The organism is Salinisphaera sp. Q1T1-3, assembly GCF_003602005.1.
In the GTDB taxonomy this organism is placed as follows: Bacteria; Pseudomonadota; Gammaproteobacteria; order Nevskiales; family Salinisphaeraceae; genus Salinisphaera.
The window spans coordinates 288,358-346,028 of record NZ_QZWD01000002.1 but is presented as its reverse complement, the minus strand read 5'-3'; the positions used below and the strand labels follow the sequence as shown (position 1 = coordinate 346,028).

General features: G+C 64.2%; 51 protein-coding genes (1 of these 51 running past the window's edge). 27 read left to right on the top strand and 24 right to left on the bottom strand.

Annotated elements, in window-relative coordinates:
* Positions 1 to 167 precede the first annotated feature (167 nt).
* The 6 genes from D3260_RS03675 to D3260_RS03650 form a co-directional block, all read right to left on the bottom strand.
* Complete coding sequence (locus D3260_RS03675; RefSeq protein WP_120097252.1) at positions 168 to 1,613, bottom strand: sodium:solute symporter; 1,446 nt, start codon at positions 1,611 to 1,613, stop codon at positions 168 to 170.
* A gap of 531 nt (positions 1,614 to 2,144) precedes the next feature.
* Complete coding sequence (locus tag D3260_RS03670; RefSeq protein ID WP_120097199.1) at positions 2,145 to 3,050, bottom strand: LysR family transcriptional regulator; 906 nt, start codon at positions 3,048 to 3,050, stop codon at positions 2,145 to 2,147.
* Between the two features lie 49 nt (positions 3,051 to 3,099).
* Entirely contained in the window at positions 3,100 to 4,293 is a 1,194-nt protein-coding gene (gene argE, locus D3260_RS03665) for an acetylornithine deacetylase (RefSeq protein WP_199671342.1), read from the bottom strand.
* Positions 4,294 to 4,358: 65 nt separating this feature from the next.
* The gene (locus tag D3260_RS03660) at positions 4,359 to 5,036 is read right to left on the bottom strand and encodes a DUF1028 domain-containing protein (RefSeq protein ID WP_120097197.1); all 678 of its coding nucleotides are present in this window, start codon (positions 5,034 to 5,036) and stop codon (positions 4,359 to 4,361) included.
* Positions 5,033 to 5,461 (bottom strand): RidA family protein, encoded by a 429-nt coding sequence (locus tag D3260_RS03655; protein WP_120097196.1) that lies wholly within the window; start codon positions 5,459 to 5,461, stop codon positions 5,033 to 5,035. Before D3260_RS03655 ends, D3260_RS03660 begins: the two co-directional genes overlap by 4 nt.
* Before the next feature lie 11 nt (positions 5,462 to 5,472).
* Positions 5,473 to 6,789: an NAD(P)/FAD-dependent oxidoreductase gene (locus tag D3260_RS03650; RefSeq protein ID WP_120097195.1), complete on the bottom strand. Its 1,317-nt coding sequence runs from the start codon at positions 6,787 to 6,789 to the stop codon at positions 5,473 to 5,475.
* Between the two features lie 367 nt (positions 6,790 to 7,156).
* Here D3260_RS03650 and D3260_RS03645 point away from each other — a divergent pair, with 367 nt between their 5' ends.
* Positions 7,157 to 7,591 (top strand): universal stress protein, encoded by a 435-nt coding sequence (locus D3260_RS03645; RefSeq protein ID WP_120097194.1) that lies wholly within the window; start codon positions 7,157 to 7,159, stop codon positions 7,589 to 7,591.
* A 129-nt stretch (positions 7,592 to 7,720) separates the two neighbouring features.
* Here the strand turns inward: D3260_RS03645 and D3260_RS03640 are convergent, their stop codons facing one another.
* Positions 7,721 to 8,125, bottom strand: a complete 405-nt coding sequence (locus D3260_RS03640; RefSeq protein WP_233543944.1) for a hemerythrin domain-containing protein — start codon at positions 8,123 to 8,125, stop codon at positions 7,721 to 7,723.
* Positions 8,126 to 8,783: 658 nt separating this feature from the next.
* Between D3260_RS03640 and D3260_RS03635 the strand changes: the two genes are divergently transcribed.
* The 3 genes from D3260_RS03635 (at position 8,784) to D3260_RS03625 (ending at position 11,553) form a co-directional block, all read left to right on the top strand.
* Entirely contained in the window at positions 8,784 to 10,079 is a 1,296-nt protein-coding gene (locus D3260_RS03635) for an NTP/NDP exchange transporter (protein WP_120097193.1), read from the top strand.
* Positions 10,076 to 11,032: an aldo/keto reductase gene (locus tag D3260_RS03630; RefSeq protein WP_120097192.1), complete on the top strand. Its 957-nt coding sequence runs from the start codon at positions 10,076 to 10,078 to the stop codon at positions 11,030 to 11,032. Before D3260_RS03635 ends, D3260_RS03630 begins: the two co-directional genes overlap by 4 nt.
* 230 nt (positions 11,033 to 11,262) lie before the next feature.
* Complete coding sequence (locus D3260_RS03625) at positions 11,263 to 11,553, top strand: hypothetical protein (RefSeq protein ID WP_147418099.1); 291 nt, start codon at positions 11,263 to 11,265, stop codon at positions 11,551 to 11,553.
* Between the two features lie 52 nt (positions 11,554 to 11,605).
* On the opposite strand, the gene D3260_RS03620 is transcribed toward D3260_RS03625, so the two are convergent.
* Both D3260_RS03620 and D3260_RS03615 read right to left on the bottom strand, forming a co-directional pair.
* Positions 11,606 to 12,124 carry a DUF805 domain-containing protein gene (locus tag D3260_RS03620; protein WP_120097190.1) on the bottom strand — a complete coding sequence of 173 codons (519 nt, stop codon included), beginning with the start codon at positions 12,122 to 12,124 and terminating at the stop codon, positions 11,606 to 11,608.
* Positions 12,125 to 12,484: 360 nt separating this feature from the next.
* Positions 12,485 to 12,988 carry a hypothetical protein gene (locus D3260_RS03615; protein ID WP_120097189.1) on the bottom strand — a complete coding sequence of 168 codons (504 nt, stop codon included), beginning with the start codon at positions 12,986 to 12,988 and terminating at the stop codon, positions 12,485 to 12,487.
* A gap of 164 nt (positions 12,989 to 13,152) precedes the next feature.
* Between D3260_RS03615 and D3260_RS03610 the strand changes: the two genes are divergently transcribed.
* Complete coding sequence (locus tag D3260_RS03610; RefSeq protein ID WP_120097188.1) at positions 13,153 to 13,635, top strand: hypothetical protein; 483 nt, start codon at positions 13,153 to 13,155, stop codon at positions 13,633 to 13,635.
* 126 nt (positions 13,636 to 13,761) lie between these two features.
* Here D3260_RS03610 and D3260_RS03605 read toward each other — a convergent pair whose 3' ends face one another.
* The 3 genes from D3260_RS03605 to D3260_RS03595 all read right to left on the bottom strand — a co-directional run bounded on the left by D3260_RS03605 (position 13,762) and on the right by D3260_RS03595 (position 16,985).
* On the bottom strand, positions 13,762 to 14,706 hold the full coding sequence (locus D3260_RS03605) for an ABC transporter substrate-binding protein (protein WP_158583380.1): 945 nt from the start codon (positions 14,704 to 14,706) through the stop codon (positions 13,762 to 13,764).
* A gap of 216 nt (positions 14,707 to 14,922) precedes the next feature.
* On the bottom strand, positions 14,923 to 16,320 hold the full coding sequence (locus tag D3260_RS03600) for a TrkH family potassium uptake protein (protein ID WP_120097186.1): 1,398 nt from the start codon (positions 16,318 to 16,320) through the stop codon (positions 14,923 to 14,925).
* Positions 16,317 to 16,985, bottom strand: a complete 669-nt coding sequence (locus D3260_RS03595; RefSeq protein WP_120097185.1) for a TrkA family potassium uptake protein — start codon at positions 16,983 to 16,985, stop codon at positions 16,317 to 16,319. The genes D3260_RS03600 and D3260_RS03595 overlap by 4 nt, the downstream gene beginning before the upstream one ends.
* Positions 16,986 to 17,313: 328 nt before the next feature.
* Here D3260_RS03595 and D3260_RS03590 point away from each other — a divergent pair, with 328 nt between their 5' ends.
* Both D3260_RS03590 and D3260_RS03585 read left to right on the top strand, forming a co-directional pair.
* The gene (locus tag D3260_RS03590; RefSeq protein WP_120097184.1) at positions 17,314 to 19,506 is read left to right on the top strand and encodes a TonB-dependent siderophore receptor; all 2,193 of its coding nucleotides are present in this window, start codon (positions 17,314 to 17,316) and stop codon (positions 19,504 to 19,506) included.
* A gap of 335 nt (positions 19,507 to 19,841) precedes the next feature.
* Positions 19,842 to 20,192 (top strand): TraR/DksA C4-type zinc finger protein, encoded by a 351-nt coding sequence (locus tag D3260_RS03585; RefSeq protein ID WP_120097183.1) that lies wholly within the window; start codon positions 19,842 to 19,844, stop codon positions 20,190 to 20,192.
* Between the two features lie 324 nt (positions 20,193 to 20,516).
* Here the strand turns inward: D3260_RS03585 and D3260_RS17420 are convergent, their stop codons facing one another.
* The gene (locus D3260_RS17420; protein ID WP_158583379.1) at positions 20,517 to 20,654 is read right to left on the bottom strand and encodes a hypothetical protein; all 138 of its coding nucleotides are present in this window, start codon (positions 20,652 to 20,654) and stop codon (positions 20,517 to 20,519) included.
* 27 nt (positions 20,655 to 20,681) lie between these two features.
* On the opposite strand from D3260_RS17420, the gene D3260_RS03580 reads away from it, so the two are divergent.
* From D3260_RS03580 to D3260_RS03565, 4 genes are all read left to right on the top strand, one after another.
* The gene (locus D3260_RS03580) at positions 20,682 to 22,304 is read left to right on the top strand and encodes a BCCT family transporter (RefSeq protein WP_120097182.1); all 1,623 of its coding nucleotides are present in this window, start codon (positions 20,682 to 20,684) and stop codon (positions 22,302 to 22,304) included.
* Between the two features lie 554 nt (positions 22,305 to 22,858).
* The gene (locus D3260_RS03575; RefSeq protein ID WP_120097250.1) at positions 22,859 to 23,932 is read left to right on the top strand and encodes an aromatic ring-hydroxylating dioxygenase subunit alpha; all 1,074 of its coding nucleotides are present in this window, start codon (positions 22,859 to 22,861) and stop codon (positions 23,930 to 23,932) included.
* Positions 23,933 to 23,944: 12 nt separating this feature from the next.
* Positions 23,945 to 24,673 carry a GntR family transcriptional regulator gene (locus D3260_RS03570; RefSeq protein WP_120097181.1) on the top strand — a complete coding sequence of 243 codons (729 nt, stop codon included), beginning with the start codon at positions 23,945 to 23,947 and terminating at the stop codon, positions 24,671 to 24,673.
* Positions 24,674 to 24,701: 28 nt separating this feature from the next.
* On the top strand, positions 24,702 to 25,694 hold the full coding sequence (locus D3260_RS03565; RefSeq protein ID WP_120097180.1) for a PDR/VanB family oxidoreductase: 993 nt from the start codon (positions 24,702 to 24,704) through the stop codon (positions 25,692 to 25,694).
* 338 nt (positions 25,695 to 26,032) lie between these two features.
* Here D3260_RS03565 and D3260_RS03560 read toward each other — a convergent pair whose 3' ends face one another.
* On the bottom strand, positions 26,033 to 28,246 hold the full coding sequence (locus D3260_RS03560; protein WP_120097179.1) for a TonB-dependent receptor: 2,214 nt from the start codon (positions 28,244 to 28,246) through the stop codon (positions 26,033 to 26,035).
* Between the two features lie 700 nt (positions 28,247 to 28,946).
* Here D3260_RS03560 and D3260_RS03555 point away from each other — a divergent pair.
* Positions 28,947 to 29,795, top strand: a complete 849-nt coding sequence (locus tag D3260_RS03555; protein WP_120097178.1) for a 5'-nucleotidase, lipoprotein e(P4) family — start codon at positions 28,947 to 28,949, stop codon at positions 29,793 to 29,795.
* A gap of 46 nt (positions 29,796 to 29,841) precedes the next feature.
* On the top strand, positions 29,842 to 31,065 hold the full coding sequence (locus D3260_RS03550; protein ID WP_233543935.1) for a phospholipase D-like domain-containing protein: 1,224 nt from the start codon (positions 29,842 to 29,844) through the stop codon (positions 31,063 to 31,065).
* 144 nt (positions 31,066 to 31,209) lie between these two features.
* Here the strand turns inward: D3260_RS03550 and D3260_RS03545 are convergent, their stop codons facing one another.
* From D3260_RS03545 to D3260_RS03530, 4 genes are all read right to left on the bottom strand, one after another.
* Entirely contained in the window at positions 31,210 to 32,370 is a 1,161-nt protein-coding gene (locus D3260_RS03545; protein ID WP_147418098.1) for a porin, read from the bottom strand.
* 104 nt (positions 32,371 to 32,474) lie between these two features.
* Positions 32,475 to 33,449, bottom strand: a complete 975-nt coding sequence (locus D3260_RS03540; RefSeq protein WP_120097175.1) for a D-glycerate dehydrogenase — start codon at positions 33,447 to 33,449, stop codon at positions 32,475 to 32,477.
* On the bottom strand, positions 33,439 to 34,779 hold the full coding sequence (locus D3260_RS03535; protein WP_120097249.1) for an MFS transporter: 1,341 nt from the start codon (positions 34,777 to 34,779) through the stop codon (positions 33,439 to 33,441). Before D3260_RS03535 ends, D3260_RS03540 begins: the two co-directional genes overlap by 11 nt.
* Before the next feature lie 45 nt (positions 34,780 to 34,824).
* A complete protein-coding gene (locus D3260_RS03530; RefSeq protein WP_120097248.1) occupies positions 34,825 to 35,733 on the bottom strand; it encodes a sugar kinase in 909 nt (302 codons plus the stop codon).
* Positions 35,734 to 36,048: 315 nt separating this feature from the next.
* Here D3260_RS03530 and D3260_RS03525 point away from each other — a divergent pair, with 315 nt between their 5' ends.
* The 6 genes from D3260_RS03525 (at position 36,049) to D3260_RS03500 (ending at position 42,771) form a co-directional block, all read left to right on the top strand.
* Positions 36,049 to 36,780, top strand: a complete 732-nt coding sequence (locus D3260_RS03525) for a gluconate 2-dehydrogenase subunit 3 family protein (protein ID WP_120097174.1) — start codon at positions 36,049 to 36,051, stop codon at positions 36,778 to 36,780.
* The gene (locus tag D3260_RS03520) at positions 36,777 to 38,255 is read left to right on the top strand and encodes a cytochrome c (RefSeq protein ID WP_199671340.1); all 1,479 of its coding nucleotides are present in this window, start codon (positions 36,777 to 36,779) and stop codon (positions 38,253 to 38,255) included. The genes D3260_RS03525 and D3260_RS03520 overlap by 4 nt, the downstream gene beginning before the upstream one ends.
* A complete protein-coding gene (locus D3260_RS03515) occupies positions 38,239 to 40,020 on the top strand; it encodes a GMC family oxidoreductase (protein WP_233543934.1) in 1,782 nt (593 codons plus the stop codon). Before D3260_RS03520 ends, D3260_RS03515 begins: the two co-directional genes overlap by 17 nt.
* 358 nt (positions 40,021 to 40,378) lie before the next feature.
* Positions 40,379 to 41,146, top strand: a complete 768-nt coding sequence (locus D3260_RS03510) for an SDR family NAD(P)-dependent oxidoreductase (RefSeq protein ID WP_120097173.1) — start codon at positions 40,379 to 40,381, stop codon at positions 41,144 to 41,146.
* The gene (locus tag D3260_RS03505; protein ID WP_120097172.1) at positions 41,133 to 41,726 is read left to right on the top strand and encodes an isochorismatase family protein; all 594 of its coding nucleotides are present in this window, start codon (positions 41,133 to 41,135) and stop codon (positions 41,724 to 41,726) included. The genes D3260_RS03510 and D3260_RS03505 overlap by 14 nt, the downstream gene beginning before the upstream one ends.
* Positions 41,727 to 41,784: 58 nt before the next feature.
* The gene (locus D3260_RS03500) at positions 41,785 to 42,771 is read left to right on the top strand and encodes an aldo/keto reductase (RefSeq protein WP_120097171.1); all 987 of its coding nucleotides are present in this window, start codon (positions 41,785 to 41,787) and stop codon (positions 42,769 to 42,771) included.
* A gap of 589 nt (positions 42,772 to 43,360) precedes the next feature.
* On the opposite strand, the gene D3260_RS03495 is transcribed toward D3260_RS03500, so the two are convergent.
* On the bottom strand, positions 43,361 to 44,344 hold the full coding sequence (locus tag D3260_RS03495; protein WP_120097170.1) for an AraC family transcriptional regulator: 984 nt from the start codon (positions 44,342 to 44,344) through the stop codon (positions 43,361 to 43,363).
* 137 nt (positions 44,345 to 44,481) lie between these two features.
* Between D3260_RS03495 and D3260_RS03490 the strand changes: the two genes are divergently transcribed.
* The 7 genes from D3260_RS03490 (at position 44,482) to D3260_RS03460 (ending at position 52,814) form a co-directional block, all read left to right on the top strand.
* The gene (locus D3260_RS03490) at positions 44,482 to 46,671 is read left to right on the top strand and encodes a TonB-dependent siderophore receptor (protein WP_233543933.1); all 2,190 of its coding nucleotides are present in this window, start codon (positions 44,482 to 44,484) and stop codon (positions 46,669 to 46,671) included.
* 677 nt (positions 46,672 to 47,348) lie between these two features.
* Complete coding sequence (locus D3260_RS03485; protein WP_158583378.1) at positions 47,349 to 48,212, top strand: alpha/beta hydrolase; 864 nt, start codon at positions 47,349 to 47,351, stop codon at positions 48,210 to 48,212.
* Positions 48,209 to 49,027, top strand: a complete 819-nt coding sequence (locus tag D3260_RS03480; RefSeq protein ID WP_120097168.1) for a siderophore-interacting protein — start codon at positions 48,209 to 48,211, stop codon at positions 49,025 to 49,027. Before D3260_RS03485 ends, D3260_RS03480 begins: the two co-directional genes overlap by 4 nt.
* Positions 49,017 to 49,937 (top strand): ABC transporter substrate-binding protein, encoded by a 921-nt coding sequence (locus D3260_RS03475; RefSeq protein ID WP_158583377.1) that lies wholly within the window; start codon positions 49,017 to 49,019, stop codon positions 49,935 to 49,937. The genes D3260_RS03480 and D3260_RS03475 overlap by 11 nt, the downstream gene beginning before the upstream one ends.
* A complete protein-coding gene (locus tag D3260_RS03470) occupies positions 49,934 to 50,977 on the top strand; it encodes an iron ABC transporter permease (RefSeq protein ID WP_147418097.1) in 1,044 nt (347 codons plus the stop codon). The genes D3260_RS03475 and D3260_RS03470 overlap by 4 nt, the downstream gene beginning before the upstream one ends.
* Positions 50,974 to 52,017, top strand: coding sequence for an iron chelate uptake ABC transporter family permease subunit (locus tag D3260_RS03465; RefSeq protein WP_158583376.1), 1,044 nt, complete (start codon positions 50,974 to 50,976; stop codon positions 52,015 to 52,017). Before D3260_RS03470 ends, D3260_RS03465 begins: the two co-directional genes overlap by 4 nt.
* A complete protein-coding gene (locus D3260_RS03460; RefSeq protein WP_120097165.1) occupies positions 52,017 to 52,814 on the top strand; it encodes an ABC transporter ATP-binding protein in 798 nt (265 codons plus the stop codon). Before D3260_RS03465 ends, D3260_RS03460 begins: the two co-directional genes overlap by 1 nt.
* 190 nt (positions 52,815 to 53,004) lie before the next feature.
* Here D3260_RS03460 and D3260_RS03455 read toward each other — a convergent pair whose 3' ends face one another.
* The 5 genes from D3260_RS03455 to D3260_RS17415 all read right to left on the bottom strand — a co-directional run bounded on the left by D3260_RS03455 (position 53,005) and on the right by D3260_RS17415 (position 56,514).
* Positions 53,005 to 53,523: a hypothetical protein gene (locus D3260_RS03455; RefSeq protein ID WP_147418096.1), complete on the bottom strand. Its 519-nt coding sequence runs from the start codon at positions 53,521 to 53,523 to the stop codon at positions 53,005 to 53,007.
* 285 nt (positions 53,524 to 53,808) lie between these two features.
* On the bottom strand, positions 53,809 to 54,456 hold the full coding sequence (locus D3260_RS03450; protein ID WP_120097163.1) for a YoaK family protein: 648 nt from the start codon (positions 54,454 to 54,456) through the stop codon (positions 53,809 to 53,811).
* 418 nt (positions 54,457 to 54,874) lie between these two features.
* Positions 54,875 to 55,270, bottom strand: a complete 396-nt coding sequence (locus tag D3260_RS03445; RefSeq protein WP_120097162.1) for a hypothetical protein — start codon at positions 55,268 to 55,270, stop codon at positions 54,875 to 54,877.
* Positions 55,271 to 55,599: 329 nt separating this feature from the next.
* On the bottom strand, positions 55,600 to 56,280 hold the full coding sequence (locus D3260_RS03440; protein ID WP_120097161.1) for a PEP-CTERM sorting domain-containing protein: 681 nt from the start codon (positions 56,278 to 56,280) through the stop codon (positions 55,600 to 55,602).
* A gap of 69 nt (positions 56,281 to 56,349) precedes the next feature.
* A complete protein-coding gene (locus D3260_RS17415; protein WP_158583375.1) occupies positions 56,350 to 56,514 on the bottom strand; it encodes a hypothetical protein in 165 nt (54 codons plus the stop codon).
* 506 nt (positions 56,515 to 57,020) lie between these two features.
* Between D3260_RS17415 and fdhA the strand changes: the two genes are divergently transcribed.
* A protein-coding gene (gene fdhA / locus D3260_RS03430) for a formaldehyde dehydrogenase, glutathione-independent (RefSeq protein WP_120097159.1) crosses the window boundary here: on the top strand, positions 57,021 to 57,671 show its 5' portion. 546 nt of this gene lie beyond the right edge of the window; only the first 651 of its 1,197 coding nucleotides appear in the window; the start codon lies at positions 57,021 to 57,023; its stop codon lies off the right edge, out of view.

Sequence of the window (57,671 nt, the reverse complement as noted above, 5' to 3'; positions counted from 1 at the left end):
GTGCCGCCCCACAACACGACATGTCGGGCAGCCGGCCGACATGGGCTGCGAATCATCGCTGACGCCCTGCCCGATTGACGTCGCAGCTGCCGATCAGGGCCTGTCAACACTTCGTACGTGACCGCGTAGCCGCCCCAAAACCGGCCGCGCGGCGCACGCGGCACGTGCTAGTAGGCTGAAGTCCGGGTCGGCGTTGTATCGGCCATGCGAGCGCTCAGCAGACTGACGCCGACGTAACCGATCGCGGATGCGAGACAGCCGTAGAGCGGGCCCTGCACCCACCCCAGATCAGTACCGAGCAGCAGATAAGCGCTGACGCCGAACCCGGCTGCAATGGAGGCGAACGCGCCGGCACTGTTGCCTTGCCAGAATGTGGCACACAGGGTGACACCGAACAACGCGGCCATGAGCGTGCCGTTACCGAGCACCCCCAGCCAGAGCACCATGACCGGCGGCATGTAAGCCATGCCGATGAAAGCCGCCATGCCGACGGCAAGCACCATCATGCGGTTGAACGTCATCGTGGTCGTGAAACCGGACCGCCGGCCCAGCGCCGCACGCAGATCGTAGGACAACGCGGTCGAGACCGTGTGCATGAGCGAGTTGGCCGTCGACTTCATCGCGAACAGAATGAACAGCGTGATCACGCTCGACATCAGCGGGCCAACGGCGTGTTCGAGAAACGTCGGCATCGCCAGGTCGGGGTCACCGAGGCTCGGATAGAAGGCACGGGCATACAGGCCGGCCAGTGGCGTGAAGTTGAGCAGCACACCGAGCACTGCGACCCAGATCCCGACATGCGCCATGCGCACGTCGCGACGAATCGCCAGGAATCGTACTGACATGAACGGGAGTGCCGTCGCCCAGAGAAACGCATAGGGCAACAACAGAAACGCGGACGCTGGGCTCTGACCGTACGGTGCCCCGGTCGTCGGGTTGGCGAGTTTCGGGTCGATCGTATTCAGCCGTGCGATGAGATCCGTGGCGCCGATCTGCACGAACACGACATAGCCGATCACGCAGGACCCGAACACCATGCCGATCACCATCGCCGCATCCGTCCAGGCGACGGCCCGCAGGCCGCCGAACATGGTGTAGGCAATGACCAGCAGCGTGATGACGAACGCCCCCGTGGTCGGCGTGACGTTGAGCCAGCCGGAAACCAGCAGGCCGATCGCCTTGATCTGCGAGACGAGAAACACACCGAGCAACAGCAGGATGATCAGCGCCACGATGCCCTGAAGCCAACGCCCGGCAACCCCACCGGCATGCGACTGGGCGATATATTCCGGCACTGTCCGACTGCCCAACGTGGCCGCCTTGCGTCGCAGATAGTTTGCGAAAAACAGGGTCGCGACCAGAAACGCCGGCGTATAGAACGAATTGGAAAACAATTCGAGGGACCCGTATTCATAGGCCACGCCGGGCGAGCCGATGAAGACGAAGCCGCTATAGCCGGTCGCGATCAGCGTGCCGGCAGCCACGAACGGGCCGAGCGCGTTGTTCGCGACCAGAAACCCGGCTTCATCCTTATCGCCGGCCGCCCGCATCGAGTACAGCGATAATCCGATCAGCACCGTCGCCGACAGGCCGAGTAGTATCCAGTTCAGCATGATTGCCCTCCTTTGCGTTGGCGTGTTGGCGGTCGTGTTCAGCGACGCGGCGAGAACACGAGCGCCAGCACGGCCAGCGCGAGCGTAGTGGCCGAGCTGATACCGAATGCGATGAAAGTCCAGGATTCCATGAGATGCCCCCTGTCTGTTGCCTCGGCTCGCCACGTCCGGCAGATCGCGGGAACCGTGCGTCTCGTCGAAATCCACGCGTCGGCGATCCAGAGATCGCCGCGTCGGGCTGAAACGGCCGCCGCCATCCGAGCGGATCGAATCGGCGGCCGGGCGCCGCGCGTGGTGCCCACGTCTGTCGACCGGCATCGCATTGCAGAAATCGATGCCGATCACGACGTTGAATTCACAGTAGCGCGCGGCCTGAGGGGCCTAAAATATAATAATGCGAAGCCTTTCCTCAGGTTTTCTTATGCACTGGGACAAAGCCCAGATATCGGGCGCCGAATCTCAAGGAGACAGATTGTCGGTAGCCTGCCCGAGCGAACCGCATCCACTGGCCATCCATTGGCCGGCGGCGGTTCAGACGTCGATACGTTCATTCATCGCCTGCTCGGCGAGGCCCTGCATGGCTTCGGCCGCCGGGGCCAGCCGAACCCCGCGCGGCCGGGCGATGCCCATTGATAGTGCAGCGGCATCTTCTTCGATTCGGAGTGCGTTGAGCCCGGTCGTGGCCCCGAATGCCGCCAGCGGCGTATTGAACAGCGAGAAGCCGAGACCGCTGGCCACCAGGCCGCGTAGCATGTCCATCGACTTGACGCGGTGGGCCACACGCGGCGACCAGCCGTGGCGGGCGAAGATCGACAGGAAATATTCGCGGCTCAGGGACCAGTCGAGCAGCACCATGGGCAGGTCGGCCAGCTCGGCCAGCGAGACGCTCTCCCGACCGGCCAACGGATGATCGGCGGCAACCACCGCATACGGCGGAAACACCCGCAGCGGCGTGAAATCGACCGTCTCCGGAATACTGAGATCATAGGTGAAGGCCAGTTCATAATCGCCGGCGTCCAACCCGGTAAATATGTCGCCCTGGATCATCTCGTCGCAATACAGGCTCACCGCCGGATGCCGGGCCGCGAACCGCCGCATGAGGTCCGGCAGGAGGACCGGCGCGAATGTGGGCAGCGCGACCAGTCGCAGCTCGCCACCGATCTCGTCGCCGAGCGAGGCCGCGAATTTCTCGAGCCCCTCGGCATCACGCAGCAACTCGCGTGCGCGGGTCATCAACTGTTTGCCGGCCGGCGTAAGCGTGAGGCCCTGGGCGTGATGACGCACGAACAGCTGCAGATGTGTCATCTCCTCCAATTGCTGGATCGCCGCCGAGATCGACGGCTGCGAGACGTGCAGCTTGCGTGCGGCCTGGGTAACGCTGGACAACTGTCCGGCGAGCACGAAATAACGCAGTTGCTTGAGCGTGAATTGACGCATGATTCGCCTGCCCTGGGGTGGCCGGCCCGCATACCGTCGTGGCCGGTCGTCAGTCGCGATTCTCGCCCAGGCGTTCGCGGACTGCCATGCCCGATGTTTCGCGATCCGCCGACAGGGTCTCGATCAGCCGGTCGAGAAAACGACTGCACCGCATGAGCTGCGCGTGGGTCGTGAATTCATCCGGCTGGTGGCCCTGGGCCATGTGGCCGGGCCCGCAGACCAGACTCGGCAGATCGAGATCGCGCTGGAACAAACCGGCTTCGGTGCCGTAATCGATGCGCGTGATCGTGGCCGCCTCCAGCAGGGCTGTGATGCAGCGTACCAGCGCATCGTCGTCGGCGATCGAAAGCCCCGGATAAGCGCCCAGCGGCTCGATACGGATCCCGGCCTGTGGGTCGCTCGCCTGCATCGTCTGCGTCAGTGCCGCCGCCTGTGTTTCGAAGGCGGCCACGAGTGTATCGATATCGTCGGCCGGGACATGACGGATCTCGACATCGAAAGTGCAGTGCTCGGGGACGATGTTCAATGCAGCACCGCCCCGGATGCAGCCGGCCTGCAGCGTGGTGTGGGCGATACCGAAGCGGGCATCGAACGGGCCGTGTGCGGCCCGTTCGGCAGCGGTGTCGGCAACCCAGCCGATCAGCCGGGCCGCGGCATGGATCGCGTTGACGCCCCTGGGCGCCATGCCCGAATGACAGGCCCGCCCCTGCACGTGGACCCGCATGGCCTGCTTGCCCTTGTGGGCCGTGGCCACCTGCATGCCGCTCGGCTCGCCGACGATGCAGGCCGTGGGCCGATGCGCCTGCGCGGCCATCATGTCGATCAGGCGACGTACGCCCAGACAGCCGACCTCTTCATCGTAGGAAAACGCCAGATGAATCGGCACCCGCAGATCCGCGGCGACCATCTCCGGCACCGCGGCCAGCACGGCGGCGAGGAAACCCTTCATGTCGGCGGTGCCACGGCCGTAAAGTCGCTCGCCGTCATCGTGCAGTGCGAACGGCGCGAATCGCCAGTCCTGGCCGTCGATCGAGACCACATCGGTGTGCCCCGACAGCATGACGCCGCCGTCGACTGACGGGCCGATCACGGCATACAGATTGGTTTTCGTGCCGTCGTCGCTGGCCACGCGCCGGCTCGTCACGCCCTGCTCGGCCAGATAGGCCTCGATGAAGACGATCAACGCAAGATTGGACCGCGCGCTCGTCGTGTCGAATGCGACGAGCCGATCCAGCAGTTTCACGACCTCGCGATGACGCCGCCTGCCTGCATCGTCCGAGGCAGCGGCCCCCTGGCCGGGCACCGACATCAGCGTGTGTCGCCCGGCACGCCGTAACCGGGGGCCACATCCGGGCGACTCGCACGGCCGACGTAATCGTCGCGCTGTGGTCGATAGCGCTCCCATAGATCGTGAAGCGCGACAATCGGCTCGTCGTGCCAGTCCACGCGCAAATCGACGACCGGCCAGCTCACCTGCGCCGTCGTCACCTGCAGGCCGGCCGAATGCACCGGGCCCATCTCGCCGCCGGCCGCCAGCCCGGCAGCCATCGCCGCGAGCAGGCGCTCGGCGAGTTCGCCGCGCGCGGCGGCAAAGGCATCGACCATGGCCTGCGGAACCTGATCTTCGGCCAGCATGTTGCCGGCCGCGACCACATCCGTGCCCTGAGCGCCTGCGTGTATGCCGAGCGTCTCGCTGCCGCTGTGAACGGCGCTGGCCCCGCGGCCATCAAGTACGACGAGCTGTCGCCATTCCGGATAGGATTCGCGGCGTACCATCTCGGCAAGCACGGCGTCGGCACGCGCGCCGGCGCGCAGCTGCGCGAGCCCGATCTGGCCAAGCACGGGATTGGTGACGTTCTGAGTCAAAACCGCGCCGTGGTCGGGCGCGACAAACGCACACCGACTGGCGACACAGATACTCGACGAGCTGATGGCCGTGCCGATCTGGCCGGTTTGCGGGCAGCGGGCAGCGATGGAAAAAGTCATTGGGCGTCGTCCTCCGTGTCGGGAATGACCGCGATCACGTCGATCTCCATGAGCCATTCCGGCTGGGCGAGCCCGGCAACCACCAGTCCAGTGGAAATCGGGTAGACGCCCTGCAGCCAGCGGCCGACTTCACGATAGACCGGCTCGCGATAGCGCGGATCGGTGATGTAAGTCGTGGTCTTGACGATATGCGATAGCGCCGAGCCGGCCTCGTCGAGCAGCTGGGCCACGTTTTTCATCGCCTGCTCCGCCTGGGCCTGCGGATCCCCGAGGCCCACCAGATGACCTTCGAAGTCGGTACCGACCTGGCCCCGCACGTAGACCGTATTGCCGGCTCGCACGGCCTGGCAGAGATCGTTGTCCAGCGTCTGGTTCGGATAAGTCTCGCGCGTATTGAACATGCGGATACGGGTATGCGTCGGCATGGTCGGCTCCGTTATCGACTGGCGGTGGCGTGGGCGGGTGTCTCGGCAGTCGCCGGGTCGGCGGCAGCCTCGACGTCGTCGCCCTGCCCGAAATAGGCGCGCCGGGTGACAATGTGGTCGGCAATGCGACGCGCGTCGTGCCACACGCCCCAGATGAAGCTGGAGCCTCGATGCGACAGCCACGGCAGGCCCAGAAAATAGACGCCGGGCTCGGTGCCGACACCGCGGTGATGCCGTGGCTGGCCCGCGGCATCCACCGCGTCGACGGCCAGCCAGCGATAGTCGCTGGCGAAACCGGTCGCCCAGATGACGGTTCGTACGTCGGCCTTTTCGAGATCGAGCCTCCGTCGGGGCTGGCTGACGCACTGGGGCTGCGCGGCCATCCGCCGCGCCTCGGGTTCGGGCGGCAGATCGAGACCGTAACGTGCGACGTAGGCATCCGCGGCGTCGAGCAGCGCCCGATAATTCTCGTCGCCGCGCGCCAGGTTGGCGGCCAGATCGTCGTCGAACGCGACCTGCCCGTCATCGAAGGCCCGTGTCCGGCCGACCAGCGTCATGCCGCGATGGGCGAGTTCCCGAAAGTCGACGGTATGGCCGCCGTGTGCCCCGCTCACCGCGATCGTGACATGGGCCTCCTCGGCGCCGGCGGTCTCGGCGTCCCAGAGGCCCAATACACCCAGCCACCAGCAGAAATCGCGCCCGCGATAAGACCGCGGTGGCCGGTCGTGCGGGCCGACCGACAGATAGACATCTCGTCCGGCGCGCAGCAGTTCGTCGGCGATCTGTGTCCCGGACGATCCGGACCCGACGACCAGCACGCCGCCGGCCGGCAGCTGTTCCGGATTCCGATAGGCCGAGGAATGCAATTGATGAAGCGTTGGCGTGTCCGGCGCGATCTCGGGAATGACCGGCTTCTGGAAGGCACCGGTGGCCGCCACCACGCGCTGAGCGATCAGCGTGCCCTGCGACGTTTCGACGACGAACCCCGACTCACCGGGCCGACGACGTACGGATTCGACCGCGATCCCCGTACGGATCGGCGCCGAAAACCGCGCCGCGTAGTCCTCGAAATACGCGGCGATACGATTCTTGTCGGCGAACTCGCCGGGGGCCAGATCCGTGAAAGTCAGCCCGGGGAAACGATCGTGCCAGGCCGGGCCGTTGGCGACCAGCGAGTCCCAGCGCCCGGTTCGCCAGCGCTCGGCGATGCGATCCCGTTCGAGCACGAGATGCGGCACGCCGGCCGCACTCAGATGCTCGCTCATCGCCACGCCGGCCTGGCCGGCGCCGACCACGAGTGTGTCGATATCCGCGGGTAATGCTGTCATCTTCGTCCTCCGGGCAGCGTGGCGTATCAATCGTCATCGCTTGCCGAAGGACCGGGTCCGAGGCGCGACGCGATTCGCAATCGAGCCTAGGCGGGATCGAAGATCAGTTAAAATATAGTTATCTGCTCTTTTGAATCAATTTTTCAAATGCGACGCAGACTAGACCGCTTGCATGAATTGACTCCCAAGGCCGCGCCGGCCGGTCCATGACAAAGCCAGCCTGCCCTCGTCCGCCGACCAGATCGCGTCCGACTTGATTTGCGCTGGATCAACCCAGGCGCCCGCCGAGGCGATAGGATGGATCCGTTCGCGCGGACGTCGATTCTGACCGCAGCGAACGTGGGCTCGTTGATGAGGAGGAATACAGATGTACAAGACGATTCTGGTGCCGTTCGATGGCTCGCAGGCCGCCCTTGCAGCGCTCGAGCTGGCCTGTCGGCTCGCCGAACCGGATGCCACGCTGGTCCTGCTCGGTGTGCCTGAGGCCATGCCCGCCAGCGACGTGCTGGGCCGCGGCACCGGCGCCTCGCCGGCGGACGTCGACCGTGAACGCCTGGGCGAAGAGGCACGCGCCGGGCTGGAAGCGGCATGGGCGACGCTCGACGAACCCCGCGGGACGCCCGAATTTCTGGTGCGCTGGGGCCGCCCGGCCCAGACGATCGTCGGCGAAGCGACGAAACGCGACGTCGACACGATCGTGATGGGCAATCGCGGCCTGAGCAACATTCAATCCATGGCCATGGGCAGCGTGTCGCACAAGGTGCTGCATACCGCGCCCTGCCGTGTGATTACCGTGCATTGATCTCACATCACCGGAACCGCGATCGGCTGCCGGGTTTCGGACCGATCGCGGTTTCGGCGTGTCGGTGTAACAGCCGTGGCGAACGGCGCTTGCGGCCGGCGGCGCAAAGATCGCCGCCGGTGCCGGCGGTCAGCGCGTCAGCGGGCGTTCCCCATGTTCCAGCATGGCAGGAATGACGAGGTCTTCCTCGTCGATGAGATGTCGATCGAGGACGTGCAGCAGCCGCTCGGCATCGTCGGCATAACGATCGGCTGCACGCTGGCCGGCATCCGCGCCGCGCGCGAGCTCCTGCATCAGCGCCCGACCACTGGCCGCCACACGCCGCAGGTCGTCGTGGATGACGTCGTGATCATTTTCGAGCAGATCGAATCCGCGCTCGAATCGGCGGTCCAACCGACGGAAAAGAGGAAAGTAATGGTCATCCTCGATGCGGTGATGGCCATCGAGATGCTGGAGATGATGGGCGAGCTGGGGCATGAAACGTTGCTGGAATTCGGCGGCGCGCAGGTGACCGGCCCGAAAATCGGCGGTCATCGCTGCCAGGACTTCACCCTCGCGGCGCAGGCTGTCGTGCACGCGACGCCAGAACGCGGCAAGTTCGCCGTAATTGGGGTGCCTCGGCCAATCCGTCCGTGGGTATCGGGCGCGCAGGACCGCAATCTCATCCGGCAGGCCGGGTCGGCTGTCGAGGTGCAGCATCGGTTCGGCATCAGTCATCGCGAACTCCGGCGGATACCGGCCGGCCGTTTCGCAAGCGGGCATCCGGCACGGCGGTTGATTGGCAAAAACGCTGGGCGGACACGATACACGTCTGGCACGTTGCCCTCGTCATCCGGCGCGCTCGAGAACGGCCGCCTGTGACAACCCGCGTTCAGGCGTGCCTGTCGCAGACGGTCGCATCGAACCGCCCGAATCGGCCGTCGCCAACGCCGCGTCTGATCGTCGGCCGATACCTTCGGGGCGTCGGCCCGGTGTGCATCTGACCCGGCACCGAAGACAAACCCAGGCACGGGCCCGCGCCGTTCGGCGGTCTCGGGCCGAATCTCCGTGCGGCGGTCCATTGGCATGGATGTTTGCTCGCTGCGGCACCGACACGGCATGTTGGTGATCGACCGTTCATGGACGACCCGGACGATGGAACCACGATGAGTCGTTTGTTCGCACTGTGCCGACGGCTGGCCGAGGCCGGCTCATGACGACCCGGCTTTATCGCCTGCTGCAGTTGGAGCCCGGAGAACTGGGCCCGGTCGCCGGATCGTTCGCTTATTTCTTCTGCCTGCTGGCCGGCTATTTCGTACTGCGCCCGGTCCGCGACGAGATGGGCATCCAGGGCGGTGTCGGCGATCTTGCCTGGGTATTCACGGCCACTTTTCTGGTCATGCTGGCCATCGTGCCTGTCTTCGGCTGGGCCGTGGCACGCTTCGCACGGCGCCGGCTGGTGGCGGTCAGTTACGGCGTATCCATTGGCGTGATCATTCTGTTCTTCGGGCTGATGCGTGCCGACATCGCCCCTGCCTGGGTCGCACGTGCCTTCTTCGTCTGGGTGTCGGTGTTCAATCTGTTCGTCGTGTCGCTCTTCTGGAGCGTGATGAACGATGTGTTCGATCGGTTCCAGTCGCTGCGGCTGTTCGGCGTGATCTCGGCCGGCGGCAGCCTCGGGGCGATCGTCGGGCCGGCCATCACGGCCGGGCTGGCCGATACACTCGGCCCGGTCAATCTGTTGCCGATCTCGGTGATTCTGCTGGTCGCGGCCACGGCGTTCGCCCTGGCCGTGATGTCGTCGGCCACCGCCACAGGCCGTGACATGCCCGGAAACGGCACATCGCAGGGCAACGTCTGGGCCGGCGCGATGCACGTCTTTCGCTCCCCCTACCTGCTGGCAATCTGTGTGTTCATCGTGATGTATGCCTCGCTCTCGACGTTTCTGTATTTCGAGCAGGCACATATCGTCAAGAACGCCTTCGCGTCGTCGGCGCAGCGCACGCAGGTCTTCGCCGGCATGGATCTGGCCACGAATACGCTCACGCTCCTGCTGCAGTTCTTCGCCACGGCACGACTGGTCCTGTGGCTGGGTCTACCCGTGGCACTGGCGCTCATTCCGCTGGCCGTGGCCGCCGGGTTCGGGCTGCTCGGGCTTGCCCCCACGCTCGTCGTTCTCGTGGTCTTCCAGGTCGTGCGTCGGGCAGGCAATTACGCCTTGACCAAGCCATCGCGCGAAATGCTGTTCGGCGTGGTCAGCCGCGAGGACAAGTACAAGGCAAAGAATTTCATCGATACGGTGGTCTATCGCTTTGGCGATGCCGCCAGCGGCTGGCTTTATACCGGCCTCGGCGCGATCGGGCTGGGCCTGGCCGGTCTGGCCTTCGCGGCCATACCGCTCGCCCTGATCTGGGCTGTCTTCGGTATCTGGCTGGGCCGTACGCGACAGCGACGCGCGGCCGACACGACTTTCGACGACTCGGCTGAACAACAGGGGGCAGACACATGAACGATCACGACGAATACGGGGCCTGTCACGGCCCCTCAACAACGCGCCGGCGACTGCTGGCGGCTGCGGCGGCCACCGGCCTGCTGAGCGCGGTGCCGGGGCTGTCGGCCCTGGCCGCCGACGATCGGAGCATGCGAACACGGGCGATTCCGTCGACCGGCGAGCCGCTTCCCGTCATGGGGCTCGGCTCGTCGGGCACGTTCGCCTACCCGGACAACGCCGCGCGAGCCGCATTGCTCACCGTGCTGAAGAAATTCGTTGCCATGGGCGGCGCCATGGTCGATACCTCGCCCACCTATGGCAGCGCCGAAACGGTCATCGGCGAACTGGCCCGCCGTGCCGATGTCCGCAACGACATTTTCATGGCGACCAAGGTGCATATCCGCGGTCGCCAGGCCGGCCTGGACCAGATGGCACAGTCGGCGGCGCGGCTCGGCAAGCCCATCGATCTGATGCAGATCCACAACTTCGTGGATCTCGAAACCCAATGGCAGACCCTCGAACGGCTCAAGGGCGAGGGCCGCTTCCGCTATATCGGAATCACGCATTATCTGACGCGGGCTTTCGAAGAGCTCGAACACCAGATGCGCACCAAGGACATGGACTTCGTCCAGTTCAACTACTCGATCCTCACGCCCGAGGCCGAAAAAAGGCTGTTGCCGCTGGCCCGCGATCGGGGCATCGCGGTCATCGTCAATCGCGCGTTCAATGACGGCGCGATCTTCGGGCGCACCAAAGGCCACGCGCTGCCGTCGTACGCATCCGAGTTGGGCATCGACAGCTGGGCCCAGTTCGCACTCAAGTACGTACTGGCCAATCCCGCCGTCAACGTCGTCATTCCCGCCACGAGCGACCCGGGCCATCTCGTGGACAACATGCAGGCCGGTTACGGCCCGCTGCCGGATGACAAGATGCAGGCTCGAATGCGCGCAACGATGGCCGAGCTCAGCTGAGCGACCATCACACCGCCGGCAACGCCCTGTTCGCCGGCCGGCTCGCGTCGATGAAGCTGGCACGCATCGGGTGACCAGTCGATCCGGACCGTCACCGGGCATGCCAACGCCGACACCAGCGGGATCAGCGTTGTCGATGCGCTATTCTGACGCCAGCGCATCGACACCCACCATGCCAAGGAGTCAGCCGGATAATGGAGCGCATTCGCGATCAGCAACAGCACGGCGTCATGGCCACCCTTCTGTATTTCGTCCTGGCGGTGCCCGCGGCCGGCACCCCGGCCATGCTGTATGGCGTCCTCCGATCCGCGGGATCGCGATCGGACGCGGGATTCGAGGGCACCGATGGCATGGCCGTGTTTCAGGCCATGGTGTTCGCGTACGCGATCGGCCTGATCGTCATCCTCGGTGGCTATGCCTTCCTTCATCGACGACGCGTGGCGCTCTACATCGGCAATGCCGTACTGGGGCTGATGACGTTCGTGCTGTGGTTCGAACTCGCACGACACCATGTGATCTGACCTTCACTCGCAGGCGTCGATGCAGGACGACCGGTTCATCCAACAGGCGGTGCTACTCATCGACGCGCGTCAGGCCGCGCGCTGTGTTCGGCGATGGCCCGAAGCGGTTCGAGCCGGGCGCGCCGGCCCGCACTAGTTCGACGACCAACCAGAGCCCCAGGCCCAGGCTCGACAAAAGACACAGACAAATCAGGACCGAGCCCACTGGGCCGAGGACCTGATGCGTCGTTTCGCCAACGCCGGTATGACGTCTCATGGCAAGCCAGACGATGATCACCAACGCGGCGCTGTACACGGCCGGCCCGGCGAGAACACCGAGGATCCAGAACCCGCGCCGCCCGCGGTCGTGAAGGCGACGCACCACGACCGCGGGCAACAGGTATGCCCCTGCCAGAACGGCGACGACGGTGAACGGATAACCTGTTCCAATCGTCACCAGGCGATCGAGAACCAGCCCGGAGCCGAGCGCGACGACGACAGCGGCGACCACGCCAGCGAGCTCTCGTCGCCCGGCGCGACCGCGGAATCGCAACACGGCCCCGGGCCCCGGAACAAACCCCTTGGTCGTCATGAATGCCTACACCGTCCTTGTTCGCCCGGGGCCGATGATAGCGCGGCGTACGCCGATCCGTGGTCGTTGGGGCGTGTCGTCAAGGCGATGGGCAGCCGCCTCGCCCGCCGACGGCGCCATGCGCCTTGCCTGGCCGTTTTTGGGCGGCAACGGGGTCACGTGCGAAGTGTTATTAATCCGGCACCAAAACAGCTGACGACGTCAGCTGTTTTCAACGCCATCGAAAAATAAAAGCCGGCACTTGTCCGTCTTTTTATTTTCAATGGCTTCACGGCCGTTGGCCGTGGCGCGCGTGCTTTCGCACACGCGCGTTATCAACCCGAAAAATCATCTGTTTTTATGCCGGGTTAATAACAGGCCCTAATCGTCTGAATAGCAGAGTGCGTTCGGCGCGATGTCGAGATCGCTTTCCGACAGCGCCTTGGCGATCGTGCGATCACGAATCCCGGTCCGGGCCCGCACGCCGGCGCCCTCGTCCACCGGTAAGGCGTTCACGCTGTCGGTGTCCAGGAACAGCAGCCAGACCCAGCCGTAGTAGACCGTGACACGTGATTTGAATCGATAAGTGTGTTGCAACACGCCGTCCCGATACAGACGTGCTCGCGAATCAATCACCTCGCTCTGGAACGTCGGGATCAGGCCCAGGGAGAGATCCGTCAACCAGGATACCGGGCCCGACGCATAGGCATCTTCGGCATTGCTCTCGACGTCGATACGATACGGCGTTGCGGCCCGCACACACGGTTGATATCGCGCATGTGCGATATCTTCCAGGTCACCACTCACCATCGGCACACAGCCACTGAGTGATAACAGACAACCGATAATGGCCGTGACCGCGATACGCCGCTTGTCTATATCCATGCCTCTGTGCTTCCTGCGTCGCGATCGCCGTCGTGCCCGCTCACCCACCACAAGACGTCCGGTTATATCCGGACGGACCATACCCGCTGTTAACGGGCCATGACCACGCGTGTTCGTGAATTCCGCTATCGTCCATTCGCCACAAGGCGACAAGGTGCCAAGACATGACACTGATCCGCGAGATCGAACACGGCGAGGACGGGCTCGAGGGCATTGTTCGTTTTAGCCTGTTCAACACTGATATCCCGGCCCTCCTCGAGAACGAGGACATGGTCCATGCCGAGCGTTGCGCGGCGCATCTCAACGAGATGAGCACGGATATCGTAGCCGAGCTCTGTCGTGCCTCGATCCGTTACTGCAACGCATTCCAGGACGCGACGGGCACACCGATGCAATCGTTCACCCCCGCGCCGGCGGTACTCGAATGCATCCAGCCAACACTGCTCATCATTCCGGCGCCGGCGCACGATGTGCCCATCGTACATCTCGAACTCGAATGCGACTGGGAAGCCGAGCACGGCATGGCGTGGGTCATCCGCGGTGATCATGTCGTCTACGTCGGCCCCTTCAACGGTGAAGACCCGTGGACGACAGGCGATGATCACGATGCCTGGAACTTTGCACGGGGCCAAAGCGGGCCCGTGTAATCGGTCGGCCCCGGTCGAGCGCGAGTCGGTAGCCACCGGCCGCGGATTGCCTCGGTGACGGCGTATCGATACACCGCCACCGAGACGTCGGCCCGACTACACCGGGCCGAATCGGCGATGACGGTATCAGCCGCCGATCGCCTGCTTCGCGGCAGCCAGCGCCGGCCCGCTGCCGTCGGCCGTGGTCACGCCGTCCAGCCAGTGGCCGACCGTGTCCCAGTGGTTCTTGATCCAGGTTGTCGCCACGGTATCTGCCGACTGTTTCTTGTAGCCGTAGGCATAGATCCACTGGCTCTGGATCTTCGACGGCACGACCATCTGCTTGAGAAAGCGCGTCGCATTCGGGTTGGCCTTGGCATAGGCCGGGTTGATCGCGGTCCAGACCGACGAGCCGCCGCCCCAGATCTGTTTCGGATCCTCGAGATATTTCAGATCGTAGCGGATATTCATCCAGTGCGGTTTCCAGCCGAGAAAGACGATCCACTGCTTCTTGTCGATCGCCCGACCGGCTTCAGCGAGCATGGCCGCGGTACTGGAGGCCCGCAGACGCCAGTCACTGAGACCATAGGTGTTGGCGTCGATCGCTTTCTGGACGATTTCGTTGCCGTCGTTACCCGCTTCAATACCGTAGATGCGGTGATCGAACTTGTCTGCATGCGCCTGCAGATCCGCGATGCTGTGCACGCCGGCATTCCAGACATAGGCCGGCACGACGAGATCGTACCGGGCGTCCGGGACGTTCTTGACCAGCAGGTCGATCCTGCCCGATTGCACCAGCGGCTCGACGGTGGATTTCTGGGTTGGCATCCAGATGCCCAGATCGGCATCGATATTACCGCGCGCCACGCCCTGCAGGGCGATCGTCCAGCTCGCATTCATCAGGTTCGTGTCGTAGCCGATGGCCTCGAGAATCGTCTGGGCGACCGTGGTCTTGACCGTCACGCCGGGCCACGGCGCCGATGCAAATTTCACACGCTGACTGGCATCCGCCGCCATGGCCGAGGCGCTGGCGCTCACCAGCACGGCCGTCGCCACGAGCGACAGCAGATAATGCTTGATCACACGAATCATGTTCCCCCTTCTCCCGTTTGAAGACGGCCCGGTATTCGGGCCGGACCGACCTATCATAGCGTGCCCGATCGGCCGCCCCGGTGGGCAGCCCCACGCCACGACACCGGGCCCGGCCAAACGCTGCCCCGAAAGATTGGCCCTGCGGCGTCGTCAGCGGCGATCGTGGCACGACAAGCTGGCGCGATAAGCTATCACGACAGTCCCGGGGCTGAACGCCTAGCCGATCTGCAACGAGGCCTGCGGATACCGAATGGCCGGCGAGCTTTCCCGAGCCATGAAATAACCCAGCGATAACGGCCCGACCCGCCCCACGATCATGGTGACGATGATCAGCAGCCGGCCGGGTGTGGACAGGTCCCCGGTCAGTCCACGGGACAGCCCCACGGTGCCGAGCGCAGAGACCGTCTCGAACAGGATGTCCTCGAGACTGGCACCCGGCTCGGTGATACTGAGTCCGAGCACGACGATGAAAACCATCGACCCCGTCGCCAGGGCGACCGCAATGGCCTTGTTGACGGTGGCCACGCTCATGCGCCGATGCATGACGGCCGGCTCGTCGCGTTGCTGCAGGAACGCCCGCGCGGCCAGGATCAGAACGACGAAGGTGGTGATCTTGATGCCGCTGGCCGTTGAACTGGGCCCGGCCCCGATGAACATCAACGCCATCGTGATCAACGTCGAGGGCTGTGTCATCGCCGACGTGTCGATGGTATTGAAGCCTGCGGTGCGCGGCGTGACCGCCTGGAACCAACCGGCCAGCAGTCGCTCGCCCGTGCTCTGCAGACCGCCGAGCGTACCGGGGTTATGCCATTCGAGCGCGGTGATCGCAGCAAAGGCGATGAGGTTGAGAAACAGCGTGGTCAGCAGAATCAGCCGCGTCTGGAGCGTGAACTGCGAAAAACGACGCGTGCGACGCAGATCGCCCAGCACGGCGAACCCGATCCCACCGATGATGAACAGTGCCGAGATGGTGAGATTGACCAGCGGGCTGCCGACATCGTCCATCAGGCTGTTGCTGTGCGTGGAGAATCCGGCATTGTTGAACGCCGAAATCGTGTGAAACACGCTCTCCCAGAGCCCGGTACGCCAGCCGTGCTCGGGAATCCAGTGCAGGCCAAGCAACACGGTGCCGATCGACTCGGCGATCAGCGCATACGTGACCACGGTGCCGACCAGCCCGCGAATCGCGTTCAGCGACGGCTGATTGAGCGATTCCCGCACGACGCTGTTGTGTGTCATCGGCAGGCGCCCGCCGAGCATCATCACGGTCAGGGCCGCGAACGTCATGAAACCGAGGCCGCCGATCTGGATCCAGGTAGCCACGACGGCCTGGCCGAACAACGTCAGATCACTGCCGGTATCGACGACGGCCAGGCCGGTGACGGTGACGGCCGACGTCGACGTGAACAGCGCATCGAGCCAGCTGATCGGGCCGGTGGTCGCGATCGGCAGCTTGAGCAGTAGTGTCCCGGCCAGGCTGAACAGGATGAAGCCGAGCAACAGGATTTCGGGCGGCTGCAACCGAAAGACGATACCGCGATGGGTGCGCTTGAACGGACGGCGCCAGGAGCGCTTTCCGGCATCGCCGGCCGCCTGTCGACGACGCTCGATCATTTACCGGACCGGCGGCTGCCGAAACGGCTCAATGCATCCAGATGACCGATGAGAATGACGTGATCGCCAGCGGCCATACGGGTATCGCCGTCGGGGTGATAATCGAGCTTCTCGCCCCGCTTGATCGCCACCAGACGCGCTGACTCGTCATCATCGAGCCGGATGGTGCCGTCGGACTCGCCGTTCCGGTCCAGCAGAGCATCGGTGATCTCGATTTCAACGACATACTGCCCGTCGCCCAGCGGAATCATGTCGACGACATTGCGATAGTTCAGGCTCTGGGCCACGTGCATACCGTGATCCCGCTCCGGATAGATGATCCGATCGACGGCCAGCCGTTCCAGCAGCTTGTAGTGGTTGTCCGACAGGGCCCGCACCCAGAGCTCGCGAACGTCCAGATCGCGCAGGTGCATCGCGCAGAGCACGCTGGCCTCGATCGTATCGAGATCCACCAGCACCGCATCGAAGCGGCTCAGATCCAGTTCGGCCAGGGCTCGCTCGTCGCGCGGATCGGCGATCACGGTATCGGTCAATCGATTGGCCACCGCGTTGACGCGGGTCTCATCGCTGTCGATGCCCATGACCTGATTCTTCTGCTGGAGAAGATCCAGCGCCACAGTCTTGCCGAAGTAATCAAGACCGATCACGGCGAATTGACGACTCATTCAAATCCTCGATCTTGCGACATGTGCGTGCCAGTCGCTTGCACGGACCCAGCCGCAGAGTGTGCCCAAAGCGCGATCGGCTTTGAACCGGCTTCGCCCGGGACAACGCCCTGACGTACCCCGCGGATGCCCCGCGCGAGGTGTACCCGGCCCGATCGTGGGCCCCATCCGCGGCACCGGCGAACCGATCGCGACCGGCCCGACCCGCACCCGACACGCCCAATTCGTGCGCGCGACTGTCAAGACGGACAGGTTCGCTATATGCTTTGACACATACCGACGTTTTCCTTTCCCGACGCACACTTGTGCGTATTCCCCGGCTTTGATCATGACCTGTTGCAACGCCCGCCTTCGCCCGGCTCTGAGCGAACCCCTGTTCTGTTTCTTTGTTGCCGCGCTACCGTGCGCGGCCCATGGCGCGATCCCGGCGCGCCAGAGCGACAACGCGCCGGTCGCGGCCGCAGCACCGGCCGCGCCGGCGACAACGACGCTGTCCGACGTCACGGTCTCGGCCGATGACCAGGCCGAAACCGAGGCAACCAATCGGCGAGTCGCCCTGGGGCCGCTCGGCCAGCAACGCGTGCTGGATACCCCGTTCACGGTCCACAGGGTTGCGCATGCCGTCGTGGATGACCAACAGACGCGCGACGTGGCCGATGCCCTGTCGTTCCTGCCCAGCGTACAGGCTGGCAGCGTCCGCCCGCAGAGCCGCGGCATGCAGGGTTCCGTGGCCCAGAACAGCCGTCTGGACGGCTTGAATATCGTCTCCACGACCAACTATCCCGCGCAGCAGTTCGCCGGTATCCAGGTCCTGGAAGGACTGGCCGGCGCGCTTTACGGCCCCGCGAGCCCGGCCGGCACGTTCAATTACCTGAGCAAACGGCCGACCGACCAGCCCATGACCCGTGTCACGATCGGCTATCGCAGCGGACCGGCGTTTCGCGAAGCATTGGATACCAGCGGCGCGGCCGATGACGACGGACGCATCCGATATCGCCTGAACATACTCAACGAGAACGGCTCGTTGCCGAGCGCCGGGCCCACGAGTCTCAAGCGTCGTCTGATCAGTCTGGCTACCGACTTTCACCTGGGCAGCGCCACGACATTCGAGACGACGCTCTCGCACTACCATTACGAGGCCCAGGGTAGCGCAGGACGTTTCGCAGTCGCCCAGGGCGTGGATTTCCCCTCGGCAGTCGATCCGGCAAGGCGTGATTACGGGGCAGGCTATGCCGGTCATACCGACGATACCGAGACCGCCGAATTCCGTCTCAAGCACGCGTTTTCCGACGACTGGCATCTCGATGTCGGTTTCCTGCGCCAGATCGCCGATCGTCGCTCAACCGCGTTCACGCACACGATCACCGACACCGCCGGCGACTATACATCCACGATCTCGACAGGCCACGCCAGCCGTTTCCGTATCGAGAGCTATCTGGTCCATCTCAACGGCGTGGTGCACACCGCCGATATCGTCCATCATCTGACGCTCGGCGCCAGCGGATTCACTCTCAACAACTTCAATCCGCGCGATGGCGGGGTCCGGACCGTCAACAGTGCCCGGATTTCCAGCCCGTCAGCGCCGGACCAGCCTCCGGCCTACCCGATTTTCACCGATCGCTATCATGTCGCCGAATCCCGCGAGGACTCGATCATCGCCGGTGACCGGATGGATCTGACATCGCACTGGCATGTGCAACTGGTGGCCAGCGAGAGCGCGTTGAAGTCGCGCAACTACGACCGGGCCGAGCAGCTGACCGGCCAGGCGCATCAGGACGGCCTGTCCACGGCCGAAAGCCTGCGTTACACACCGACCGCGCACAGCGCCCTTTACGTCACCCATGCAGACTCCCTGCAACAGGGGGATACCGCTCCCGCGGGCGCACGCAACGCGGGTCGCGTGCTGCCACCGGCGCGCAGCCGCGAATGGGAGATCGGCGCCAAGGCGGCCTGGAGCGGCGTCAATTACACCCTGGATGCCTATCAGATCCGGCGCCCGTACGCGCTCTACGAAGACCGGTCGTACCGACAGGACGGCAAACAACGCAATCGCGGTATCGACTTCTTTGCCGACGGCGCGCTGACCTCGCGACTGCACGTGCTGGGCGGCCTGAGTTTTCTCGATGCCCGCCTGACCGAGGCTGGCGACCCGGCCGCGATCAACGAACAGATCGTCGGCCTGCCGAAGCTGACGGCAACCGTGCTGTTGCGTTACGACGTGCCGCACGTGCCGGGCCTGGAAATCAGCGCGCATCCGCGGTATTTCACACGTCGTCATACCACGAACGACGGCAGCGACTCGTTGCCGGGTCGTGGCCGGCTCGATCTGGGCGCCCGCTACGACACCCGTATCGCCCGCCACGATGCCACCCTGCGCCTCAACGTGGACAACGTCACCGACGCGCATTACTGGACCACCATCCGTCCGGGCGGCCTGAATGGCTATACCGGTAACGGCTCGGCGAGTGCCGCGCTGGCCGCACCCCGTACCGTAGCGTTATCGATGACGCTCAAGCTTTAGGAACCTCTGATCTATTCATCCACGGTCGCGTTTGAGTCCCAAAAGGCCACGATACAAGGCGCATGGCGCCGCGTCATAGCCACTCTATGATCCAGCCATGCAACGCCGTAGCGCGGCCTTTTGGGCCAAACCGCTTGGCGGCCGGGCTTTTGCGCGCGCCTGAGCGGCGTTGCCGCTCGCTCATTTGCATTCAGCAAACGGCGCTCGCGGCGTCTTGTCAGACGCGCGCAAAAGACACCGGCGCGACCGTGGATGAATAGATCAGAGGTTCCTTTAGTGACACAGGCCGGCAGGCGCCTCTTTCACGTCATCCGGCGCTCGGGCAGTCTGACGTCATGAACGATGCCGATGTCTTGCGTGAACAACTGATCGTGCGTCTCGACGAGATCGAGACCGAAGCCCGTGATTATCTTCAGGACAGCGACGATGCCGCCGGTGCGGTGGAGCTGGACCAGACACGCCAGGGCCGCCTGTCACGCATGGACGCGATGCAGGCTCAGGCGATGAGCCAGGCAGCCCGCAACCGGGCACGGCAGACGCTTCAGCGCGTGGCCGCGGCGCGCAAGCGACTCGACAGCCCGGACTACGGCTCTTGTCTTGATTGCGAGGAGCCGATCGCCGCGGCCCGGCTCCTGTACGATCCGACCACGCTGCGTTGTCTGGATTGCGCATCGGCACGCGAATAGCCGCGCGTCTCGACGTTGTGAATCCGCGGGCGTGATGGCCGCCGGCATCGTCCGATCAAGCCCGGCCGACTGCCCCCCATCGTCTGCGGCGCGAACAGGCCATCGACGCGTAGCGCGCATCCCGTATCTGCCCGCGCTTCAGACGCGTCGTCGCCGGCATCGACCTGTCTGTGACATGGGCGCTCGGCCGAGGGGCGTTCCCGGCCCGATACCGCAACCGCGCCAGACCCCATCGGCGGTCGGCTCTGCCGACTTGGCCGACTTGGCGGACCGTTCAGAAAACTGCATTGCGCATGCACATAAAAACCCATCGGTGCCTCTTTTTCAATAAAGCGCGATTAACGGCACGATCAGTGCTTGTCCAATGACCTGCCTGATAGCTGTCAGCATGCGATTTGCACGTATCGATACAGCAGTTTCCGATCCGCTTGCCTGATCGGTCGGATTGTTGGATTGTTGCATGACAAGAGCACTCGAACGGGGACTGGGATGGAACAACTGGCGCGTAGACTCGGGCTGCGGACCGATCCGACGATCTTTTTCATTTCCGCGGCAATCATGGTGGTGTTTCTCATCGCCCTGTTGATCGCGCCCGGGCCGATCGGCGATGCCTTCGGCGCGGGGCGGACCTGGATCGTGACCAATCTGGGCTGGTTCTTCATCCTCGGCGTGACGAGCTGGGTCGCCTTTCTCTTGTGGGTCGCCCTCAGCCGTTTCGGTTCGATCCGACTCGGCGGCAATGACGCGAAACCGGATTTCGGCAACATTTCCTGGTTCACGATGCTCTTTGCCGGCGGCATCGGGACCGTGCTGATGTTCTGGGGTGTCGCCGAACCGATCTCCCATTTCGCGGAACCGCCACGGCCGGACGTCGAGCCCTTCTCGGTCGCGGCTGCCGACGATGCGATGGGATTCGCCATCTATCATCTGGGTCTGCACACCTGGGCGATCTTCACCCTGCCCGGTCTGGCGTTTGCCTATTTCATCTATCGCTATAACCTGCCGATGCGTTTCAGCTCGGTCTTCTACTCGCTCATCGGCGATCGCATCTACGGGCCCGTCGGCAAGGCCCTGGATATCTTCGCCATCCTCGGCACCCTGTTCGGCGTGGCGGTCTCGATCGGCCTCGGCACACAGCAGATCAACGCCGGGCTGACGGAGTTGATGGGCGTACCCAACGATGTGACCACCAAGGTCATCATCATCGCGGTACTGACGAGCGTCGCGGTCGGCTCCATCGTCGCCGGGCTGGATTCCGGCGTGAAGCTGCTGTCCAACATCAATATCGGCATGGCGGTCGGGCTGATGTTCTTCGTGTTGTTCACGGGCGCGACCGTCTTCCTCTTGCGCGCGATCGTGGAGACCTTCGGCATCTACATCACCAACCTGCTGCCAATGGCGTTCTGGAACGACACACTGGCCCAATACACGCATGAAGACGGCGGCTGGGGCTGGCAGGGCAACTGGACGGTCTTCTATTGGGCCTGGACCGTGACCTGGTCGCCGTTCATCGGCATCTTCGTGGCACGTATCTCGCGCGGCCGCACGATTCGCGAGTTCGTACTCGGCGTTCTGTTCGCCCCGTCCATCTTCACGCTCGTCTGGTTCGCGATCTTCGGCTGGTCGGCGATGGAGATCGACGGCATCGGCGACCAGGCGCGCGCCGCGCTCGGGGATCAGGCGGGCTCACTTTCGCAGGCCGTCCAGGACAGTATCCCGCTCGCGATGTTTGCCTTCTTCGATCACTTCCCGTTCTCGACCCTGATTCAGGGACTGGCCGTGGTGATCGTGGCGATCTTCTTCGCCACCTCGTCGGATTCGGCATCCCTGGTGGTGGACATGCTCTGCACCGGATCGGCTGATCCGGGCCCGGTCCATCAGCGCATGTTCTGGGGCATTTCCGAAGGCGTGCTGGCGGCCATGCTCATCGTCCTGGCCGGAGAAGCCGGTCTGACCGCGCTTCAGCAGGTCATCACCGTGGTCGGCCTACCGATGTTCATCCTGGTCTTCGGCATGGTCTTCGCCCTGATGCGTGCGCTATTCCAGGAAAATCTCGAAGACCTGAAGATCGGCAAGCCGCCACAGGCCGAGGACCTCAAGACCTCGGATTGAACCGACGGCATGACGGCTGCTCCGGTGTCCGGGCAGCCGTCATCTTGTCCACGCCCCCTGAGCGCGACCGCGCTCGGCGACGACACGCCGCTCCTGCCGATGCCTGTGGCTGCCCAACGCGAGCCGCACACAGCCTGTATACAGGACAGGCTCGAGACACCACGGCCGAATGAGGGCTTCGTTCGATCAAAGACGACCACCCGGCGCGCCGACTCGGCGACATACCTGGCCATAAGAATATCGTTATCGCACTGATATTGAAGAATAAAGCGCGCGTGTCTCGCCGTTGACGGCGTCCCCATCGGCGGACATCCGCCCGCCATGCCTCCAGCCATATCCCCCGCGCTCCGCCGATTTGCCCGACTCGCCCGAAGCGCAGTACACCCTAAGACTTTCGCCTATACGACAAAAGACGTAACCGAATATAAAAGCAAGTCATTGAATTTATTTCATTATTATCAATTTCGATTTTTTGATTCACAGCACGCGATGACAGACACTCTGTATACAACTTGAATACCGGCCTGCAAGAAGCCGAATCCGGAGGAGAAGTCATGAGTGAACGCAGTTATCCCCGCAATGCGTGGTATGCCGCCGCCTGGAGCCACGAGATCGAACATGAACTGACAGCACGGCGCGTCTGCGATACCGATCTCGTGCTGTATCGCAAGACCGATGGCGACGTGACCGCGTTGGAAGACGCCTGCTGGCATCGACTGCTGCCGCTTTCCATGGGCAAGCTCGACGGGGACCGAGTGATGTGCGGGTACCACGGCCTGAAGTTCGACAGCGACGGCCGCTGTGTCTACATGCCCTCCCAGGAGACAGTGAATCCCTCGGCCTGCGTCCGGCATTTCCCGATCGTCGAACGGCATTCACTGATCTGGGTCTGGACCGGCAATCCAGCCCTCGCCGATCCCGATGCCGTGCCGGATTTCCACTGGAACGACGATCCGGCGCTCGCCGGCCGCGGCGGCACGTTCTACAGCCTGGGCTGCAATTACCGGCTGCTGGTCGATAATCTCATGGATCTGACGCACGAGACCTTCGTGCATGCCGGCAGTATCGGACACGATGCCATCACGCGGACGCCGTTTGCGATCGATCACGACGATCGCTTCGTGACCATGACCCGCTGGATGCTTAACAACGACGCCCCACCGTTCTGGGCCTGGCAGTTGGGCCGCGATGTCCCGGTCGATCGCTGGCACAAGATTCGGTTTGAAGCGCCTTCGACCGTGGTTGGCGATGTAGGCGTGGCCGAAGCGGGCACGGGCGCCGTCGACGGCGATCGTACTCAGGGCGTGACCGGCTATTTCCTGGCCGCCATCACGCCGGAGACGGAAACGACCTGCCACTATTTCTGGAACTTCGTGCGTGACCACCACATCGACGATCCCGAATGGACGGATGCCCTGCACACCGCCCACGTCAACGGGGAATCGGGCGTCTACGAGCAGGATGTCGAAGTGCTCGAGGCGCAGCAGGCGGCGATCGATCGGCACAGCCGCATGCCCTTCTATCATCTGAACATCGATGCCGGCGCGCTGTGGGCCCGCCGCCTGATCGAGCAGCGCCTGGCCGCGGAGCCGGATGCACCGATCCGGCGCGTCGCCGCCGCCGGCTGAGCGCGGCCGGTCATGCAACAGAGCACCAAGGCATTGCTGCGTCTGCGCGAGATGATTCTCAGCGGCGAGCTGGGCATCGACGAGCGCCTGTCCGAGCCGCGACTGGTCGAGCGTATCGCGGTCTCGCGAACGCCCATTCGCGTGGCACTGGTCCGGCTGGAACACGAAGGGTTGCTCGAGGCGTTACCGTCCGGGGGCTACAAGATCCGGATGTTCGACAAACAGGATATCTTCGATGCGATCGAGCTTCGCGGCACTCTGGAAGGCCTCGTCGCCAGGCGCGCTGCGGAGAATCGGCCGACGCGGGCCGCCCTGGCCGATCTGGCCCGACCGCTCGCCACACTGGACCGCATCCTGGCACGCGAGAGGCTCAGCGAGGACGATTTCTCGCACTACATGAGCGCCAACGCCACCTTTCACGACGCCCTGCTCGCCCTGGCGGCCAGCCCGGTGCTGCAGGAATCGCTCACGCGCAGCACCGCCATGCCCTTCGCCTCGCCGAGCGCATTCGTGATGGCACAGGCGGGCCTGCCCGAATCACGACAGATTCTGAACATCGCCCAGTACCAGCACCACCGTCTTTTCGAGGCCATCGAGGCCGGCGAATCCAGCCGGGCCGAGGATCTGGCCCGCGAACACGCACGCCTGGCCAAGCGCAACCTCGAAGTCGTGCTCGAACACGAGTCGGCCGCATCGCAACTGCCGGGCCTACAGCTGATCAAGGGCGCGACGGCCGGCTGATGCCGACTGTCGAAGGAGAAACAACCCCATGACCTCTCATTTCAACGACGCCCGGATCGCGAAGACACACGACGTTGCCCGCGGCATCCGACTCTTCGACATCGCCCCCGCCGACGGCGTCCGAGCGCACGCGCCCGGCAGCCATATCGATGTCGAAGTCATGGTGGACGGGCGCCCGCAGCATCGGTCGTTCTCACTTGTCGGCGATGCCGCGGAAAGCGGCGTCTATCGCGTCGCGGTAAAGGACCGGCCCGGCGGACACGGCGGATCCCGTTATCTGTGGTCCCTGGCCGCCGACGACCGGCTACGTGTTTCTGATCCCAAGGATCGGTTCTCGTTGTCCTATCGTGCCCCCGAAGTGGCCATGGTGGCCGGCGGCATCGGCATCACCCCGCTGTACGGCATGGTCATGGCGCTGGCCCGCGCCGGGCAGCGTGTCCACCTGTTCTATACCGCCCGTACGCGCGATGAAATGGCGTTCGTCGACGATCTGTCGGCCGCGCTCGGCGATCGACTCCATCTGATCGCCACCAGCGCGGGCCAGCGTCTGGCCCCGGCCGCCGTCATCGACACGCTCGACCCCGAGGCCGAACTCTATATCTGCGGCCCCCAGTCGCTTCGCGAAGCGTTTCTGACCCACTGGCTCGGCGCCAATCGGCCGGTCGAGCGGTTCCGGTTCGAGACTTTTGCCAGCAGCGGCCGCTTGCCCGCCACCGCATTCGATGTTCGGGTGGCTAACCGCGATCTCGATTTCACCGTGGGCCGCGACGAGTCACTGCTCGAGGCCCTGCGCTCACACGGTGTCCACGACGTGCTGTACGACTGTGAACACGGCGAATGCGGGCTGTGCACGATCGATGTGGTCGAGCACAGCGGCGAGCTCGACCATCGCGACGTCTTCTATAGCCCACGCCAACAAGCCGCCGGCAACCGGATATGTGCCTGTGTCTCCCGTGTGCACGAGGGTCATCTGGTCATCGATACGTCCCGTCATGCCGTAGACACCGGCCATGCCGACTGACCGGCAGGCGTGTCCAATCGAGTTGCCCGGCCGCGATCAGGTGTCTTTCGGGTCACGACCCGCATATGACAGGCGCGTGCTGTGTGATCGGCGGCTACGGCATCATTCGATGAGCCAGACCGGACATGGATATTGGCGCCGGTTTTTCAAATGATGCCGGGACACGGCTGGCGATGTGGGCTGGTTTGATGCCAGCTCGCTAAACCTCTTCATCGGCGTGGCATATCGAGGCCGCACCAGGCGCCCTGTCGCGACGACGATCCAACAGAAAAGGCCGGCATCGCGCCGGCCTTCTTTGATCATTGACGCGATTTTGTCGGCGCCTTGCCAATCAGCTGCTAGAAACGCACGTACAATCCGGCAAATACGTTGATGGGATTGGCATACTTGCGTCGCGGATCGTCCGGGCTCTCACCCGCATCGACCGTGTACTGATCGTTCAGCCAATTGGTGAGGTTCACGGAGAATGACATCTTCTTGACGCCCATATCCCGGGCGAGCGCGTCGGGCACGTCGTACTTGGCATAAGCGCTGGTCGAGACATGATCGTCGATCTTGTAGAACGCATCATCGTAAAGACCCACGTAATACGCCGAGGTGTAGCTCCCTGAAATACCACCGGACCAGCCGTGATATTTCACGCGCAGCCCGAGCGAATCGGTATTGCGCGGCGACTGCTCCGGCGGCTGGGCGTTATCACTGTAGTAGGCGTTCAGATATCCGACGTTGGCGAAACCGGACAACCAACCGGTGAATGCATAGCTGTTTTCCAGTTCCACGCCCTGATTGACACGGCCGCCCGAGTTGACCAGCTGACTGAACGACGCTGATCCGCGCCGGAACGACTGGGAGCGGATATAGCTCAGATAATGGGTTTCAAACAGCGTCAGCCGCCCGCTCCACGGCCCCTTGTCCCAGATCGTGCCGACCTCGTAGCTATCAGCTTCTTCCGGCGCCAGATCGGTATTGAATCGGCCGGAATAGAACTGGTTGTACCCCGGCGGCTTGAACGAGCGCGTGTAGTTGCCGTAGACGTTCCAGCCCTGGATCAACTCGTAGTTCAGACCGAGCGACGGCAGGAGCCGGTTGTAAGACACCGCGCTGTGCTCGTCATAAAGGTTGTTATAGAAATCGCGATCAATCCAGGCATATTTCAGGCCGGGCGTGATCGTCAGTTTGTCAAAAGGCCGGATTTCGACTTCGACGTAAGGCTGTGCCGTGCTGTTCTTGACGGTTTCGCTGTAGCGTGGCCCGAGCGGCGCCCCCTTCCCGTTTTTCGTCCTGACGGCATAACGGTCGCTCAAGTGCAGCGTATCCTGATAACTCCAGTAGACGCCGGTCTTGAACGTCGCATATTTCGTATCGTAAGCGAACTTGAAGATATTGCCGATCCGGTGCTCGTTGTGTCGGCTCTTGACCTGGTAGATGTTGTTGTCGTCGTCCGACGACGCCGAGCCACCGTAGCCATTGGCATGGTAGTAATAAACCTGGTTCGAGGCGTGAATATTGCCTTGATTTATCTCGTATTTGGCGTACGTCCGGTTATTATAGAATTTATTGTAGTTGTAGCCAAAGTAGTAGATTGACTCCGGTTTTTCGTTATACCCGTTGTAGCGTTTGCCGAATTTCCTCTCTTCCGTACCGGTGATGCCGCGATAGTAGTTGTAACTCTGATCGGTGCTGTGGAAATAGAGCGTGAGCTTGCCAAGAGGCAGCTTGCTCATTGTCTTGAGCGTGACGTCGTTGCGGAATTTGGTATTGGTGTGGTCGTAATAACCATCCCCATCACGCGCCGACAGGCTCAGGATCGCCGAGGTGGAGTCGTGTAGAAACCAGCCGGTATTGACCTGGGCCCCGTATTGCTTGGCATGGAATGAACCCGCCCCGACATAGGGCTGGACGTAGAAGTCGGGCTGTGGATCCTTGGTATGGATGGCGATCGTGCCGCCAAAGTTACTCAGGCCGGGCGTCGATGCCGCGCCCGCACCCGGGATCACATCGATACTGCTGATCGCGTAATTGTTCGTGATGTCATTCGTGTAGACCGAGCCGTCGTCCGACGAATTGACCGGAATCCCATCGATCAGTAATCCGAGATGGCTCTGGTCGAAACCACGCAAGCGGTAAGTGCTGCCGCTGTCGTTGGACCCGGAATGCGAACGATAGAAATTCGGCTGATTCGTCAGCGCGGCCGCGAAATCCTCGGTTGGCGAGGTCGCATCCTGGATCTCGGCCTGTGTGACCGTCGTGATCGTCTTTGTTGACTCGGGCACCTGCGCCTGTCCGGTCAACAGTTTCATCAACTGTGATTGGCCGGTCACGTCGACCGTATCCAAAGTCGTCGTACTCATCGTGGTCGCCGCGGCCGCGGGTGCCGCGGCGGCCGGCGCCACCTCGGTGCCACCCTGGTCGGACGCGGCCGCCACGGGCGCCGCTGTCGCAGCCGCGCCGTTATCGTCGTTCGGCGCGGCGATTGCCGGCAGGGATAAAGCCGTTCCTACCCCCCACACCGCAAGCGCCAGCATCGCCGGCTTGCGTTCAAAATCAGTCATCTTTTCCCCCTAGAAGCTACCCCGCGGTGCGTTGCAGCCGTTCAACAGACAAACCGCACGACCGACGCATTCGGCCGCGGCGTCTGCAAAAGTAGCTGCAATTTGTGAACCATTTATTGCGATATCGCGGGCTTCCGCCGGCGCGCTCAACGCCACTTTCGGGCGTTATCCCGATATCTCGCGACAGGTGCCTAGCGCCTGTTAACACGTCCCGCGTGCGCCGCGCCGGCGCTCATTTTTTTGCAAGAGCAAGGCATCGGGCGCGTACGGCCCTCATTCTGGCGTCGCAAACGACAACGCCGGATTGCGCAAAAAATGACCGCCGTCCCGTCGGGTTGTGCCCAAAAACCCGCCATGCGGCCACGTGCGACGTGTTATGAATCCGGCACCAAAACAGCTGGCGACGTCAGCTGTTTTCAACGCCATCGAAAGAAACGCCGGGACTTGTCCGTCTTTTTATTTGCAATGGCTTCACGGCCGTTGGCCGTGGCGCGCGTGTTTTCGCACACGCGCGTTATCAACCCGAGAAATCGTCTATTTTTATGCCGGGTTCATAACAGGCCCTAGATGGCATGTATCTGGCCTAACGGAATAAAACAACGCAACGGGTTGCATGACACATGCACGTCACAATCGCTTGGTCAACTGACCGGCGCTCGACCGCCGGGTCGAGATCGCCTTGGGGACTAAAGGAGAAGGCATGCACGGAATGATCGAGCGACGCCTCGGATGCACCTTTTTGATGCTCGGCATCCTGCTGGCTCCGAGCGGCGGTGCGCTGGCGGCGACCGCACCTTCGGCCGTTCACGGTCAGGATCCGCATCTGATGGGCGATCGCTATCAGCAGGCCAGCGCCGAGGCCATGGCGCTGCAGATCCAGGCCTACAACTTCGCGACCCGGCAGCTCGATACGCTCCTGGCGACCCATCACGGACCGCGCCCACCGGCCGTGGTGCTCGATCTCGACGAGACCGTGCTGGACAATTCGGCTTATCAGGCCGCGGCGGTTCGCGATGGTTTTTCCTTCCCGACACATTGGGATGACTGGGTACGAGCGGCCCGCGCACCGCTGATACCCGGCGCGCGGGCTTTTCTCGAACATGCCGACGCCCGGGGGGTGGCGATCTACTATGTCTCGAATCGCAAGCAGGCCAATCAAACGGCAACGATCGCCAATCTGGCACGTTGGCACCTGCCCCAGGCGACGGCGGCCCATGTCCGGCTCAAAGGGCCACCGAAGGCCCAGCGACGTAGTGCCATCGCGCAGGACCACGACATCCTGTTGCTCATCGGCGATACGTTGCATGACTTCGATGCCGAGTTTGCCGGCACCTCGCTCGCGGCACAGCGTCAGGCCGTGACGCGCCTGCGCGGTGCCTTCGGCACCCGTTTCATTGTCATGCCAAACGCCATGTACGGCAGCTGGAGCGAGGCCCAGCTGCAGGCTTGGCGGCCGCCGACCGACGAGCCCGCCCACGCCGGCGGCACAGCCGAGAACAAGCTGGAAGAAACGATCCATCGACACGCCGAGGATGCGTATGCCGACTGAGCTGCTCGTTCGGTGGCCCCGACGTCGACGTGTCGCCGGATTTCTCTTGTGTGTCGCTGCACAGGTCGGCGTCGTCCACGCCGATACACCGGCGCCAGCGGTACAGCCGGCCGATCAGCTCCAGATCGTCGAGAGCGTGCCGACCGGGACCGACTACGGCGCCGCGGGCGTGGCCCGCACGCCCGCGGTCTGGCAGGCGATGATCGCCGGCGCGAAACAACGTATCGATATTGCGGCGTTCTATGTCGCCGACAAGAACGGCGAAGCACTGAAACCAATCATGCACGCGCTGGCCGAACGCGCCCGCGCCGGTGTCCGGATTCGTATCCTGACCGGGCCTACGTTCGGCAAGGAGACCGCGGCAAGCCTGGCACCACTGGCCCGACTGGATCACGTGACCGTGCGTACGCTACCGGTCGATGCATTGACCGGCGGCGTTCTGCACGCGAAGTATTTCGTGGTCGACGGACGTGAGACATTCATCGGCAGCGCGAACTGGGACTGGCGCGCCATGGACCAGATTCACGAGATCGGTACGCGAATCCGTAGCCCACGACTGGCCCGCACGGTGGCGCGTGTCTTCGACTTCGACTGGCGTCTGGCCGCCGACGGCGATCTGCCGGCCGCCCGCAAGCGCGCCGCAACGCCGCCGGATTTCACGCCGGTGACGATGGCCGCGCCGATCCGGCTAAACGATGGCGGCACCGCGTTCGTTGCCTTCTCCCCGCCGGCACTGGTGCCCGACTGGGCGACACCGGAAACCGATGCCCTCACCCACCTGATCGGATCGGCCCGACACGATCTGCGCATACAGGTGATGACTTTTTCCGCGATCAACGAGTACACGCCCGCCGGATACTGGTCTTCACTGGACAGCGCGATCCGGAACGCGGCGGCACGTGGTGTAAACGTGCACATCATCGTCGCCGACTGGGCGTTGCGCGAGCCGATGCAGGCCTATCTGAAAAGCCTGACCGTGCTCCCGAACATGACCGTGAAATACAGCCATGTCCCCGAGGCGGCACGCGGGTTCATCCCCTATGCACGCGTCGAGCATGCCAAGTATGCCGTGGCCGATGACGACACTGTCTATGTCGGCACCGGCAACTGGACGAAGAGCTACTTCACCGCGAGTCTGGATGTCGGCGTCTTCGCGCACGATCATAGCGCCGCGCGGACGTTGGCTGCCATCTTCACGCACGACTGGCACAGCAAATACGTCACCACGCTCCAACCCGGCCAGCACTACGACCCGCCGCGTACCCACTGAGTCGTAGGCAGACATGGGCGCCGCCGCGACGTGTCGGCCGATGTCGCGCCCGGGTGTGTGCCCGCCGATTGCCGACAATCGGGCGATGCACGGCACGCCACCCGTGCGATCCGGACGGCGCGCCTGACCGTGCGTCGTAGCGCATTAGAAATCGTAGCGCAGACGGACCCAGTTCTCGTCCGGCAGATCGTCGCTTGTCTGGGTGAAAGTCCGTTCGATATCGATGCGCCAACCTGCCGCGAGCATCAGGCTGGTCCCGATGTATTCGTGCGTGCTCTGGTAGCGATTGCCGCTGGTGCGTTGCAGGCGATCGGCGGCGATATAGGGCTTGGTCGACTTCAGGATGCCAAGGGGCGTGGCGAACTCGCGAGACAGATACGCCTCGATGCCGTAGGCATCCCGCGCGAGATAGTCCGAAAGGGCCGGACGGCCGGCAGGAACGAAGTTACGGTAATACCCGCCGCCGATCGCCCCGTACCACCGGCCCGGTGTCCAGAGCAGCCCGAGACCGGCGAGCTGCTGGCCTTTCTCGACCCGCTCGTCCCGCCCGGCCCGTGGTTGCTTCAGATTCGCTCGGGTATATGTGTAGGCCGCGGAGAGTTCGAGCGCGTCGTTGATGTGATAGTTGAGCGCAATGGCGCCGCCGAAATCGCGACTGTATTCCGGTCCACCACCCGGTACGTCCAGCGTATCGGATGGCAGGATCGCACTCAGATAGAAATCGAGATTGCCGAGACGATTGAAATAATTGACCAGACGGCGACCGCGATAGGAGCCATCGTAATCGGCATTGACGCCGTTGGACGGCCCCTGGGCTTGCATGTCGTCGTCCCAGACGTCGGTCTTGACCCCCACCGTGTCGTAATAAATGCTGTTCTGCTTGCCGATCGACAACTCGCCCCACTTGTCGCTGTGTAGTGCGATGTAGCGCTGGCGCGTGGTCAGTCGGCGGTCACTGCCATCGTAGTGGTTCGCAGCACCGAGCAGATGAAATGTATCCACGCCCGGCTCGTAATACGCCTTGAAATACGTGTTCGGGTCGATCCGGTACGTGCCGGTGAAACGAAAGCGCGTCCCGCCGTCGTAGATCTTGTGTCGATAGCTGCCGTCGTCGATCGCCCCCATGCGATTGACGTACTGCCAGCGAATGCTGCCGCCCACCTGAATATCGATCCGGTTCAGCCAGTCGCCGACGGCGTCTCCTTTCTTGACCGTGATTTCGGCCAGCGCGGATGCCGGCACGCCCAGCCCTCCCAAGGCGAGCGCGGCGTATAGCGCCGCGCAAGATAAACGAGTCGGTGTCATCTTCGGTTTCGTATTCTTGGTTCTTCATTGAGCGTCGTGCAGCCGCGCATCGATATGACGCGCGGCCGTTTTCCACGTCTGCGACGTGCCGCGAGAATGCGATCTCAAGGGGCCAGCGGATACGCCGCCGGGGGCTGTCGGTCCTCGAGTACGGCTTCGAGGTTGGATACAGCCAATTCGGCCATCGCCGCTCGGGTTTCGTGCGTGGCCGAGCCGATATGGGGCAGCACCACCACATTATCGAGGGCCAGCAGTGGCGACTCCGCCGGCAGGGGTTCGGTCTCGAACACATCAAGCCCCGCGGCCTTGATCGTATTCGTGCGCAGTGCGTCGACGAGCGCGGCTTCGTCGACCACCCCGCCACGACCGATATTGACGAAAAAGCTCTCCGCGCCCATGCGCTCGAAGGCCTGTCGCCCGAACATGCCAGCGGTGCGATCGCTCAAGGGCAGCGTCGAACACACGATGTCGGATTCGCTCAGCAGCGTGTCCAGCGGCTGCCACTCGGCGCCGAGCTCCGCATCGATATCCGAATGGCCGGAGCGATTGTGATATCGCACCGTCATCCCGAAGCCGGCCGCGCCGCGTCGCGCAATCGCCTGACCGATGCGCCCCATCCCCACGATCCCGAGCCGCTTGTGATGAACATCGCTGCCGTAATGCGCCGGCCCGATACCGCCCGTCCATTCGCCGCGCCGCACGAGATTGGACAGCTCCACGCCGCGACGCGCCGTGGCCAGGATCAACAGCAGGGCAGTGTCGGCGACCGTCTCGGTCAACACATCGGGGGTATGGCACAGCACGATACCCCGCTCGGCCGTGCTGGCAAGGTCATAATTGTCGACGCCGACGGACACGCTCGAGACCACTTCGAGATTGCTCGCGCGACGAAGCAGATCACCGCCGAGCGGTACGCTCGCTCCGATCAGCCCGTGTGCGTCCGGCAACGCGGCGAGGAAATCCGGATCCTGCGTGATGTCGGCACGGTCGGAGAAATCCCGAACCTCGTAGCGGGCACGCAGTCGTTCGAGTAGTGCGTCGTCCAGTGACTTGTAGACGAGAACAGTCTTAGAGGGCATGACGAAAGCCTTGATTGGGTGAATAGCGATCGGAGTCCGTTACGGATGGCGGCTGGCGGCCGGACGTGTTCGGCGTGGCATCAGCTTCGGTTGCCGGACGGACCAGCAGGCTCAACACGGCGGCAGCGATCATGGCCAGACCCATGGTCAGATAGCCCGGTGCGGAGCTGCCGGCGATGCCGTTGACCACGCCCACGCCGTAGCTGCCAGCGAACCCGCCGAGTGCGCCGATGGAATTGACCAGTGCGATCGCCCCGCCTGCGACGTTGCGCGGCAACAGTTCGGGGATGATCGCGAAGAAGGGACCATAGGGCGCGTACAGACCGAAACCGGCGACGATCAACAGCGTGTAGGACCAGGCGAAATGAGCCGGCCCCAGGGCATACGAGCCGATGAACGCCGCGCCCGCGATGGCCAACGGCGGCCAGACGAAATGACGCCGGTTCAGCACGCGGTCCGACCCCCAGGAAATGACGAGCATGCCGACGACCGCTGCCACATACGGGCCGGCCGACAGCCATCCCGTATGCACCATATCCACGTGCTGGGCATTCCGGATGATCGAGGGCAGCCACAGCACGAACCCGTAGATACCGATGCTCCAGCAGAAATACTGGACACACAGCAGCCATACACGGCGGTCCCGAAAGGCTTCTGCATAATTCTTCACCTCTTTGAGATCACCCTGTTCGGCGCGTAGCCGCTCTTCGATCGCCTCGGTCTCGGCGTCCGAGAGCCAGCCGGCATCACGCGGCCGATCGGAGACCGTGAACCACCAGACCACGGCCCACGCGAGCCCGGGCAGACCTTCGATGATGAACATCAAGCGCCAGTCGCCGTGGCCGACCAGATAACCCGACAACACCGACATCCAGAGAATAGTCGCCGGGTTCCCGAGGATGAGAAACGTATTGGCGCGCGAGCGTTCGGCGCGTGTGAACCAGTGGCTGAGATAGACCAGCATGGCGGGCATGACCGCGGCTTCCGTCACCCCGAGAAGGAAACGGATCGCGGCCAGCAGACCGATATTGGAAACCAGCCCCGTGGCCGTCGCGAGCGCGCTCCAGGCCACCAGACAGGCAAAGATCAACCGGCGCGCACTGCGACGCTCCGCGTAGATCGTCCCCGGAATCTGGAAAAAGAAATATCCGAGGAAGAACAGCGAGCCAAGCAATGCCGAAATCCCGGGCGTGATTCCCAAATCTTCGGCCATGCCACCCGCTGCGGCGAAACCGTAATTGGCCCGGTCGACATACGCAAGGCTATAGGTGATGAAAACGGTGGGCATGAGAACCCACCAGCGCTTGGGCGATAATGTAGTGGACACGATCTCCTCCGTCCTTTCGTCAATACCTGTACACGGCAATTCTTGAATTCAGCGCGCGATCTCGACGCGCCTCGGCAGACCATCGAAATCACCGGGGCGCGTGACCACGCGGGCACCGAACTCAGCGCCACGCGCCGCGGCCTCGTCTGGCGTGAGCCCGTCGAGACGCGCGCTGATGTAGCCGACCGCAAAACCATCCCCGGCCCCGACGGTGTCCACCACGCGCGACACGGCCCTCGGGCGGACCGAGCCGGAAGCCGTCGCGGTCTGCCAGAACGCCCCCTGCGCACCGTGCTTGATGACGACCTCCGACACACCGGCCGACAGATAGAAGCGCGCGATGTCCTCGGCATTCCGGCTGCCGACCAGCACCTTGGCCTCGTCGAGCCCGGGCAATACCCAGTCCGCTGCCCGGGCCAGCGCATTGACGCGGGCACGCATTTGCGCGGTACTCGCCCACAGACTCGGGCGCAGGTTGGGGTCGAACGAGACCGTCCCGCCGCTCGCACGCATCGCGCGAACCGCTTCATGACAGGCCTGGTAAGCGGACTCGCTGATCGCGGCCGTAATCCCCGTCAGATGCAGATGATCGATCCCGCCAAAGGCGATATCCGCCAGATCGGCCGGGCAGAGCGTGGTCGCAGCCGAGTCACGACGGAAGTATTCGACGGTCGGATCCTGGCCGTCGTCGCAGCGCGACTTGAGCTGGAATCCGGTCGGCCGGTCGTCGACGACGCGGACATTGCCGCAATCGATGCCTTCCTGCTCGAGTGCGCTGACGATGAATCGGCCGAGCGCATCGTCACCGACGCGACTGGTCCAGACGACGTCGAAATCCAGCCGCGCCAGGCCGATCGCCACGTTCGAGTCCGCGCCGGCCAGCCGCCGTGTGAAGTGCGCGACCTCGTCCAGCGGGCCGGCTGCATCGGCGGCGAACATCACCATGCTCTCGCCCATGCAGGCGATCCGGCGCGACCGCGGATCAAACACGCCCCGGATACCGCTCGAACCCGAAATATCGCGCAATCGAGACTTGCGATCGAGGTCTGTATTTTTTCGGGCATCCACCGTAAACTACACCTGAATGGGACCGGTTCCATAGGTTCAAACTACGCGCTGAACCGAGCACTCGATATTCGACGATCGATGTATTCCGACAATCATCCATCGACCGACCCGCTGTGCCACGCGTGATCGCCTACCCGGGTCCGTGCCCCGTATCAGACCCATCCACCGTGTCGCGGTGAGGCTTTTCCCAACGGGTGACAACGCATGTCGTTTCCGATCAAACCGGACCCCGGGCGACGACGCTTCGTCGGCCATTCCCTGCTCGCACTGACCGCCGTCGGCCTCGGTTCGACGGGCGCGCTGGCCGCACGTCTGGATACGCGCCCACCGGCCCTGGATCGCTATCAGCCGGTCTTCTTCAAAGCCGATGAATGGCGTTTCATCAAGGCCGCCGTGGATCGACTGATTCCCGCCGACGACACCGGTCCGGGCGCACTCGAGGCGAATGTGCCGGTCTTTCTGGATCTGCAGCTGGCCAGCGATTACGGCGAAGCGGCCAGCTGGTACATGCAGGGTCCGTTCGTGCCGGACGCCCCGTCGGTCTTCGGCTATCAGTTGCCCTATACCCCGGCCGAACTCTATCGCGCGGCCATCGCAGCCATCGACGCCCACTGCCGCAAGGCCCATGGCGATGCCTTCGCGGCGCTGACGACCGCCGATCAGGAACACGTGCTCTCGTCGCTGGAAAACGGCGACATCCAGCTGCCCGACACCGATCGCGGACCGTTGCCGGCGCGCTCGTTCTTCGGTTTTCTGCTGAAGAACACCAAGGAAGGTTTTCTGGCCGATCCCATCTACGGCGGTAACAAGCACATGGTCGGCTGGAAGATGCTCGGCTTTACCGGTGCCCGGGCGAGCTTCCGCGAGTGGGTCGATCAGTATGACCGGCCGTATCCACTCGGCCCCGTCAGCCTGTCCGGCGAGATCAGCCGATGAGCGCCCGCAGTCGAACTGCCGACGATCCGAGTGCCGTCGCGACTCGTCGCCCGGCGCGGCGCCGGTCGATCGCCGTCGTGGCCACGGCGATACCGCTCGCCATGGTCATCAGCGTGCTGGCATTCGCCAACCCGGCGGGCCCCGGCGATCCGGCCTCCCGAAGCCCCGCGGCAAAACCGGACAAGGCACTCGTCGCCCAGGGCGCCTATCTGGCCCGCATGGGCGATTGCACGGCCTGCCACACCGCGCCGGGCGGCAAGCCGTTTGCCGGCGGACTGGCCATCGAAAGCCCGTTCGGCGCGATCTACTCGACCAACATCACGCCCGACAAGGCAACAGGCATCGGCAACTACACCCGGGATGAGTTCGCTGCCGCGTTGCGCAAGGGCATTCGAGCCGACGGCAAACGCCTGTATCCGGCCATGCCGTACCCGGCCTATGCCTCGATCAGCGACCACGACATCGATGCGCTCTATGCCTACTTCATGCACGGCGTCGCGCCCGTGCATCATCAGCCGCAGCAGACCGACCTCGGGTTCCCCTTCAACCAGCGCTGGACCCTGATGTTCTGGGACTGGATGTTCGCCGGCACGCCGAGAAGCGCGCCGGCACCGGACGGCCATGATGCGGTCGCACGCGGCCGGTATCTCGTGCAGGGGCTCGGTCATTGTGGCAGTTGCCATACGCCGCGCGGTCTGGCTTTCCAGTCCAAGGCACTCGACGATGGCGACCCGGCGTTTCTGAGCGGCGCGGAACTCAACGGCTGGCTCGCCCCGTCGCTGCGCGGCAAGCGCACGAGTAGCGAAGCCACTGCTGGCGACGGGCTGGGCGGCTGGAGCCACGAAGACATCGTGAATTATCTCGCCACCGGCCGGAACGCGCATGCCGCCGTGGCCGGCGAGATGAAAAGCGTGGTAGAGCACAGCACCTCGCACCTGAACGATGCCGATCTCAACGCGATCGCGGCCTATCTGAAGACGCTGCCCAGCCATCGGGCCAAGCCGGACCAGGTCGGCTCGAACAGCAGCGACGCCCGGGACACGACGCAGCGCCTGACCAAGGCCACCGATCTTTCCCACGGCGGCCGGCTGTATCTGGACAACTGTGGGGCCTGTCATTTTGCCGACGGACGCGGTGCCAAGACCGTGTTTCCGGTGCTCGACGGCAACTCGCTGATCAACGCCGACAACCCGACCGGGCTGATTCACGTCATTCTGGCCGGCGCCCAGCTGCCGTCGACGCCCGGCGCGCCGGAAAGCCTGATGATGCCCGGTTTTGCCTGGCGTCTGAACGACCAGGATGTCGCGACACTGGCCACCTTCCTGCGTCAGGCCTGGGGCAACAAGGCCTCGAAGGTCACGGCCCGACAGGTGGCTGACGTCCGCAAGAAGCTTGGCCCCGACGATATGCATGGCAACGGACCGGACGATCCGTATCCCGGCCTGCAGATGCACGCTGATGCAGAGGACGATTAACGTGGTGATGAAAAAGAAACCCGTCGATGTGGTCATCATCGGCCTTGGCTGGTCCGGCTCTCTCATGGGCATGGAAATGACCGATGCCGGACTCGACGTGCTCGCGCTGGAGCGCGGCAATGATCGAACCAAGAAGGATTTTCTCTATCCGAAACCGGCCGATGAGCTGAAGTACGGCGTACGGCTGTCGCTCATGCAGGAGCCGCGCACCGACGGCGTGACGATGCGCCGTAACACGCAAGAGAATGCCCTGCCCCAGCGCCACTGGACCACCTTTCATCCGGGCACGGGCGTGGGCGGCTGTGGCGCGCACTGGACCGGCGTGCTCTATCGCGCGACACCGACCGAACTGACGATGAAGTCGTTCGCCGAGAAGACGTTTCCGCAAGGCTTTCTGCCCGAGGACATGCAACTGCAGGATCACGGTGTCACCTACGAGGAACTGGAACCGCATTACGACTTCTTCGAGAAGATCGCCGGGCTCTCCGGGCAGGCCGGCAACCTCAAGGGCGAGAAGATCAAGGGCGGCAATCCGTTCGAGGGGCCGCGGCAGAATCCGTTTCCGCTGCCGCCGCTGCCCCGCACCCTCACCGATACGCTGTTCACCGAAGCGACCGAGTCGCTGGGCTATCACCCGTACCCGTATCCGTCGGCCAACGCCTCGCAGTCGTGGACCAATCCGTACGGAATGCAACTCGGGCCGTGCAATTTCTGTGGTTTCTGCAGCAATTACGGCTGCCTGAACTATTCCAAGGCCTCGCCGCAGACCTGCGTGCTCGATGCCCTCAAGCAACGCCAGAATTTCAGCTATCGCACGAACAGCGATGTGCGTCGTATCAACAAGAGTGCCGATGGCAAGACCGTCACCGGTGTGACCTACATCGACGGCGACGGCAACGAGGTCTTCCAGCCCGCCAAGATGGTCTTTCTGTGCTCGTTCACCCTGTCCAACGTGCGCCTGCTGCTGCTGTCCGATATCGGCAAGCCGTACGACCCGGCAACGGGCACCGGCGTCGTCGGTCGCAACTTCACTTATCAGATCACCGGCTCGGCGGATCTGTACTTCAAGCATCACCAGTTCAATCCGTTCATCAACGCCGGCGGCAGTGGGCAGGTCATCGACGATTTCGCCCCGGATGCCTTCGACACCCAGAAACACGGCTTCATCGGCGGCTCGTACATCTACACGACCCAAGGCCCGGGCGGCGCCATCAACGGCATACGCGTCTCACCGGACACCCCGGCCTGGGGCAGCGCGTGGAAACGCCAGGCCGCTGCGGAATACGGACATCACATGATGATCGGCACCACCGGGTCGAACATGGCCTACCGTGACTGCTATCTGGATCTCGATCCGACCTATCGCGATCCCCACGGCGATCCCCTGCTTCGCATGACCTATGACTGGCATGACAATGACATGCGCATGACCGAGTTCATGGGCGATCGGATCCGCGATATCGTCAAGAAGCTCGGCCCGGATTACCACACCACCAGTTTCCATCAGGTCGGTGACCACTTCGATCCATCGAAATATCAGTCGACACATCTGACCGGCGGTGCCGTCATGGGCACCGATCCCAACACCTCCGTGGTCAATCGCTATCTGCAGCACTGGGATGCCCATAATCTGTTCGTGATCGGGGCGACCAACTTCCCGCAGAACATGATGCACAACCCGACCGGCACGGTCGGCGCGCTGACGTTCTGGGCCGCCAAGAAGATTCGAAGCGACTATCTCGACAATCCCGGCCCGCTGATGTGACCGCGCGACCCGTCGGCGCACCGTGCCCGGCGGGCTGATGATCGACAGAGAGGCCGTCGGCAGCACCTGCCGTATTGCGCAGACGCGACGGTGTACCGCACGCGGCATCGATACCCGATGCCGCGCTTTACCCGCAGTTTCTAATAAGGCTTATTAGCCGCAGGCTCTACCCGTGACAGGCCACCGATGCGTACGCTGGAAGGCCTGATCACGACGGTCGGCGACGCGCGATCGACATGGCCGCCGGATACCGGCGATGCGCTCGAGAGCGATCGGCATGCCGGCACCGCGTCTGGATATCCGATGATCCACTCCATCGCGTCACGCCGAGCCGTCATTCAAGAGGAGTCTGCTGGACATGAACCCGACCTACGATTTTTCCGGCCGTACCGCATTCGTCACCGGCGCAGCCCGAGGCATGGGGCTGGCCGCTGCCACGGGCTTTGCCGAAGCCGGCGCCAACGTCGCCCTCGTCGACCGTGATCCGGATGAGCTGGAAACCGTTGTCGCCCGATTCACCGAGGCCGGCCACAAAGCGATCGGCATCACCTGCGACGTGACCGAGGAAAGTCAGGTCAAGCAGGCGGTCGAGCGCGCCGTGGCCGAATTCGGCAGCCTCGACATGGCCTTCAACAATGCCGGCATCCAGGCCGATGCGACCGAGCTCGCCGATATCTCGCTGGACGATTTCGACCATATGCAGTCGATCAACCTGCGCGGCATCTTCGCCTGCATGAAGTACGAACTCATCCAGATGCGCGAGCAGGAGTCCGGCGCCATCGTCAACAACAGTTCGCTCGGCGGTTTCGTGGGCGTGCCGGGGCGTGCGACCTATCATGCCGCCAAGCACGGCGTGCACGGCCTGACCAAGACCGCCGGTCTCGATTACGCGGCCCGCGGCATCCGCGTGAACGCCGTCGCCCCCGGCATCATCGACACGCCGATGGTCGCCGACATGAAGAACGCCGAAGAAGGCGTCATCGAGGACATGATGCGCGACGTGCCGATCAAGCGACTCGGCCGGGCCGAGGAAGTCGCCGCCGCCGTGCTCTGGCTGTGCAGTGATGCGTCCAGCTTCGTGGTCGGCCATGTGATCGCCGTGGACGGCGGCTATGTCGCACGCTGATCGCATGGCGACGCTCGAAGCCGCCGATACGGCCATCGTCTTCGCTGATCTGCAGCCCGCGCTGGTGCACAAGAGCCGCACCCACTCGGGCGAGGCGATCGCGGCAGGCGCCGAAGCGCTGGCCCGGGCTGCGGATGTGTTGGCGTGCCCGATGCTCTTCAGCCTGGTGGGCGTCGACGGCAAGCCGGCGCAGCACTTGCCCGAGCTGGCCGCCCACGCACGCCAGGCGAACAGCTTCACGCGGACGGTGGCGCGGCCGTTCGACGATGCCGACTTCGCCACGGCATTGACGGCCACCGGCCGCGGGACCCTCGTCATCGCCGGTTATTCGAGCGAGGCCGTGCTCCAGTATCTGGCCCTCGACGGCATCGCCCGCGGCTATCGCATCGTGGTCGCGATCGAGGCCTGCGGCGGGCGCTCGGCACGGGCCGAAGCGGCCGCGCTACGCCGTATCGAGCGCGCCGGTGCGATCGTCACCTCAGTCGCCGACATCCTGCAATCGGCCGAGCCGGATATGGCCAGCCCCCGCGGCCAGAGCATATTCGGCATCGTGCACGATTTCATGGGCAAGGACGTCTGAACCGACGGTCGCTGCGAGTGATGATCGTCATTTTCTTCCACGCCTAAGGACCATCCGCATGCAATACAGAAACCTGGGCCGGACCGGACTGAAGGTCAGCCCGCTCACGCTCGGCACCATGAACTTCGGTGAGCTGACCGACGCGAAGGAATCGTTTCGCATCATGGATGCCGCCCTCGATGGCGGCATCAACCACTTCGATACAGCCGATGTCTATGGCGGCCCGCAGAGCCCGGACATGGACAAGGGCTACGGTATTTCCGAAGAGATCATCGGCCAATGGCTGGCCCAGACCGGCAAGCGCGACCGGATCGTGCTGGCCACGAAGGTCTATCAGCCGATGGAGACCGGCCCCAATGATCGCGGCCTGTCGGCCTTCCATATCCGCCGCGCCTGCGAAGCCAGCCTGAAACGGCTCGGCACCGACCATATCGATCTGTACCAGATGCACCACGTCGATCGGAATACGCCGTGGGAGGAGATCTGGCAGGCCATGGAACAGCTCGTCCGCGAAGGCAAGATCAGCTACGTCGGCAGCAGCAACTTCGCGGCCTGGAACGTGGTCAGCGCCCAGTGTGCCGCCCAGGCACGGCATTTTCTCGGGCTGGTATCCGAACAGAGCCTGTACAACCTCACCCAGCGCACGATCGAGCTGGAAATGATCCCGGCGCTGCGTGCCTACGGGATCGGCCTCATTCCGTGGAGTCCGATCGGCCAGGGCCTGCTGGCCGGTGCGCTCGGCAAGTACAAGGAAGGCCGGCGCAGCGGTGACCGCATGGACGAAAAGCTCGAACAACTGCGTCCGCAGGTCGAGGCCTATGAGACGCTCTGCGACGAAATCGGCGCCGCGCCGGCCCAGGTCGCGCTCGCCTGGCTGCTGCACAATCCGGTCGTCACCGCGGCCATCGTCGGCCCGCGCAAGATCGAGCATCTGCAACAGAACCTTGAGGCGATCGATCTGGAACTCTCGGCCGACACGCTCGCCCGACTCGATGAGATCTGGCCCGGTCCCGGCGGCGAAGCGCCAATGGCCTATGCCTGGTAGGCCACAGGCGTGACGACGCGCCGGCCCCCGGATCGCCGTGCATCGATAACGCATGGCAAGTCCGCGTCGGCGCGTTGATCCGGTCTCCGACGCGGTGGGTACTGTATGCCGCCGCATCGGCCTCGCTACCCGCCGCGGGGACCGCCTCTATCCCCGTCGCCGTGCCAGTCGCCGGTCATCGACATCAAAAGAGCTTGCGTCGGTGTGACTCGGGCGTGTCCTTGCCGGGCCCACCCGAAGCCTTGGCGATAGCGTTGCCGGCCGCGCGTTTTCCAGCGTGACGACGACAGGACCCTTCTGAATCACCTGCTTTTCAAAGACGCCGCGACAAGGTGCGAGCGTCGCCCCGCCTGGCCGGCAGCCCACGCGCGACCGTGCAAATCGCACGCCACACACGTCTGCCCTGGCCGGCCGCATCCAGGCCGGCGGCGCGACGCTCTATCTCGTGACGACGCATCCGAGGGTCTGTTGATGTGTCGTGCGAGTCCGCGTCAAGTGCGCCCTGAAATGGAAGATGGGCCGCGACTCGCGCCTTGCAGGACTCCATTTGTGGCACCAACACGGCGCTCCAACGAGACATCAACACGCCCTAGTGACGCGCGCCGATATCGCGCGGACGATGTCCGAACATCTGGCGGAATGCGGTCGCGAAATTCGCCGCCTCGCCGTAACCGGCGACCCCGGCAGCCGTACTCACGCTGGCCCCGTCGCGGGCGAGTGCCTGGAACGCCGCGTACAGGCGCCGCCGTCGCATGAAACGCTGCGGACTCATGCCGTATAACGCCCGAAAATGTCGCTGCAGACTGGCACGGCTCATGCCGATCCGGCGGGCCAGCCTCTCCAAGCAGATCGGCTGATGTGCGTTGTCGCGAACGAGGGCATCGAGGCGCGTCGCGCGCTTGAGTGCCGTGTCCGCCACATCACGTCGCGCCGCCTGCTCGAGCAATACCGGCCACGCTTCGGCGATCAGACTCCAGGCCAGGTTCTCGCGATAGACCGTGGACACCGGCGTATCGCGCGTGACGGGTCCGAACACGCCTGCCGCCTCGGCGCATAACGCCGCCGAGGGTTGCCAGCCGCGAATCTCGAGACCGCCATCGCACAGGCCGTCGGTCGGCTGCGAGTGACGTCGATCGGCCAGCAGCGCCAATCGTCTTTCCAGCCAGTCGCCCGGCAGCGTGAGTGTGAGGCTGCATTCGGTCGTATCGGCACGCGCCCGACGATCGAAACGCACTGGTTCTCGCACGTCCACGCAATAGCCGCGTCGATCACCGGGCATGGCCGGGAGCGCCCGACCGTCGAAACACACATCGATCGGCCCGCCCAGCAGCAGAATCAGTTTGATCCCCGGCGCCACCTCGGCGCTGCAGCGCATGTCGCAGCGATTGGTGACACGCGCATGTCGCAACAGGATGCCGCCCGGCAGCGTCGCGACATCGAAATGCCCCGACAACGGCGGCTGGCCGGCAGACCCGTGCAACGCATAGTGGCGGCCGAGCGTTGCCGCGTGCCGGGCCAGCTCGGCGGTGTCGATGAGCCGATCCGTACCGGGGGAACGCGGAAGTATCGACATGTTGAGCTTTTTCCAAAGGTCAGAGGCACCACAGGTCTGAAATAATGCGTGGCGCTAGATGCGAATGCAAAACAATCTCATTCATGCCGGTCGGCGTCAGGCCACCGCGCGCGACAGTTCAGGGAACGGGGGACGATATGCGACGAGATGGAGCCAGCGGCGTAATGCTCGGTGGACTGATGATCGGCCTGAGCTGGCCGGCGCTCGTAGCGGCCCAGGCCGTCGACACGCGTGTTCCATCGCGTGACGACGAACGCGCCGCTCAGCCGCCCGCATCGGCCGCCGCCGCATCAGAAAATGCCCAACGCACCGTCGACCTGGTCCCGATCACGGTCGAGGGCAATCGCCTCTACAACATGCCGCCCTCGGAACAGACCGGGGGCTATACCGTCGACGCGGCCACCGTCGGTACCAAGACACCGGCCGCCCTGCGCGACATCCCGCAATCGATCAGCGTCGTGCCCCGTGAACTGATCGCCGATCGCAATTTCGACACACTCGACGAGATGGCCGAGAAGACACCGGGCCTGCGCATTCTGACCAACGATGCCGGGCGTTCCTCGGTGTATTCGCGCGGCTACGAGTACGACGAGTACAACATCGACGGACTACCGGCGCCGATGGCCAGCATCAACGGCACGCTGCCGGACCTGGCGGCCTTCGATCGCGTCGAGGTCATGCGCGGACCGTCCGGCCTGTTCAACAGTACGAGCGAAATGGGCGGCATCATCAATCTGGTGCGCAAGCGGCCCACCGACGAGTTGCAAGGGCATCTGATCGGCCGCTACGGCAGCTGGAACCAGCATTATGAAGAAGGCGATATCTCCGGCCCGCTGACGGCGGACGGCCGGCTGCGCGGTCGGCTGGTCGCCGCGGATCGCGGGACCGACGGCTTCGTGGATCACAACGACAGCGACAGCCAGACGTTCTACGGCACACTCGACTACGCGATCGGGGCCGACACCCAGGTCTCGCTCGCCTTCCTGCACCAGCAGCGGGATATTTCCGTCAACAACGGGCTGGCTACCGACACCGACGGCAACCTGCTGGACGTCAAACGCGATACCTATTTCGGCGCGCGCTGGAATGATTTCGACTCGCGCAGCGACGACGCCGTCTTCGAACTGACCCATCGATTCGAAAGCGGCGGTTATGGACGTCTCGGCGTGCGTTATTCCGATCGCCACGCCGATTACAACTATGCCTTCGGCGGCAGCGGCGTGGCCGACGACAACACACTGGACGTAGCCGCAACCGGCGGCGATATCGATCAGACCGCACTTTCGGCCGATGCCAGTTACAGCCAGCCCTTCTCGACGTTCGGCAACGTCAGCGAGGCCGTGGCCGGCGTCGATTACAAGCACTACGATACCGACACCCGGCGCGGCCGGGCCCGGCTGGGCACAATCGACGCCGACCGATTCGACGATCTCGCCTACGTCGACGTACTGGACAGCGGCCGCGTCAGCGACAACTCGACCGAACTCGACGAAATCGGTCTGTATTCCAAGCTCACGCTACGCCCCTTCGCCCGTCTTGCACTCATCGGCGGCGCCCGCGTGTCGCGTTACAAGCTGACCTATAAAGACAACCGATCCGGCGCGACCGGCCGGCGTGACGACAACGGCAAATTCACACCCTATGGCGGTTTGGTCTTCGACCTCGATGCCCATCATTCGCTCTACGGCAGCATCTCTGAGGTGTTTAATCCGCAGACCGATTACAACCGGGACGGCGAACTGATCAAACCGCGCGAGGGCACCCAGTACGAGGCCGGCATCAAGGGCAGCTATTTCAACGCTGAACTCAATGCGCGGCTCAGTGCCTTCAAGATGATCGACCGCAACTTCGCCGCCGGTGTCGTGGGCGAGTCCTATTCGGCGGCCATCGGCAAGCGGGAAGTGCGCGGTATCGAAGCAGAGATCAGCGGCCAGCCGATTCGTGCCGTCGAGCTATCGGCCGGTTACACCTATCTGCACACCGACGTCGAACGCGGCGATGCGGCCACGACGTTCCTGTTGATGCCCAGCCACAGTTTCGAATTCTGGGGCAAGTACACGTTCGACAATGGCCCGCTGCGCGGCCTGGAAACCGGCGTGGGCGTGACCGCGGTCAGCGATTTCTCCTCGCTGCAGGGGGTCGAGGCACCGGGATATGCCACGGTCGATGCCCTTGTGGGCTATCAATTCACGTCACATCTGTCCGGTCAGGTCAACGTGAACAATATTCTCGACAAGTCGTACTACAACCGCGTGGGCAGTCAGGGCACCTTCAATTTCTATGGCGCACCGCGCAACGCCGTTGCCTCACTGCGCTATGACTTCTAGGGCCTGTTGATGTGTCGTGCGAGTCCGCGCCAAGTGCTGTTTTGCGGCAAGACGAGGCATAGCACGCATAGCGTGTCATTCTGCGCCAGCGTGCTAGAACGCTGGATTGCCGTCGTGTTTTTGATTTTGGGGGCACTTGTCCCGAAGGGTTGGGCCACAAATCCCGCCCGGCGGCGTTGCGAGTCTGGATCGTGGCACGCCACGATCGGCAACTCGCGCCTTGCCGGACATGATTTGTGGTGCCAACGCGGCGCTCGCACGACACATCAACAGGCCCTAGAGCGTGTGACACACGAAGCCCAATCGCGACCCTGGCGTCCGAGAATTTCCCGTGCAAGACGCGAGCAAAGATCAAGTGATGAGCCCAATGGAAAGGAAAACGCGCCCAACCGCACGGCGGATTTCTCGATGATAGCCGTCGAACAGCGGGCCATGATCCCGTCATGCGGTGTTGCCGTTCTCGCATGTCGCACCGCCACACCGAGCCCGGCGCGTCTCTTCTCACACGAAATGGCCCGCCGCACGGCGGTTCGGTTCGTGTTGACAGCCCGTGGTGCCAGCTGTGGCAGGCATACGGCGCCCCTTCGAGGACGGCGCTCGAACGACACATCAACAGGCCCGGGCACGACCCGCGCGCCGTCCGGGACGCACGGGGCGCCGTACCCGAGGATCGTATCGTGTCTTCTGTGATTCATCCGGCCGCCACGGCCGCAGCCGACGATGCCTTCGAAACCACCTATCGCATCGATACCGCGACCGGGCAGTGTTATGAGATCGCCGTACATCGGCCGCGCGGACCGGCACCCGCCGGCGGTTTTCCTGCGCTGGTCGTCTTCGATGGCAATCACACGGCCTCACTCGCGCGGGAGTGGCTTGCCACGCGCGGACTGTCCGAACAGGTGGTCTTGGTCGGTATCGGCTATCCGAACACCCGTGATTTCAATATCGTGCGGCGCTATCACGATTTCACGCCAATAGCCGACCCAGCTTATCCCGGTAGCGGCGGGGCCTCGCGTTTCGCCGATTTCGTGATCGACGACGTGCTCGAGCATGTGGCCGGCCGGATCGCGATCGACGCCTCCCGTCTGGCGGTCTTCGGGCATTCGCTCGGCGCCCTCGCCGTCTTGACGCTGCTCATGGACAAACCCGCCGTGTTCACCGATTACTGGATCGCCTCACCGGCACTGTGGTGGGCCGACGACAGCTACAAGCCCTATATCGCGACCTATGCTCGCGCGAAGACCGAACGCAGGCGTCGCGCCCATGTGCTGGTAACCGTGGGTGCCGCCGAACAACCTGTCGGGCCGCTGGGCGCGGATGCTCCGGCCCGTGCCCTGCGCCAACGACAGCGGCGCATGGTCGATAACGCCCGCTGGCTTGGTGCGCGCCTGGCATCGCGGGCCGATCTGACAGTGATTCCGCAACTCATACCCGGTGCCGATCACGGCCAAGCGCTCCGGCGCGGGCTGTGCTTCGGCCTCGGCCAGTGGACTGCCAACCGGCGACGGGCCGAGCTCGCGACCGGGACAGCCCCCCGATGAGCGTCGCCCGTCGTCCACCGGCCCTGTTGCAGGTCGCCGACAATCAGGCCGTGTCGGCCCATCGCCGGCGAATCGTGCTGGCCGGCGCATCACTCGCCGATTTCCCGCTCGACCGCCCCGGGGCCCACATCAAGCTGTTCTTCGCTCCCGCCGGAGAGACGCAACCGGCGCTGCCGATCGTCACCGCGGACGGTCCTGTCTGGCCCACGGATCGGCCGCGCCCGATCGTGCGCACCTATTCGGTCCGTCACGTCGACCCGGCACGTTGCCGCCTGAGCGTGGATTTTGTGATGCACGCCGACGACGGCCCGGCTGCCGCTTGGGCGGCGACCGCCACGAGCGGTGCGACCGTGGGACTGGCCGGCCCGGGCGGGCCGATGCCCATGCTGGCAGCGGCGCCGTATTATCTGTTGGTCGGGGATCTCTCGGCGCTGCCGGCGATCGAAGCCCTGCTTGCCGGCCTGCCCGATACAGCCCGGGGCGATGTCTTCATCCATGTGCCGGACGAAGACGACGCGGCTCGACTGCCGCACGTAGCGCCGGGTATTAGCCTGCACTGGCGTTATGGGCCGGCCGACGGCCGGGTCGATCACGCCTGGTGCGCGCAGATCATCGCGCAGGCGCCGGCCCCCGAACACGGCTTTGCCTGGGTGGCCGGGGAAAACGCGACCGTCATCGCATTGCGCCGGATGCTGCGGGATCGCGGCTGGCCGCGCGAGGCCATGTATGCGGTACCGTACTGGAAATCGCAACTCACCGAGGAGCGCTATCATGCCGAGCGTCATCAGGTGATGGATGCCTTCGATGTGGATTGATCGCTGGGCGCCGCATGCGCCGACGCTTGTCTTCGGCCTCTTGCTCCTGTGCCTGGCCGGCCCGGCCACCGCACGCGAGATCGTCGATGCCACGGGGACACAGGTCGACGTGCCCGAGCAGCCGCAACGCGTGCTCGCGCTCGGCGAACGCGATCTCGGGGCCGCACTCGCGCTTGAGGTCACCCCCGTCGGTCGGCTCGACGGACGGGGCATGTCCGGGGCCCCACGCTATCTCGGCCCGGCCGCCGAACAGATCCCGAGTCTCGGGCAGTTCCTGCAACCTGCGATGGGCCGGGTCATCGAAGCCGGGCCGGACCTTATCCTGGCCGGCGGCTTCACCGATGCACGACTCATCGCCCAACTGCGGCGCATCGCTCCTACGGTCGTCACCTCGACCCATGACGACGACTGGAAACAGAGCCTGGAACGGGTGGCTGCGGCACTGGGTCGGCCCGACCGACTGCATCGTTTCATGCAGCGCTACCAAGACCGGGTAGCCGCGCTGCGTGCGGAGCTCGGCGATCGCGCGGGCGAGACAGTCAGCATCGTTCGCTGGAATCCGCGCGGCCCCATGACCATGCAGCGCGATGCCTTCGCCAGCCAGGTGCTCGCCGATGTCGGGCTGTCGCGCCCGCCCAGCCAGCAACAGCCCGGCAGCGCCCACACGCGCCCGCTCAGCCTCGAGGCCATGCGCCGGCTGAACGCCGACTGGCTTTATGTCGGTCTGCTCGATGCAGCCCCCGAGGCCGCCCTGGCCGAGGCCCGACGCTCGGCGGCTTTCCGGACCCTGCCAGTGGTCGAGAACGGTCACGCCTTCGGCGTCGACGGCGCGCTCTGGACCAGCCGCGGCGGTCCGCTGGCCGCGCTGGCAATTCTGGATACCCTGCAACGCACGATCCTCGGATCGTGAGGCACCGGCCCCGAGCAGACACATCGATCCCCGGCGCGCTGGTCCTGTTGGCGGCGTTTGTCGGCCTGGTCTTCATGGTTTCACTGACAGTCGGCGGCGGCGACTACGGCCTGCGCGCGAGCCTGGCCTACCTGACCGGCCGGGCGCCGCCCGACACTGCGGCGGATATCGCGCGCATCGTGACCACACTGCGTCTGCCCCGGGCAACAGCCGGCCTGCTGGTCGGCGGGGCTCTGGGCCTGGCCGGATGGTTGCTGCAGACCGCGACGCGCAATCCGCTCGCCGAGCCGGGGATTCTCGGCATCAACGCCGGTGCGGCCACGGCAGTCGTCCTCGGAATCAGTCTGTTCGGGCTGAACAGCGGCGCCGGCTATCTGAGCGCGGCCTTTCTTGGCGCGGCGAGCGCGTGTGCGCTGGTGCTGCTGCTGGCCCATCTGGGCGGCACGGTCACCCCGCTGCGCCTGATTCTGGCGGGGGCCGCGATCGGGGCGAGCCTGTACGGAGTGACGGCCGTCATGTTGACCACGCACCAGCTCGCCTTCGATGAGTATCGCTTCTGGATTCAGGGGGCGCTGGTCGGTGCCAGCCCGTCGATGATGGCCAGCGTGCTCCCGGGCCTGATCGGGGCTCTCGCGGGCGGTGTGATGCTGGCGCGGCCGCTCTCGGCGTTGACGCTGGGCGATCGCGCAGCCCGCGCGTTGGGCCATCGCCCAGCGTGGATTCGTCTTGCCGTGGTCGGCGTCGTGGCGCTGGCCAGCGCCTCGGCCGTGGCCCTGGCCGGCCCGATCGCGTTCATCGGTCTGCTGGCGCCGCACGTCGCCCGGTGGCTGATCGGCCGGCGCCCGATCGCGGAAGTCAGCGCCTCGATTCTGGCCGGCGCCGGGCTCGTGCTGCTCGCCGATATCATCGCCCGCCGCATCCTGGCGCCCTACGAGGCGCCGGTGAGTGCGGTCGTCGCCCTGCTCGGCGCGCCCGCGATGATCGCCATCGTACGCGGTCGTCGATCCCGGCCGTGTTCGACCACTGGGAGCGGGTTTTGACGAGGCAGCCGATACGTCGCGCGGCACACGTTCGCGAGGCCGGCCAGGTGCGCGCCCGCCTGACTGGCCTGGCGCTCGTCGTCACGATCATCGCCGCGATCCCGTTGTGTCTGGCCACCGGGCCGGGCGGTCTGTCGCCTCGCACGGCGCTGGCCGCTCTGTTCGGTTCCGGCGACGGTGGCCGCGTGTTTCTCGTACGTGGGCTGCGCCTGCCACGTGTCTGCGATGCGCTCGTCATCGGCGCCGCGCTCGGGGCAGCCGGTTGTCTGATCCAGACCGTCGCCCGCAACCGGCTGGCCACGCCGGCCATTCTCGGCATCAACGAAGGGGCGACGCTGGCGGTCATGGTCTGGGTTTTCTGCGTGCCCGGCAGCGGGCTCGGTCCATGGTGGATCGCGCCGATCGGTGCCCTCGCGGCTGCGATTGTGCTCGTGGGCCTGTCCGGCGGGATCGGAATGCGCGGTTTCCGGGTGCTGATGATCGGGATCGCGTTGTCGATTCTGCTGCGCTCGATCGTCGACATGGGCATGTCCGTGCTGGCCGTCAATCACGCGACGGCCGTCTACAACTGGAGTCTGGGGAGTCTGCTGGGCGCTGATTTCTCACGCCTGCGGATCGCCGTCATCCCGGTCACGCTGGCGCTTGCGGTCGCGGTTGCACTCGGCAGGCGACTGGTTCTTCTCGGCTTCGACCTGACGACAGCCCGCGCGCTCGGCGCGGACGTGCAACGCGATCAATGGCTGGCGCTGACGGTGGCCGCATTGCTGTCGGGCCTGGCTGTCGGCATCGCCGGCCCGGTCGGCGGTCCGGTTGGCTTTGTCGCTCTGGCCTCGCCGGTGGCGGCCTCGCATCTGGTCGGGCCCGGTCGCGTGCCGGTGCTCGTGGCCGCACTCATCGGCGCATTGATCGTGCTCGTGGCCGACACGCTGGCCCGCGTGATTGCCGCGCCCAATGAAATCGCGGCCGGCGCGCTGACAAGCGTGTTCGGCGGGCTATTCGTGTTGTGGTTGTTGTATCGAAGAACGGGCGAGATCGGCTGATGACGTTGCAAGTCGAGAATCTGACGGTCGAATACGGCGCGCACACGGCCGTGGATAACGTCGAGTTGCAGGTGGCGGCCGGCGAGATCGTCGCCCTGGTCGGACCGAACGGCTGCGGCAAGTCGACGTTGCTGCATGCGATCGCCCGGTTACATCGCCCGACGGCCGGTCGCGTGCTGCTTGACGATGTCGATGTATGGACACGTCGCCCGCGCGATGTCGCGCGCCGCATCGCACTGATGGCGCAGGCCCCTGAAGCCCCGGACGACCTCAGCGTCGCCGGTTTGGTGCGTTTCGGGCGGCACCCGCATCAGGGGTTGTTTCATCAATGGTCGACAGCGGACGAACAAGCCGTGCAGCAAGCCTTGGCAGAGACCGGCATGACCGCACTGGCGGCGCGCCGTCTCGCCGAGCTGTCCGGCGGCCAGCGACAACGGGCCTGGCTTGCCACCGCGCTGGCCCAAAACACATCCGTCCTGTTGCTGGACGAGCCCACCAGCATGCTCGACCCGGGGCACGCGATGGACGTCTTGGGCTGCATACGCGACAGTGCCGCCGCCGGCCGCACGGTGATCATGGTGATGCACGATCTGAACCTTGCAGTGCGCTATGCGCATCGGCTGGTGGCGATGCGCCGTGGCCGCATTCATGCCAGCGGCAAGCCGGGCGCGGTGGTCACACCGGCGTTGGCGCAGGCGCTCTACGGGATCGAAGCGGATGTGATAAACGCGCCCCGCGACGGCGCGCCGATCGTTGTACCCGCCGTCAAACCACGGGCGCCGGACGCTTTTTCCTAGGGTCTGTTGATGTTTCGCGCGAGTCCGCGCCAAGCGCTGTTCTGCGGCAAGACGAGGCGTAGCTCATTCTGCGCCAGCCTGCTGGAACGCTGTATCGCCGCACAACAGCGCTTGTCCCTTCGGGTTGCCCCGCTGGCGATCTATCACGTCACGATACGCCCTGACGCGGGTTCTTGACACGGTCGCGGGGTCACGACATGACCGGCGCACCGATCGGCGAGACATGCCAGGCCCCGTGGCTGAATTCGACCCGGTAATGCCCCGTGCCGCCGCCGAGATTGCCTTCGTAATAGCCGGCACGATACTCGTAGGCATTGCCACCGGACTGCGAGACCGGATCGACATGAAAGATCATCGCCGGCTGGCCGGCCGCGTCCGTGGCCTGCGTTCCGGCCTGACACTGTGACGCCGGCACCACGGTTGTCCGCGCTTCGCTGGCAAGCGCGTTGACCAGGGCCGGCGACGGATCAGCCAGATCCGGCCGCGTCCCGAGCCCCACACAGTACGTCGCTTTCGTCGCCACCGAATCCGACGATGCGCTGTTCGCGAACAGATAATCAAACATCGCCTGGGTGGCATCGTCCGGTGCCCCGGCATGCGACGAGTCTGCCGACCGACTGGTCGCACAACCCGCCGCGAGACAACCCGCGGCGGCAATCGATAAAACGCTGACAAAACGCGGATACGACATGATCTTTCCGAAGAGCATCAACATGTTTTCGTTGACTATAGACACGCGCGAATGAATGCGGCACGAACGAAGACGCTGGCCGGCGCCGCGTTGCCGATCGTAAGCGACGGGCATCGCGGCCAGGTATCTTCGAGTCCCCGTGTCTTGTGCTTCGATGGGCATCGCCCCCGAATCGACAATCGGCATCTTCCGCCCCGGAAACGAGGCCCGGGTCGCCGACATCGATCAGGCCCGTGGCGCATCGTCAGTGCTTCACGGTGGCCGGCCGCCGCGGTCGGAACCGCTACCGGCGACGAGTCGACTTCAGGCCGTCGGCGGCGGCGCGACATAGCGGGCGACCGCGACGGTCACCATGGCGGCGAACAATGAGGCCGGCCACAGGCTAGCCAGGCCCAGATGCAGATACAGGATACTGCCGAGCACGGTGCCGAACAGCAGCGCGCACCACAGCAGGAAATACCAGAACCAGCCCCACCGATCCTCGCCCAGCACCAGCGCCGTCAGCCGCTGGCCGAGTTTGACCAGAGTACCGGTCATGTAGGTCACGCCCAGACTGACCTCACCGTTACGCTCGAACACGGTGTTCTCGAGCCCCATGGCCACGGCCATGCAGATGACGGCCGGGATATGATGATCCAGGCTCTGGCAACATGCGGCCAGCAGCAGCAGGCCTGTCACGCCGCCCATGATGACGACGCGTCGGTGGCGCCCGACCCGACGGTTGATGAGTGAGCCACACATGACACCCAGGACGAACAGCAGAATCAGGGCCAGCGGAATGCCGGCATCCGAGGCCGGGCTCACCGTGCCAACACCCAATCGCGTCGTGTTGCCGCTCATGAACGCGATGAAGTATCCGCCCAGCCATATGAAACCAAGCGCATCCACATAGCCGGCCAGTGCAGTCAAGGAAATCGCGACACAACGTTCGCGTTTGCGATGAGAAAGCATGTCAGGCCCCCCGGCCATCCCGCCGCGTCGGCGAGCGAATCCGTGAATCGATGACGACGCGCCTCGGCCCCGTCGCGTCGCGCGTGATGAAACGACACGACGGCACGGCTTGGCAAGTCAGGTCTGACGGCGCGGCCGGTATTCGCCCCGCCGGGCGAACCACGATCTTGGCGTCTCGCCCGGGCGTGTCGTCATGATGCCGTCGCGTGCCGACAATCGTGCGCGTTGCAGGCCTACGATCACTGCCCCGTTTTGCGCCCGCCGATTTAATCCACGGTCAGGCATTCCGAGACACCGCGCGTCTGGCTCACGGCCGGGCTCGGGCGGCGACTCGCGCCTCGGCGGGCGCCGCCGACCGCCGGCAACGGAGCGCTCCAACCAAGCCACGAGATACCTTCGGGCCGGCCGTGGCTTGTCTTCAACAATCGCGATGGCGCTCGAACAGTGTTTCGATATCGCAGTCGAAGAGTTCGCGAATTCGGTGCTTGGCTTCGCTGGTCGAGACACGATCGAAATCGACGAATACCGCACGTCGACCGAGCCATCCGAACAGGCCCGGCTTGAGCACGGCTTCGAAATGCAGCCAGCCCAGGCCACGCTCGAACGGCACGAACTGGTAGCTGGCGCGACGCTTGCTGTTACCCGCCTGAAAGAACAGGCCGCCGCCGGCCTCATCCCGTTCGAGCGGCAAGTACTCGTTCTGCCAGGGATAACGCGCGAACAATGCCTGCAGGTCGCGCGGACTGGCCAATTCCTCGCGGTGTTCGACGAGTCCGCCCTGGGCATCTCGACAGGAATAGACGGCGGTCACCATAAGCATTTCTCCCAAAGCGGGCCCGTCCAGCGCCAACGACGCCCTGAAACCCGCGATCTCGTTTTGGCGCCCGTGCCCCGTCAGGCGGCCGGTCGGCGCTCGTCCGCCAATCAGCCGGCACGGCGTGCGGTGTCGTTGCCTCTTGGCGGCGGGACAGCTCAGACACGTCACCAGTCCGCGTGTGACCGGCCCATCCAGCCACGCCGGCGCTACGGAGGTACAAATCATTCGGCAACGACTCGAAATCATGACCGACACGTCGACCACGGCCCCGCGTCATCATTATCCGTGCGTCGCGTCGTCGGCGAAACGGGCTGGGTATCGCGCGCTCAATACGGGGCGCGACGACGCACCAGCGCGCCCAGCCCGACGAGCGCGAACGCAAACAGACCCAGGGCGCCAGGTTCGGGCACGTCGCTTGCCGTATTCACCGTGCCGTAGGCGTGATTGTCCGTCTCGAAAGCCGTCTCCGGACTGGTCAACCGGATGCTGTCGTACGCCGGCAGATCGAAAAAGTTGACATAGGCGCTGTCGCCGATCGCCAGTGGATGGTCGCTCGACCGGGACGACTCGGTGAGCGAGCCGCCGGTATAGCGGGCGACGATCCGGCCGTTGTCGAGAAAGCTGATGACGTTGAAGGGATCAATCGATCCCCAGAGCAGCCCGAAATAGTTTGCGGTCTGGCCGAGTGTGTAGGTTGAAGCTGTCGAATCGGCAAAGATAGTGGCCGGGGCGCTCAGAAACGGGGTTTCGTTCGGGCCGGCATCGTCGAGGCGCGGGGCACTGTAAGCATTAGCGACACGGCCGGTACGGATCGCGTAATTGCCGGTACAGCGCGCATAACCACAACCGTGGTTGAAATCCACGGTCGTCACCCCGGTCACGGCCGATTTCGCCACGCCGTTGGCGTCCATCGCGTTGTCGTAGCCGATGGTCGTGGCACCGGCACTCACGCTGAGACACAGCGCCATGGCCGCCCAGAACGTCCTCTTGATCGATCCCTGCAACATCCGCTGTACTTCCGGAAGGTTCGTTGAAACACGGAAACATACGGTCGCAAATAACGGGCCATTAGTTTTCTAATTCAAAATCATAAAGTTATAAAACCATCTCTCCGCCGATGTAAAAAAAACCGACGCATCGATATCAGACACATCGTTCCTGTCCGGCAGATCGGCGATGGCCGCCACGCCGGTCGCCATCGGATGCCATGGCACGCTGAGCGGCGTATATCGGTCGGTCATCGACCGTGACAGACCCGCCCGCGCAACGGGCATCTTTCCTCGACAACCGAATCGGTGTTGTCAGTTCAAGACACGCGCAGCCCTGGATGCCGCGCGGGGACTGTCTGGGCGCAATGCCATACCTGAATGCACGCCCGGCCCGGTGGTCACGGACCGGATCATCCGCTCGGATGCCTCACCGGACGTGTGATGGATCACGCACAAGGGAACCGGTCTCTTGCGATTGCACGAGTCATGGCGCGCTCATGTTGTCCGACGCACTCGACCATCAAGGCACCACGCCGGTCCAGGCCGACGGCCTGTCGCGGTCCCTCGCCGCGCCGGTCTGTCTGCCTGCGTGGCCCCGGCGGCCGCGACACGATCGTTTCAACCCCGTCTCGATCGGCCCAAAACGTTGATGGGGCAAGCGATTCGAGCGGGCTGTCGTTAGCCAAAGGGATGACTGATCGAACGGATTACAACCGGTAGTTTTAAACGCAGGTCCCCAAAAGAAACGAGAGCCTGACATGTCCTCTCCCTCCAATCGCGGTGTCGTGTTTCGCGGCAAGGGCGAAGTTGCGGTCGAATCGATCGACTTCCCCCAGCTGGCCCTCGGCCGGCGCACCTGTGAACACGGCGTCATTCTCAAGGTCGTCACGACCAATATCTGCGGCAGCGACCAGCACATGGTTCGCGGTCGGACCACGGCCCCGACCGGTATGGTGCTGGGTCACGAGATTACTGGTGAAGTGATCGAGTGCGGACGCGACGTCGAATTCATCAACGTCGGGGACATCGTGTCCGTCCCATTCAACGTCGCCTGTGGCCGGTGTCGTAACTGCAAGCGTGGCGATACGCACATCTGTCTGAACGTCAACGATGATCGCCCGGGCGGCGCCTACGGCTACGTCGACATGGGTGGCTGGGTCGGTGGCCAGGCAGAATACGTCATGGTCCCCTACGCGGACTTCCAGCTTCTGGTCTTCCCGGACAAGGAACAGGCCATGGAGAAGATCCTCGATCTGACCATGCTCTCCGATATCTTCCCGACCGGTTTCCACGGCTGCGTGACCGCCGGCGTCGGGCCCGGTTCGACCGTCTATATCGCCGGCGCCGGCCCGGTCGGCCTGGCCGCGGCCTGTTCGGCCCAACTGCTGGGGGCAGCCTGCGTGATCGTC

Coding starts and splice junctions, on each gene's coding strand:
- D3260_RS03675 (WP_120097252.1), bottom strand. CDS start 1,613: ATGCTGAACTGGATACTACTCGGCCTGTCGGCGACGGTGCTGATCGGA.
- D3260_RS03670 (WP_120097199.1), bottom strand. CDS start 3,050: ATGCGTCAATTCACGCTCAAGCAACTGCGTTATTTCGTGCTCGCCGGA.
- D3260_RS03660 (WP_120097197.1), bottom strand. CDS start 5,036: ATGACTTTTTCCATCGCTGCCCGCTGCCCGCAAACCGGCCAGATCGGC.
- D3260_RS03655 (WP_120097196.1), bottom strand. CDS start 5,461: ATGCCGACGCATACCCGTATCCGCATGTTCAATACGCGCGAGACTTAT.
- D3260_RS03650 (WP_120097195.1), bottom strand. CDS start 6,789: ATGACAGCATTACCCGCGGATATCGACACACTCGTGGTCGGCGCCGGC.
- D3260_RS03645 (WP_120097194.1), top strand. CDS start 7,157: ATGTACAAGACGATTCTGGTGCCGTTCGATGGCTCGCAGGCCGCCCTT.
- D3260_RS03640 (WP_233543944.1), bottom strand. CDS start 8,125: ATGACCGCCGATTTTCGGGCCGGTCACCTGCGCGCCGCCGAATTCCAG.
- D3260_RS03635 (WP_120097193.1), top strand. CDS start 8,784: ATGACGACCCGGCTTTATCGCCTGCTGCAGTTGGAGCCCGGAGAACTG.
- D3260_RS03630 (WP_120097192.1), top strand. CDS start 10,076: ATGAACGATCACGACGAATACGGGGCCTGTCACGGCCCCTCAACAACG.
- D3260_RS03625 (WP_147418099.1), top strand. CDS start 11,263: ATGGCCACCCTTCTGTATTTCGTCCTGGCGGTGCCCGCGGCCGGCACC.
- D3260_RS03620 (WP_120097190.1), bottom strand. CDS start 12,124: ATGACGACCAAGGGGTTTGTTCCGGGGCCCGGGGCCGTGTTGCGATTC.
- D3260_RS03615 (WP_120097189.1), bottom strand. CDS start 12,988: ATGGATATAGACAAGCGGCGTATCGCGGTCACGGCCATTATCGGTTGT.
- D3260_RS03610 (WP_120097188.1), top strand. CDS start 13,153: ATGACACTGATCCGCGAGATCGAACACGGCGAGGACGGGCTCGAGGGC.
- D3260_RS03605 (WP_158583380.1), bottom strand. CDS start 14,706: ATGATTCGTGTGATCAAGCATTATCTGCTGTCGCTCGTGGCGACGGCC.
- D3260_RS03600 (WP_120097186.1), bottom strand. CDS start 16,320: ATGATCGAGCGTCGTCGACAGGCGGCCGGCGATGCCGGAAAGCGCTCC.
- D3260_RS03595 (WP_120097185.1), bottom strand. CDS start 16,985: ATGAGTCGTCAATTCGCCGTGATCGGTCTTGATTACTTCGGCAAGACT.
- D3260_RS03590 (WP_120097184.1), top strand. CDS start 17,314: ATGACCTGTTGCAACGCCCGCCTTCGCCCGGCTCTGAGCGAACCCCTG.
- D3260_RS03585 (WP_120097183.1), top strand. CDS start 19,842: ATGAACGATGCCGATGTCTTGCGTGAACAACTGATCGTGCGTCTCGAC.
- D3260_RS17420 (WP_158583379.1), bottom strand. CDS start 20,654: ATGCAACAATCCAACAATCCGACCGATCAGGCAAGCGGATCGGAAACT.
- D3260_RS03580 (WP_120097182.1), top strand. CDS start 20,682: ATGGAACAACTGGCGCGTAGACTCGGGCTGCGGACCGATCCGACGATC.
- D3260_RS03575 (WP_120097250.1), top strand. CDS start 22,859: ATGAGTGAACGCAGTTATCCCCGCAATGCGTGGTATGCCGCCGCCTGG.
- D3260_RS03570 (WP_120097181.1), top strand. CDS start 23,945: ATGCAACAGAGCACCAAGGCATTGCTGCGTCTGCGCGAGATGATTCTC.
- D3260_RS03565 (WP_120097180.1), top strand. CDS start 24,702: ATGACCTCTCATTTCAACGACGCCCGGATCGCGAAGACACACGACGTT.
- D3260_RS03560 (WP_120097179.1), bottom strand. CDS start 28,246: ATGACTGATTTTGAACGCAAGCCGGCGATGCTGGCGCTTGCGGTGTGG.
- D3260_RS03555 (WP_120097178.1), top strand. CDS start 28,947: ATGCACGGAATGATCGAGCGACGCCTCGGATGCACCTTTTTGATGCTC.
- D3260_RS03545 (WP_147418098.1), bottom strand. CDS start 32,370: ATGACACCGACTCGTTTATCTTGCGCGGCGCTATACGCCGCGCTCGCC.
- D3260_RS03540 (WP_120097175.1), bottom strand. CDS start 33,449: ATGCCCTCTAAGACTGTTCTCGTCTACAAGTCACTGGACGACGCACTA.
- D3260_RS03530 (WP_120097248.1), bottom strand. CDS start 35,733: ATGGGCGAGAGCATGGTGATGTTCGCCGCCGATGCAGCCGGCCCGCTG.
- D3260_RS03525 (WP_120097174.1), top strand. CDS start 36,049: ATGTCGTTTCCGATCAAACCGGACCCCGGGCGACGACGCTTCGTCGGC.
- D3260_RS03520 (WP_199671340.1), top strand. CDS start 36,777: ATGAGCGCCCGCAGTCGAACTGCCGACGATCCGAGTGCCGTCGCGACT.
- D3260_RS03515 (WP_233543934.1), top strand. CDS start 38,239: ATGCAGAGGACGATTAACGTGGTGATGAAAAAGAAACCCGTCGATGTG.
- D3260_RS03510 (WP_120097173.1), top strand. CDS start 40,379: ATGAACCCGACCTACGATTTTTCCGGCCGTACCGCATTCGTCACCGGC.
- D3260_RS03505 (WP_120097172.1), top strand. CDS start 41,133: ATGTCGCACGCTGATCGCATGGCGACGCTCGAAGCCGCCGATACGGCC.
- D3260_RS03500 (WP_120097171.1), top strand. CDS start 41,785: ATGCAATACAGAAACCTGGGCCGGACCGGACTGAAGGTCAGCCCGCTC.
- D3260_RS03495 (WP_120097170.1), bottom strand. CDS start 44,344: ATGTCGATACTTCCGCGTTCCCCCGGTACGGATCGGCTCATCGACACC.
- D3260_RS03490 (WP_233543933.1), top strand. CDS start 44,482: ATGCGACGAGATGGAGCCAGCGGCGTAATGCTCGGTGGACTGATGATC.
- D3260_RS03480 (WP_120097168.1), top strand. CDS start 48,209: ATGAGCGTCGCCCGTCGTCCACCGGCCCTGTTGCAGGTCGCCGACAAT.
- D3260_RS03475 (WP_158583377.1), top strand. CDS start 49,017: ATGTGGATTGATCGCTGGGCGCCGCATGCGCCGACGCTTGTCTTCGGC.
- D3260_RS03460 (WP_120097165.1), top strand. CDS start 52,017: ATGACGTTGCAAGTCGAGAATCTGACGGTCGAATACGGCGCGCACACG.
- D3260_RS03455 (WP_147418096.1), bottom strand. CDS start 53,523: ATGCTCTTCGGAAAGATCATGTCGTATCCGCGTTTTGTCAGCGTTTTA.
- D3260_RS03450 (WP_120097163.1), bottom strand. CDS start 54,456: ATGCTTTCTCATCGCAAACGCGAACGTTGTGTCGCGATTTCCTTGACT.
- D3260_RS03445 (WP_120097162.1), bottom strand. CDS start 55,270: ATGGTGACCGCCGTCTATTCCTGTCGAGATGCCCAGGGCGGACTCGTC.
- D3260_RS03440 (WP_120097161.1), bottom strand. CDS start 56,280: ATGTTGCAGGGATCGATCAAGAGGACGTTCTGGGCGGCCATGGCGCTG.
- D3260_RS17415 (WP_158583375.1), bottom strand. CDS start 56,514: ATGACCGACCGATATACGCCGCTCAGCGTGCCATGGCATCCGATGGCG.